Source organism: Azorhizobium sp. AG788 (assembly GCF_004364705.1).
GTDB lineage: Bacteria > Pseudomonadota > Alphaproteobacteria > Rhizobiales > Xanthobacteraceae > Azorhizobium > Azorhizobium caulinodans.
The window spans coordinates 450,593-507,909 of record NZ_SOBM01000006.1; the positions used below are offsets into that span (position 1 = coordinate 450,593).

The 57,317-nt window shown below is 67.6% G+C and carries 48 protein-coding genes and 3 tRNA genes (1 of these 51 cut by a window edge); 21 read left to right on the top strand and 30 right to left on the bottom strand.

The features are described 5' to 3' along the window. Positions 1 to 113: the final stretch of a sulfate ABC transporter permease subunit CysW gene (gene cysW / locus DFO45_RS18110; protein WP_133865964.1), read on the top strand. 769 nt of this gene lie to the left of the window's left edge; 113 of the gene's 882 nt are visible here — the last part of the coding sequence; the start codon falls outside the window, past its left edge; its stop codon occupies positions 111 to 113. Position 114: 1 nt separating this feature from the next. Further along, positions 115 to 1,164, top strand: coding sequence for a sulfate ABC transporter ATP-binding protein (locus DFO45_RS18115; protein WP_133865965.1), 1,050 nt, complete (start codon positions 115 to 117; stop codon positions 1,162 to 1,164). 48 nt (positions 1,165 to 1,212) lie between these two features. Here DFO45_RS18115 and DFO45_RS18120 read toward each other — a convergent pair whose 3' ends face one another. Further along, on the bottom strand, positions 1,213 to 1,950 hold the full coding sequence (locus DFO45_RS18120) for a carbonic anhydrase (protein ID WP_133865966.1): 738 nt from the start codon (positions 1,948 to 1,950) through the stop codon (positions 1,213 to 1,215). Between the two features lie 217 nt (positions 1,951 to 2,167). On the opposite strand from DFO45_RS18120, the gene DFO45_RS18125 reads away from it, so the two are divergent. Continuing rightward, positions 2,168 to 3,004, top strand: coding sequence for a hypothetical protein (locus DFO45_RS18125; protein ID WP_133865967.1), 837 nt, complete (start codon positions 2,168 to 2,170; stop codon positions 3,002 to 3,004). A gap of 62 nt (positions 3,005 to 3,066) precedes the next feature. Here DFO45_RS18125 and DFO45_RS18130 read toward each other — a convergent pair whose 3' ends face one another. The 3 genes from DFO45_RS18130 to DFO45_RS18140 all read right to left on the bottom strand — a co-directional run bounded on the left by DFO45_RS18130 (position 3,067) and on the right by DFO45_RS18140 (position 8,399). Then, the gene (locus DFO45_RS18130; RefSeq protein WP_166657172.1) at positions 3,067 to 3,963 is read right to left on the bottom strand and encodes a dienelactone hydrolase family protein; all 897 of its coding nucleotides are present in this window, start codon (positions 3,961 to 3,963) and stop codon (positions 3,067 to 3,069) included. A 223-nt stretch (positions 3,964 to 4,186) separates the two neighbouring features. Next, entirely contained in the window at positions 4,187 to 6,739 is a 2,553-nt protein-coding gene (locus DFO45_RS18135) for an HWE histidine kinase domain-containing protein (protein WP_133865968.1), read from the bottom strand. 265 nt (positions 6,740 to 7,004) lie between these two features. Further along, positions 7,005 to 8,399 (bottom strand): HD domain-containing protein, encoded by a 1,395-nt coding sequence (locus DFO45_RS18140; protein ID WP_133865969.1) that lies wholly within the window; start codon positions 8,397 to 8,399, stop codon positions 7,005 to 7,007. A gap of 240 nt (positions 8,400 to 8,639) precedes the next feature. Here DFO45_RS18140 and DFO45_RS18145 point away from each other — a divergent pair, with 240 nt between their 5' ends. Next, positions 8,640 to 10,340, top strand: a complete 1,701-nt coding sequence (locus tag DFO45_RS18145) for an NAD+ synthase (RefSeq protein WP_133866018.1) — start codon at positions 8,640 to 8,642, stop codon at positions 10,338 to 10,340. Positions 10,341 to 10,352: 12 nt separating this feature from the next. Here the strand turns inward: DFO45_RS18145 and DFO45_RS18150 are convergent, their stop codons facing one another. Together DFO45_RS18150 and DFO45_RS18155 are read right to left on the bottom strand one after the other, a co-directional pair. Next, positions 10,353 to 11,291 carry a LysR family transcriptional regulator gene (locus DFO45_RS18150; protein WP_012169443.1) on the bottom strand — a complete coding sequence of 313 codons (939 nt, stop codon included), beginning with the start codon at positions 11,289 to 11,291 and terminating at the stop codon, positions 10,353 to 10,355. A 116-nt stretch (positions 11,292 to 11,407) separates the two neighbouring features. Then, on the bottom strand, positions 11,408 to 13,138 hold the full coding sequence (locus DFO45_RS18155) for a tetratricopeptide repeat protein (protein WP_244421794.1): 1,731 nt from the start codon (positions 13,136 to 13,138) through the stop codon (positions 11,408 to 11,410). Between the two features lie 155 nt (positions 13,139 to 13,293). Between DFO45_RS18155 and DFO45_RS18160 the strand changes: the two genes are divergently transcribed. Both DFO45_RS18160 and DFO45_RS18165 read left to right on the top strand, forming a co-directional pair. After that, a complete protein-coding gene (locus tag DFO45_RS18160) occupies positions 13,294 to 14,163 on the top strand; it encodes a 4-(cytidine 5'-diphospho)-2-C-methyl-D-erythritol kinase (protein ID WP_133865970.1) in 870 nt (289 codons plus the stop codon). A gap of 8 nt (positions 14,164 to 14,171) precedes the next feature. Beyond that, positions 14,172 to 14,492: a YnfA family protein gene (locus DFO45_RS18165; protein ID WP_133865971.1), complete on the top strand. Its 321-nt coding sequence runs from the start codon at positions 14,172 to 14,174 to the stop codon at positions 14,490 to 14,492. A 45-nt stretch (positions 14,493 to 14,537) separates the two neighbouring features. Here the strand turns inward: DFO45_RS18165 and DFO45_RS18170 are convergent, their stop codons facing one another. Together DFO45_RS18170 and DFO45_RS18175 are read right to left on the bottom strand one after the other, a co-directional pair. Next, a complete protein-coding gene (locus tag DFO45_RS18170) occupies positions 14,538 to 16,136 on the bottom strand; it encodes a HAMP domain-containing methyl-accepting chemotaxis protein (protein ID WP_166657173.1) in 1,599 nt (532 codons plus the stop codon). A 710-nt stretch (positions 16,137 to 16,846) separates the two neighbouring features. Then, a complete protein-coding gene (locus DFO45_RS18175) occupies positions 16,847 to 17,854 on the bottom strand; it encodes a polyprenyl synthetase family protein (RefSeq protein ID WP_133865973.1) in 1,008 nt (335 codons plus the stop codon). Between the two features lie 133 nt (positions 17,855 to 17,987). On the opposite strand from DFO45_RS18175, the gene DFO45_RS18180 reads away from it, so the two are divergent. The 6 genes from DFO45_RS18180 (at position 17,988) to DFO45_RS18205 (ending at position 21,933) form a co-directional block, all read left to right on the top strand. Then, on the top strand, positions 17,988 to 18,215 hold the full coding sequence (locus DFO45_RS18180; RefSeq protein WP_012169437.1) for a DUF2007 domain-containing protein: 228 nt from the start codon (positions 17,988 to 17,990) through the stop codon (positions 18,213 to 18,215). Next, positions 18,208 to 18,975, top strand: coding sequence for a methyltransferase (locus DFO45_RS18185; protein WP_208299825.1), 768 nt, complete (start codon positions 18,208 to 18,210; stop codon positions 18,973 to 18,975). Before DFO45_RS18180 ends, DFO45_RS18185 begins: the two co-directional genes overlap by 8 nt. A 114-nt stretch (positions 18,976 to 19,089) precedes the next feature. Then, positions 19,090 to 19,440, top strand: coding sequence for a hypothetical protein (locus tag DFO45_RS18190; protein WP_012169435.1), 351 nt, complete (start codon positions 19,090 to 19,092; stop codon positions 19,438 to 19,440). Positions 19,441 to 19,462: 22 nt separating this feature from the next. Continuing rightward, positions 19,463 to 20,677 (top strand): serine protease, encoded by a 1,215-nt coding sequence (locus tag DFO45_RS18195; protein ID WP_245518164.1) that lies wholly within the window; start codon positions 19,463 to 19,465, stop codon positions 20,675 to 20,677. 67 nt (positions 20,678 to 20,744) lie between these two features. Continuing rightward, positions 20,745 to 21,635: a S49 family peptidase gene (locus tag DFO45_RS18200; RefSeq protein ID WP_012169433.1), complete on the top strand. Its 891-nt coding sequence runs from the start codon at positions 20,745 to 20,747 to the stop codon at positions 21,633 to 21,635. 88 nt (positions 21,636 to 21,723) lie between these two features. Next, positions 21,724 to 21,933: a hypothetical protein gene (locus DFO45_RS18205; RefSeq protein ID WP_133865976.1), complete on the top strand. Its 210-nt coding sequence runs from the start codon at positions 21,724 to 21,726 to the stop codon at positions 21,931 to 21,933. A 7-nt stretch (positions 21,934 to 21,940) separates the two neighbouring features. Here DFO45_RS18205 and DFO45_RS18210 read toward each other — a convergent pair whose 3' ends face one another. Then, entirely contained in the window at positions 21,941 to 22,903 is a 963-nt protein-coding gene (locus tag DFO45_RS18210) for a DMT family transporter (protein ID WP_081433899.1), read from the bottom strand. 200 nt (positions 22,904 to 23,103) lie between these two features. Next, positions 23,104 to 24,156 (bottom strand): GTP 3',8-cyclase MoaA, encoded by a 1,053-nt coding sequence (gene moaA / locus DFO45_RS18215; protein ID WP_208299826.1) that lies wholly within the window; start codon positions 24,154 to 24,156, stop codon positions 23,104 to 23,106. 149 nt (positions 24,157 to 24,305) lie between these two features. Here moaA and DFO45_RS18220 point away from each other — a divergent pair, with 149 nt between their 5' ends. Continuing rightward, the gene (locus tag DFO45_RS18220; RefSeq protein ID WP_133865977.1) at positions 24,306 to 24,704 is read left to right on the top strand and encodes a DUF971 domain-containing protein; all 399 of its coding nucleotides are present in this window, start codon (positions 24,306 to 24,308) and stop codon (positions 24,702 to 24,704) included. An 88-nt stretch (positions 24,705 to 24,792) separates the two neighbouring features. Here DFO45_RS18220 and DFO45_RS18225 read toward each other — a convergent pair whose 3' ends face one another. The 6 genes from DFO45_RS18225 to DFO45_RS18250 form a co-directional block, all read right to left on the bottom strand. Beyond that, positions 24,793 to 26,487, bottom strand: coding sequence for a formate--tetrahydrofolate ligase (locus tag DFO45_RS18225; RefSeq protein WP_043878896.1), 1,695 nt, complete (start codon positions 26,485 to 26,487; stop codon positions 24,793 to 24,795). 98 nt (positions 26,488 to 26,585) lie between these two features. Further along, positions 26,586 to 28,517, bottom strand: a complete 1,932-nt coding sequence (locus DFO45_RS18230; RefSeq protein WP_133865978.1) for a glycoside hydrolase family 99-like domain-containing protein — start codon at positions 28,515 to 28,517, stop codon at positions 26,586 to 26,588. Between the two features lie 72 nt (positions 28,518 to 28,589). Beyond that, positions 28,590 to 29,057, bottom strand: coding sequence for a hypothetical protein (locus DFO45_RS18235; RefSeq protein WP_012169426.1), 468 nt, complete (start codon positions 29,055 to 29,057; stop codon positions 28,590 to 28,592). A gap of 139 nt (positions 29,058 to 29,196) precedes the next feature. Then, positions 29,197 to 30,438: an MFS transporter gene (locus DFO45_RS18240; protein WP_012169425.1), complete on the bottom strand. Its 1,242-nt coding sequence runs from the start codon at positions 30,436 to 30,438 to the stop codon at positions 29,197 to 29,199. A gap of 189 nt (positions 30,439 to 30,627) precedes the next feature. After that, positions 30,628 to 31,164, bottom strand: coding sequence for a Spy/CpxP family protein refolding chaperone (locus DFO45_RS18245; RefSeq protein WP_133865979.1), 537 nt, complete (start codon positions 31,162 to 31,164; stop codon positions 30,628 to 30,630). Between the two features lie 170 nt (positions 31,165 to 31,334). After that, on the bottom strand, positions 31,335 to 32,240 hold the full coding sequence (locus DFO45_RS18250) for a metallophosphoesterase (RefSeq protein ID WP_133865980.1): 906 nt from the start codon (positions 32,238 to 32,240) through the stop codon (positions 31,335 to 31,337). 201 nt (positions 32,241 to 32,441) lie between these two features. Here DFO45_RS18250 and DFO45_RS18255 point away from each other — a divergent pair, with 201 nt between their 5' ends. Continuing rightward, a complete protein-coding gene (locus tag DFO45_RS18255; protein ID WP_245518165.1) occupies positions 32,442 to 33,839 on the top strand; it encodes a glycoside hydrolase family 2 TIM barrel-domain containing protein in 1,398 nt (465 codons plus the stop codon). Between the two features lie 180 nt (positions 33,840 to 34,019). Next, entirely contained in the window at positions 34,020 to 34,523 is a 504-nt protein-coding gene (fae, locus tag DFO45_RS18260; protein WP_043878893.1) for a formaldehyde-activating enzyme, read from the top strand. A gap of 25 nt (positions 34,524 to 34,548) precedes the next feature. Here the strand turns inward: fae and DFO45_RS18265 are convergent, their stop codons facing one another. The 13 genes from DFO45_RS18265 to DFO45_RS18325 form a co-directional block, all read right to left on the bottom strand. Continuing rightward, positions 34,549 to 35,661, bottom strand: a complete 1,113-nt coding sequence (locus tag DFO45_RS18265; RefSeq protein ID WP_133865982.1) for a helix-turn-helix transcriptional regulator — start codon at positions 35,659 to 35,661, stop codon at positions 34,549 to 34,551. 147 nt (positions 35,662 to 35,808) lie between these two features. Next, positions 35,809 to 39,990 (bottom strand): DNA-directed RNA polymerase subunit beta', encoded by a 4,182-nt coding sequence (rpoC, locus tag DFO45_RS18270; RefSeq protein ID WP_012169419.1) that lies wholly within the window; start codon positions 39,988 to 39,990, stop codon positions 35,809 to 35,811. A gap of 115 nt (positions 39,991 to 40,105) precedes the next feature. After that, entirely contained in the window at positions 40,106 to 44,236 is a 4,131-nt protein-coding gene (gene rpoB / locus DFO45_RS18275) for a DNA-directed RNA polymerase subunit beta (RefSeq protein ID WP_012169418.1), read from the bottom strand. A 240-nt stretch (positions 44,237 to 44,476) separates the two neighbouring features. Beyond that, positions 44,477 to 44,854, bottom strand: a complete 378-nt coding sequence (gene rplL, locus DFO45_RS18280) for a 50S ribosomal protein L7/L12 (protein WP_012169417.1) — start codon at positions 44,852 to 44,854, stop codon at positions 44,477 to 44,479. A 51-nt stretch (positions 44,855 to 44,905) separates the two neighbouring features. Continuing rightward, positions 44,906 to 45,424: a 50S ribosomal protein L10 gene (gene rplJ, locus DFO45_RS18285; RefSeq protein WP_012169416.1), complete on the bottom strand. Its 519-nt coding sequence runs from the start codon at positions 45,422 to 45,424 to the stop codon at positions 44,906 to 44,908. A gap of 586 nt (positions 45,425 to 46,010) precedes the next feature. Then, positions 46,011 to 46,709, bottom strand: coding sequence for a 50S ribosomal protein L1 (gene rplA, locus DFO45_RS18290; RefSeq protein WP_012169415.1), 699 nt, complete (start codon positions 46,707 to 46,709; stop codon positions 46,011 to 46,013). Between the two features lie 5 nt (positions 46,710 to 46,714). Beyond that, complete coding sequence (gene rplK / locus DFO45_RS18295) at positions 46,715 to 47,164, bottom strand: 50S ribosomal protein L11 (protein ID WP_012169414.1); 450 nt, start codon at positions 47,162 to 47,164, stop codon at positions 46,715 to 46,717. 274 nt (positions 47,165 to 47,438) lie between these two features. After that, positions 47,439 to 47,969 carry a transcription termination/antitermination protein NusG gene (nusG, locus tag DFO45_RS18300; protein WP_043878891.1) on the bottom strand — a complete coding sequence of 177 codons (531 nt, stop codon included), beginning with the start codon at positions 47,967 to 47,969 and terminating at the stop codon, positions 47,439 to 47,441. A gap of 8 nt (positions 47,970 to 47,977) precedes the next feature. Further along, positions 47,978 to 48,175, bottom strand: coding sequence for a preprotein translocase subunit SecE (gene secE / locus DFO45_RS18305; RefSeq protein WP_043878890.1), 198 nt, complete (start codon positions 48,173 to 48,175; stop codon positions 47,978 to 47,980). Between the two features lie 334 nt (positions 48,176 to 48,509). Next, a tRNA-Trp gene (locus DFO45_RS18310) sits at positions 48,510 to 48,586 on the bottom strand. Between the two features lie 215 nt (positions 48,587 to 48,801). Next, positions 48,802 to 49,995, bottom strand: a complete 1,194-nt coding sequence (tuf, locus tag DFO45_RS18315) for an elongation factor Tu (protein ID WP_012169411.1) — start codon at positions 49,993 to 49,995, stop codon at positions 48,802 to 48,804. 161 nt (positions 49,996 to 50,156) lie between these two features. Then, positions 50,157 to 50,230 (bottom strand) — tRNA-Gly (locus DFO45_RS18320). 37 nt (positions 50,231 to 50,267) lie between these two features. Beyond that, a tRNA-Tyr gene (locus tag DFO45_RS18325) sits at positions 50,268 to 50,352 on the bottom strand. A gap of 280 nt (positions 50,353 to 50,632) precedes the next feature. On the opposite strand from DFO45_RS18325, the gene DFO45_RS18330 reads away from it, so the two are divergent. From DFO45_RS18330 to DFO45_RS18340, 3 genes are all read left to right on the top strand, one after another. Next, positions 50,633 to 51,433 carry a substrate-binding domain-containing protein gene (locus DFO45_RS18330; protein ID WP_133865983.1) on the top strand — a complete coding sequence of 267 codons (801 nt, stop codon included), beginning with the start codon at positions 50,633 to 50,635 and terminating at the stop codon, positions 51,431 to 51,433. A 63-nt stretch (positions 51,434 to 51,496) separates the two neighbouring features. Continuing rightward, complete coding sequence (locus tag DFO45_RS18335; protein WP_012169409.1) at positions 51,497 to 52,342, top strand: RNA methyltransferase; 846 nt, start codon at positions 51,497 to 51,499, stop codon at positions 52,340 to 52,342. A 392-nt stretch (positions 52,343 to 52,734) separates the two neighbouring features. Beyond that, positions 52,735 to 54,402, top strand: a complete 1,668-nt coding sequence (locus tag DFO45_RS18340; RefSeq protein WP_012169408.1) for an MFS transporter — start codon at positions 52,735 to 52,737, stop codon at positions 54,400 to 54,402. Positions 54,403 to 54,510: 108 nt separating this feature from the next. Here DFO45_RS18340 and DFO45_RS18345 read toward each other — a convergent pair whose 3' ends face one another. Then, positions 54,511 to 54,792 (bottom strand): hypothetical protein, encoded by a 282-nt coding sequence (locus DFO45_RS18345; RefSeq protein WP_133865984.1) that lies wholly within the window; start codon positions 54,790 to 54,792, stop codon positions 54,511 to 54,513. A 176-nt stretch (positions 54,793 to 54,968) separates the two neighbouring features. On the opposite strand from DFO45_RS18345, the gene DFO45_RS18350 reads away from it, so the two are divergent. From DFO45_RS18350 to DFO45_RS18360, 3 genes are all read left to right on the top strand, one after another. Beyond that, positions 54,969 to 55,217, top strand: coding sequence for a hypothetical protein (locus DFO45_RS18350; RefSeq protein WP_012169406.1), 249 nt, complete (start codon positions 54,969 to 54,971; stop codon positions 55,215 to 55,217). 16 nt (positions 55,218 to 55,233) lie between these two features. Further along, positions 55,234 to 56,076: a S1/P1 nuclease gene (locus DFO45_RS18355; protein ID WP_166657174.1), complete on the top strand. Its 843-nt coding sequence runs from the start codon at positions 55,234 to 55,236 to the stop codon at positions 56,074 to 56,076. Positions 56,077 to 56,176: 100 nt separating this feature from the next. Further along, positions 56,177 to 56,416: a CsbD family protein gene (locus tag DFO45_RS18360; protein ID WP_133865986.1), complete on the top strand. Its 240-nt coding sequence runs from the start codon at positions 56,177 to 56,179 to the stop codon at positions 56,414 to 56,416. Positions 56,417 to 57,317: the final 901 nt, after the last annotated feature.

Here is a 57,317-nt window from a genome sequence, read left to right on the forward strand (position 1 = left end):
ACGAGTATCAGTTCGCGGCGTCTTTCGCGGTGGCCTCGCTGCTGGCCCTGCTCGCGCTGGTCACGCTCTGCGCCAAGTCCATTCTCGAACACCGCCTCGCACAGGAGCATTGAGATGACCATCGACGTGATCGGCGTCTCCAAGCGCTTCAAATCCTTCACCGCCCTCGACAATGTCTCGCTGCGTGTGCGCAGCGGCGAGCTCGTCGCCCTGCTCGGCCCCTCCGGCTCGGGAAAGACGACGCTGCTTCGCATCATCGCCGGCCTCGACTGGCCGGATGAGGGAGAGGTGCAGTTCGACGGGGTGAATGCCCTTGATCGCTCGGTGCGGGACCGCAACGTGGGCTTCGTCTTTCAGCACTATGCCCTGTTCCGGCACATGAGCGTGTTCGAGAACGTCGCCTTCGGCCTGCGCGTGCGCAAGGGCGCCGACAAGCTGCCCGAGGCCGCCATCCGCGAGAAGGTCAACGAGCTGCTGCACCTCGTGCAGATCGACTGGCTGGCAGACCGCTATCCCGGCCAGCTCTCCGGCGGCCAGCGCCAGCGCGTGGCGCTCGCCCGCGCGCTGGCCATCTCGCCCCGCGTGCTGCTGCTGGACGAGCCCTTCGGCGCGCTCGACGCCAAGGTGCGCAAGGAATTGCGCCGCTGGCTGCGGCATCTGCACGAGGAACTGCCGGTCACGTCCCTCCTCGTCACCCACGATCAGGAGGAGGCGCTGGAGCTGGCCGACCGGGTGGTGGTGATGGGCCACGGCAAGATCGAGCAGGTGGGCACGCCCAACGAGGTCTATGACCACCCCGCCACCGCCTTCGTGCACGATTTCATCGGCGAGACGCTGGCCTTGCCGGCGCAGGTGCGCGCGGGCCAGCTCTACGTGGGCGAGCGGGCGCTGACACTGGACAGCCAGGGCGCGGCCGATGGGCCGGCCCGCCTCCTCACCCGCCCCCATGATGTGGAATTCGCCGCTCCGGACGAGGCCCCCTTCTCGGGCCGCGTGCTGGCGGTGCGCACCTATGGCCCGCTGCGCCGGGCGGACATCGAGATCGCGGGCGAGAACGGCCCGGTCATCGTGGAAGCCGCCATTCCGCACGATGAGGTGCTGGAGACGGGCGGGCGCGTCGGCCTGCTGCCGCGCCGATACAGGGTGTTCGGCGCTTCGGCCTGAGGATGTCCTGCGCAGGACGGGCGCCGGTGAACCGGCGCCCGAAACGCGTCACGCCTCGATGGCGGTCACCTTGCCGGTGCCGATCTCGTAAACGCCGCCGACCACCTGAAGCTTCTTGTCCGCCACCGCCTTGGAGAGGATGGGCGAGGCATCGCGCAGGCGGCGCACGTTGAAGCGCACGTTCTCCTCGATGGCCGTGGCGAGCAGATCCTTCGGCTGCTTGGCAATGGCCGCCTCGATGCCCGGCTTCAGGGCATTCACGAGACCCGGCAGATGGCCCGGCAAAGTGATGTTGTCCTTCACCACCTTGATGGTGGCATCGATGGCGCCGCAATTGGTATGGCCGAGCACCATGATGAGCGGCAGGCCGAGAACCTGCACGCCATATTCAAGGCTGGCGAGGCCGTCCTCATTCACGAAGTTGCCGGCGACGCGACAGACGAACAATTCGCCCGGCCCCTGATCGAAGGCAAGTTCCGGCGCGACGCGGGAATCCGCGCAGCTCAGGATGGCCGCGAAGGGATACTGGGCCGAGGCGCGGGCGGCGCGGCCCGCGGAGAAATCATGCTGCCGCGGCTTGTTGGCGGCGTAGCGGGCATTGCCGTCCTTGAGGCGCTTCAGGGCCTCGGCGGGCGGGATGTCGTTGGGCCGCGTCGCCTGCGCCAGGGCGGCCGTCGGAGTGGCGAGGCCGCCGAGCAGGCCCGCCGCGGCGAGACCGGCCACCGCCATGCCACCGCCGAGGAGGTGGCGCCGCGACAGGCCATTGGTCGTGCACAGTTCACACATCCGGTGTCTCCCTGATCTTCCTTATGGAGCAGTGCCTTGCCGCGATGGGCGGATTAAGGCCCCCATCGCTTGTATGGAGACCTTCGCGGCTTGAAGAAACCGCTGTTTCGAACTCGACCAAATTTTGTCAAACTCGCGGCACGTGTGTATTGTCGAGACCGCACCGATGACCGTCAATGATACCGCCTTGCGCACCTTTATTCAGCAAGGCGAAAACATGCGAAGCCATGAGGCCTTTGCCGGTGCGCTAAGAAGATATGCCCTTGATCTGGTGCGTTTGTACCGATCATCCCCCATCCTCAACAAGATCGTCAATGAGGAGGGGCGGTTTCTTATTTCAAGTCTCGCGCTTCAGCTTCATTTGCACCGCGATCCGCGCGATCCCGCCGATGGTCTCACCCTCAGCCGCCTGCGCGAGCTGTGCGCCGCTCATGGGGTCGCGAGCCCCGGCCGGGTGACGGCCTTTCTCGGCCTGATGCGGATGGCCGGCTTCGTCGCGCCCAAGCCCACCGAGGACCGCCGCAGCAAGCTGCTCGTGCCCACCGCGCGCCTGTGGGATCACGTGCGCATCTATACGGTGATCCACATGCGCGGCATCGAGGCGCTCTGTCCCGGCACGTCCTATCTCGCCCGGCTGGACCACGACGCGGCATTTCTGGAGAATTTTCATCGCGCGGCGGGCGGCTATTATCTGCGCGGGACGCGCCTGCCCGACGGCTTTCCGGAACTCGCCGTCTTCACCAGCGCCGATGCGGGCTACATGGTGCTGCTCAGCATCTTCCTGCAACTGCCCGTGGAAGGGGGGCGGGCGCGGCCGGGCACCGTTGATCTGCCCCTGACGCCGACCGCCAAGCGCTTCGGCGTCTCCCGCAGCCATCTCGTCAACCTGCTGCGGGCGGCGCAGGCAGCCGGCTTTCTTGAGGTCTCCGGCAGCGGCGGGCGCGGCGTCGATGTCGCCCCTTCGCTCATCAGCCTGCTGGAACGCTGGTTCGGCGCCAACATGGCGCTCATGTCCCAATCGGCATCGGAGGCCGCCTTGCGCGCTGCCGCCTGAGGGCAGCGCAGAGCCGGCGGAAGCACGGGGCCGGCGTTCGACGCCGGCCCCGTGTCCTCGGATCAGACGCCGTACTGCTTGAACCAGGCGAGCATGCGCTTCCAGCCGTCTTCGGCCGCTTCCTTGCGATAGCTCGGCCGGTAGTCGGCATGGAAAGCGTGGGGCGTGTCGGGATAGATGACGATCTCGACCGTCTTGCCCGCCGCCTTGGCGGCGTCGCGCTGCTTCTCCACATCAGCCACCGGAATGCCCGTGTCAGCGCCACCATAGAGGCCGAGCACCGGCGCCTTGAGATCGGCCACCACTTCGGCGGCGGTCTTCGGCTGGATGTCCGTGCGCTGGCCGCCGAGCGGGCCGTACCACGCCACGGCCGCCTTCACCTTGGGGTTATGGGCGGCATAGAGCCAGGTGGCGCGCCCGCCGCGGCAGAAGCCGGTCACGGCGAGGCGGTTGCCGTCCGCTTTGGAATCTTTCACCGCCCAGGCCACCGCCGCATCGAGGTCGGACAGCATCTCGGCATCGGGCTTCTTGGAGATGACCTGACTGACGATCTGCTGCACGTCGGTCATCTTGGTGAGGTCGCCCTGCCGGGCATAGAGCTCGGGCGCCACCGCGCAATAGCCGAGCTTGGCGAGGCGGCGGCAGGTGTCCTTGATGTATTCGTGGACGCCGAAGATCTCCTCGATGACGATCACCAGCGGGAACGGGCCATTGCCTTCCGGCATGGCGCGATAGCCCGGCATGTTGCCGTCGGAGGTGGGGATCTGCACCTCGCCGGCCACGAGGCCGGTGGCGTCCGTGTGGATGGCCTGCGCCAGCACCGTGGTGGTGGCGAGGGTGAAGCCGGTGATCACCGTGGTCATCACGAAGCCGCGGCGGGAGAAGGGCTCGCGTACGAGGCCGTCGAGGCCCTGCAATTCGGGAGCGGGGGCACGTGGCGCGGCAATGGGAGACGTCATGCGAACCTCCAACGGACAGGGCGGAAAAAAGGATTGGCCGACGCCGGACCCAAAGCCTGCGCGAAACGGAAGTTCGGGCGGTTTGACACGTTCGTTACGTTACGTCCGATCGAGGGCGGCGGAGAGTGGCATGCCACCCCGGCAAGGGCGAGGCCTAACCGGCGCGCTGACGCTTACATTCCCGTGAAGAACGCAAAGGCCTGAACGGGCATTCGGACCGCGCCTAAACACCGGCTTCCGCCCGCGCCTGTGTCAGCGCGAAGGCAAGCGCCTTGCCGTCATAGGGCTTGCGGGCCAATGGCACGTCGGCAAGCTCGTCGGGGATGTTGTCGAGATCCGCATAGCCGGAGGCGAACACGAACGGAATCTGCCGCCGACGCAGTTCCTGTGCCACCGGAACGGAGGTCCCGCCGCTGAGGTGAATGTCCAGCACCGCCGCATCGGGACGGAACCGCGCAAGGCGGTTCTCCGCCTCCAGCGCCGAGTTGCAGGTCTCCACCGCTTCCGCGCCGAGCGCCAGCAGCATGGCCTCCGCCTCCATGGCGATCAGCAACTGGTCCTCAACCACCAGCAGACTGAGCCCGCGCAGCGGCAGGTCATCGGGCGGCGGGGCGTCAAAAGCCGAAGCAGGCGCAACTGTCCTCGGATCGCTGCCCTGCCAGGTGATGTGGCGGCCGGGAATGCTGAAGCGCGCCTTCACGCCGCTCACCAGATATTCGATGGCGCTGAAGCCGCCGAGGTCATAGGGCACGCTGCGGTCCACGAGCACGGAGCCGAACCCGCGTCGCCCTGCGGCCTGGACCGGCGGCCCGCCGCTTTCCTCCCAGGTGATGTCACAGCCGCCCGCCGGAGCCGGCACCCAGCGCACCATGAGCCGACCGCCGGGCGTGGAGAGGCTGCCGTATTTGGCGGCATTGGTCGCCATCTCATGAAACACCAGCGCCATCACCGAGAAGGCCTGCGCGTCCAGCATCAGCGGCCGCCCGTCCAGCGTCACCGCCGTGGCGTCGCGATAGGGCGACAGCTCGGCGGTGAGAAGGTCCGACAGCAGCCCGCCGCCATCGCCCCGCACCACCTGATCGTGCGCATAGGCCAGGGCCTCGATGCGTCCCTTGAGGCTGCGGGAGTAGCTCGCGACATCGGTCGCCTCGGTCACTGGATGGGACACCAGCGACTTGATGAGGGCGAGGATGTTCTTGACCCGGTGGTTGAGCTCCTCATTCAGCAGGCGCTGGCGCACGTCCGCCTTGCCGCGCTCGTCGGCCAGCAGCTCATTGTGCCGCAGCACGATCTCCACCAGGGCATTGCGAGCGGCTTCGGCGATGTCGCGGTCGGCCTGCGTCCAGGGCCAGGACTGGTGCTCCACCGTTTCCTTCCAGATGGCGAAGCTCTTGCGCGGGGTGAGCCGGTCACCGTGGAGGCCAGTGGCGTAATGCTTGTGCGGGTTGCCCGCCCATTCCACCGTCTGCACCGCCTCCTTGCGGAAGAAGAACAGATAGTCGCGCGGGCGGTGCGAGAGGGAAATGGCGAGAGCGCCGGCCACGGGGACGCCATAAGCGGACGCCTCCGGCAGGATGTGGGAGAGGGTATGGCTCGCCCACACCGGCCCCTCGCCATGGGTGGCCACCGCGCGGGCGAGCGCGGGTGCCGCCGGGGCCGGCAGGGCCACGCCGTGGCTCGTCCATTCGCCTTCGATCCAGAGGCCCACACCGTCGCAGGGCATCAGGCCCATGAAGTCCGCCAGCGAGCCACGCAGAAGCTCGGGGAGCCCCGCATAGCGGGCGGCATGCCCGAGGATGCGGTCGAGCGTCCGGCGGGCACGGGTGGCCACTTCCAGCTTCTCGCGGTGGTTCACCGCTTCCAGGTGCAGCGAGAAGAATTCGGCGAACATCTCGGCGCCGATGCGCTCGGCCATGGAGAGGACGCGTGGGCTGTAATGATGGCAGGCGATCAGGCCCCAGAGCTGGCCGCCGATGACGATGGAGAGCGACATGGAGGCGCTGACGCCCATGTTGCGCAGATATTCGCAATGGATGGGCGAGACGCTGCGCAGATGGGCGAAGGACAGATCCAGCGGCTCGCCCGACGCATTGAACTCGGGTTCCAGGGGGATGCGGGCGCCGGAAGAATCCGAGACGATGCGGATGATGTTCTTCAGATAGAGTTCGCGCGCCTGGCGGGGAATGTCGCCGGCGGGAAAGTGCTGGCCGAGGAAGCTCTCGAGGCTTGGCATCCGGGCCTCGCTCACCACCTTGCCCGAACCGTCGGCATCGAACCGGTAGATCATCACCCGGTCATAACCCAGCAGCGTGCGCACCAGATGGCTGGCCCGGCGCAGCAGCACGTCCGGTTCGCCCAGCCGGCTCACCTGCGAGATGAGCGCCCGGACGAATTCCACAGGGGTACCCCAGCGCCCTTTCGGCGCCGCCTCACATTCGATGATGACGACGCCCTTGTAGATATGGACCGCCACGTCGAAGGCGCACTCGCCGATATTGAGGCCCAGCAGCAGGCCCGGCCGCGAGGGATCGGTGGCCGTCGTCAGCGCATTGCGGATGTCGTGGGCGGCCTTGCCACCAAGCACCGCCTCAAGCCGCAGGCCGTTGATGCCGGCGGAGGGCAGATGAAGCACATCGGCCGCGTTGGCGGAGTGACAGAGGATATGGCCCGCATCCGGCGTACAGACGATCAGGCACCCGTGGGGCTGGATAGAGCCGGGGATATGGATGGGCTCGCGATCGCAATTGGTCAGGTCGACGGCTTCGGCATTCGGCATTCATCAGGTCCCGCGACGGCCCTCCGACGCCTTTGTCGAACGGGCCAAGCCCCCATCCCCGGGATCTCAAGCGGCACCCCGAATACAGCGGATGGACGACAACATCGCTTGCCGTCGATTGTTCCGGAGTACCGTGGAAATTCTCTGGGCAGATGTCGTTGACCCGAGCAAGGTGAGTGGCACGGGCCGGCCGGCGTGCGAGGGGCGGGAGCACACCTCAAACGCCCTCCAGGAAGCGCTTATCTCACCGGCGTCGGGGGCGCGATCATCCGGCACCGGGGGGCCGATCCAGCGTCCGGCGCAGCGCCGCCAGGCAGGCGGGGTCCAGAGCGGTGCCACTCATCTCTTCCATGATCTCCAGCGCCCGCGCAACGGACATGGCCGCGCGATAGGGCCGATCGGCGGTGAGGGCATCGAAGATGTCGGCGGTGGTAATGATCCGGGTGTCGAGATCGATGGCCGCCCCCGAAAGGCCGCGCGGATAGCCCTTTCCGTCCAGCCGCTCGTGATGGGCACCGGCGACGGCGGCCAGATGGCGGAAGGGGCGGATGCGCGCGAGGATGGTTTCCGACAGCTCCGCATGGCGCTGCATGGCCGCCCGCTCCTCCGGCTCCAGGGGACCGGGCTTGTCGAGAATGGTGTTGCTGACGCCGAGCTTGCCGATGTCGTGCAGCAGCGCCGCCCGCCGCAACCAGCGCCGGCGCAGGTCCGGCAGGCCCATCTCGGCGGCAATGGTGTCCGCCACATCGGTCACGCGGGCGCTGTGGCCGGCGGTGAAGGGGCTCTTGGCGTCGATCACCTGCGCGAAGGCGGCGGCGATGTCGTCGAGATAGTCGTCATCCACCGTGGCCCGCACATGCAGCGGCACCTGGCCCGCGATGGCATCCTGAAGCTCCGCCGAGGCCAGGGTCTCCCAGAAGCCCGGCTGCGCCGCCACCCGGCGGAAAGCCTCGACGAGACGGGGCTCGAACCAGCCGTCCGCGCGGCTGGTGACTTCCGCCACCGCCGCCTCGGATCCGCCGGCGGTGAAGAACACGTCCGCCACCTGCGCCAGCAGCGCGATGCGGGAGAACAGCGGGATGGCGGTGCCCTTCAGGCCGCCCGGTTTGCCGGAGCCGTCCCAATGTTCATCCAGACCGCGAATGCCCCGTGCCACCGCGTCGGAAAAACGCATGAGGCGGGCGATCTCCGCGCCGCGCACGCAGCGGGTCTCGATCAGCTCGCGCGTCAGTCTGCCACCGTTGCGGACGATGCGGACGATGGCGCGCAGGCGCTCCGCCGGCCCGGCCTGCAGCCCGGTATGCGCGAGCACGAAGCGCAGCGCCTGCTTGAGGCTGCCATCCAGATGCTTCGAACCGGATTTGATGGTGCGATCGTCGGCCAGATAGAGTTCGCAGATCCGCGCCGCATTGGAGCTGCAACCGAGATCCTTGAGGATCAGCGTATAGGACAGGTCCGCCAGTTGTGCCTCGGGCAGGCCCAGCTCCTGGCCGATCCGCACCCCGATCCAGCAGCAGCGCAGGCAATGGCCTTCCGCCTGGCCCTCGGTGAGGTCGAGCGCATGGCTGAGCGCGGCCAGCAGATCAGCCAGCAGGACATGATCGGCCGCCGTCGCCGCAGCGCCGGGTGCGGACGTCCCGTCCTCAGACGCCCCCGTCATGTCCGCGTCCCGCGTCACACAGCCTCCTCATCCGCCTTCTGCCTTAGCAGCGCGTGCTCGCCCGGGGCTGGTGCCCCCGCGCCGGCGAGTAGACCTGCCCTTGCCGCCCGCCCGCAAGTGGAAGGCGTGAGGGGCGGACAAGACACCCGCCGAACCGGCGGAGCGCCCATGCGGCCCACGTGCATTGCCGCATGGGCGCGGCGCGGCTACATCTGGGGCGCCATTTTCTGCCGGGGCGCCATGACCGCTTCTCTCTCCGCATCCGAAACCGCCGCCACCGTCCCCGCCGAAACGCTGCGCATCGCGGTGGCGCAGTTGAACCCGGTGGTGGGCGATGTCGCCGGCAATGCGGAGAAGGTCCGCATGGCGCGGGACGAGGCGGCGCTTCAGGGCGCGGACCTCGTGGTGTTCTCCGAACTGTTCCTCGCCGGCTATCCGCCGGAGGATCTGGTGCTGAAGCCCGCCTTCCAGCAAGCCTGCCGCGCGGCGCTGGACGAACTCGCGGCGGAGACCGTCGGCGGCCCGGCGCTGCTGGTCGGCGCACCCTGGGTGGAGGATGGGCACCTGCACAATGGCGTCTTCCTGCTGGAAGGCGGACGCATCGCGGCCAAGCGCTTCAAGGTGGACCTGCCGAATTATGGCGTCTTTGACGAGAAGCGCGTGTTCGTGCCCGGCCCCCTGCCCGGCCCGATCCCCTTCAAGGGCGTTCGCCTTGGCGTGCCGGTGTGCGAGGACATCTGGGGGCCGGACGTGGTGGAGTGCCTGTCCGAGACGGGCGCCGAAATCCTCATCGTGCCCAACGGCTCGCCCTATCGCCGCTCGGTCTATGACGAGCGGGCCAACATCGCGGTGGCCCGCGTGGTGGAGAGCGGCCTGCCGCTGCTCTATGTCAATCAGGTGGGCGGGCAGGACGAACTGGTGTTCGACGGCGCCTCCTTCGCGCTCAATGCCGACCGCACGCAGGTGATGCAGTTCCCCGGCTTTGCGGAGCGGGTGCGCACCACGCAGTGGCGGCGCTATGAGAACGGCTGGAAGTGCGAGGAAGCCCCCTTCGCCGACCGCCTCGAAGGCGACAAGGCGGACTATGCGGCCTGCGTCCTCGGCCTCAAGGACTATGTGAACAAGAACCGCTTCCCCGGCGTGGTGCTCGGCCTCTCCGGCGGCATCGACAGCGCCATCTGCGCCGCCATGGCGGTGGATGCGCTGGGACCGGAGCGGGTCCACTGCATCATGCTGCCCTATCGCTTCACATCGCAGGACAGCCTCTCGGATGCCGCCGACGTCGCCCGACGGCTCGGGGTGCGCTACGACACGCTGCCGATCGCCCCCGCCGTGGAGGCGCTGGAGGGCTTGCTCGCCCCCCTCTTCGCCGGCCGGGAGCGGGACGTGACGGAGGAGAACCTCCAGTCCCGCGTGCGCGGCACGCTCCTCATGTCGGTCTCAAACAAGTTCGGGGCCATGGTGGTGACCACCGGCAACAAGTCGGAGATGTCCACCGGCTATGCCACGCTCTATGGCGACATGAACGGCGGCTACAATCCCATCAAGGATCTCTACAAGACCGAGGTCTTCCGCCTCTCCCGCCTGCGCAACACCTGGAAGCCCACGGGCGCGCTGGGGCCGGACGGCATCGTCATTCCCGACGCCCTCATCGACAAGCCGCCGACGGCGGAACTGCGCGAGAACCAGAAGGATCAGGATTCGCTGCCGCCCTATGAGGTGCTGGACGCCATCCTCGCCCGCCTCGTGGAAGCGGAGACCCCTGTGGCGCAGCTCATCGCGGACGGCTTCGACCCGGCGGTGGTGAAGCGCGTGGAGCGGATGCTGAACATCGCCGAATACAAGCGCCGGCAGGCGGCGCCGGGCGTGAAGGTGACGACCCGCAATTTCGGCCGCGACCGGCGCTATCCGATCACCAACGGTTTCCGCGATCTCGGCTGACGCCGGCGCGCTTCACGCCACGGAAACGACGTCGTCACTGCCAAGCGGCTCGGCGGCGTCACCGTCGCGCCCCTCCAATATGGCGCGGCGCTTGCCGAGTTCACGCCCCACATAATCCATGAAGGCCCGCACGCGGGCGGTCTGCTTGATGTCGGGATGGGTGAGCAGCCAGAGGCTGCCGTCGATCTCCGCATCGAGCGCCTGCAACCGCGTGAGGCCGGGCGTCGCCGCGCCGATGAAGCAGGGCAGCACGGCCAGCCCCATGCCGGCCGCCGCCGCCTGGGCAAGACCGAGCAGCGTATTCACGCGATAGACGATGCGGTCCTCGCCAGCCCGCTCCTTCAGCCATTTGGCGGCCTTGATGGCGCCGATGGGTTCGGCGAAGCCCACCCAATTGTGCTGGCGCATGTGGGCGAGTTCGAAGGCCCGCGTGTCGGGACCGCCCGCCGCCCCATAGACGCCCCAGGCGATGGAGGCCACGCGCCGCCCGACCAGCGCATCGCCCGGGCGGTCGCTCGCCCGCACCGCCACGTCCGCATCGCGCTTGGTGAGGTTGAGGGTCTGGTTGGAGACGATGATCTCCAGCCGGATTTCGGGATAGGCCGCGCGGAAGGAGGCGAAGACCGGCGTCAGGAGATGCACCAGCAGCGTGTCGTTGGTGGTGACGCGCAGTTCGCCGGAGGGGCGCAGGTCGCGTCCCGTGATGCGGCGCTCGATGGAGGTGATTTCCTCGCCCATGCGCTCGGCAAGGCGGACCAGTTCTTCCCCGGTCACGGTCGGAGCATAGCCGGTGCGGGCGCGCTCGAACAGGCGCGCTCCGAGCAGGGCCTCCAGCGCGCCGAGGCGCCGGAAGACCGTGGAATGGTTGACCCCCAGCACCTCCGCGGCACCGGCGAGGGATCGTGTCTCCGCTATGGCTTTGACCAGCCGGAAGTCGTCCCAGGCAATCATGTCATAGGGCCGCCTTACAACCGAGGGTCGCCACCATCGATGGTATCGCGCTCTACGCAGAAAACCAGCCCCCCGCATCCAGAACAACGCGGGAGGCGGCCCGACCTCGCGGCGGGTCAGCCGCCCTTCTGCTGCTCTTCGGCCTTCTTGACCGGCGGCTCTTCTTCCAGCCCGCTCTGCAGCTTCTTCTCGATCTTCGTCAGGTCTTCCGGCTCGGGCTTGGAATCGCGCGCATGCGCCCACTGGAAGGTCGCTTCCAGCTTCCGGCCCACCTTCCAGTAGGCATCGCCCAGATGGTCATTGATGACGGGATCCTGCGGCTTCAGCTCCACCGCCCGCTCCAGCTCGGTGACCGCATCGTCATAGCGGCCGAGGCGGTAATAGGCCCAGCCGAGGCTGTCGACGATGTAGCCGTCGTCCGGACGCAGCGACACGGCCTTGCGGATCATGTCCAGCGCCTGATCGAGGTTGAGGCCCTGGTCCACCCACGAATAGCCGAGATAGTTCAGCACGTGCGGCTGATCGGGATAGAGCTTGAGCGCCATCTTGAGGTCCGCCTCGGCGGCGGGCCAGTTCTTGTTGCGCTCGTTGCAGATGCCCCGGAAGTAGAACAGCGTCCAGTTGTTGCGGGTCGGCTCCTTCAGCTGGTCGATGACCTTGCCATAGGTGTCGGCGCATTCCGCATACATCTTGTGGCCGCGATAGAGGCCGCCGAGCGCCACCAGCGCGTCGGTGTCCTTGGGATCGCTCTCCACCAGCGCGACCAGATGCTTGCGCGCCTCGTCGAACTTGCCGGCGATGTCCAGATTGATGGACATCTGCACTTCCGCATTGCGCTTCAGCGGCGAATTGGCGGGAATCTTCTCATAGACGCTGATGGCCTTCAGCGGCTGCTTGAGCTGCTCATAGAGGTCGGCCAGCGTCAGGCCGGCGAGCGGATGATCGGGCGCCAGCCACAAGGAGAGCTGGAGATAGACCATGGCGAGGTCTTCGCCGCCCTGGCGGCCGAGGGCGGCGCCGAGGCTGTAGAGCACTTCGGCCGCGCCTTCCTGTGGGGTGCGGATCAGCGGGCCGAGCGTCTTGCCGGCCTGCAGTTCCGCCTCCGCCGACATCACCAGCGGATGGCGGGGCAGCAGCTTCTCGAACGCCTGATAGGTGGCGAGCGCCGTTTCCTTGTCGACGTTGCGCGACTGCCAGCGGGCATAGGCATCCACCGCGCGCAGCGTCGCCGGATCGGTCTGCGCCGCCTTCTCCAGCCGCTTGCCCGCTTCCTTCTTGAGGCCGGCGGCATCGAGGATGAGACCGGCGTTGATGTCCTTGAAGGCGGCGTACCAGTCCGGCCCCTGCAGGCGGTCGATCAGTTCGACGCCGGACTTGGCGTTGCCGGAGCCGACCATGGTCCAGGCGGCAAGCAGGGTGGCGGTGAGGTCGCCGATCGGGCCGCGGACGGACAGGGAGAGATTGGTGCGGGCGGTCTGATACTGGCCGCGCTTGATGGCCCGCGCCGCGAGGGCGAGGCGCGCGATGCGGTGCGAGCGGTCCACCTTCACGAGGCGCTCGGCCAGCGGCATCGCCTCTTCCACCTCGCCGGCCACCAGCATGGCGAAGAAGGCGCGCTCCACCAGTTCGTCATTGCGCGGGTCGGCCTTCATCAGTGCCCGCAGATAGGTCACGGCGGCATCGGAATCGCGCTCGGCACCCGCCAGACGGGCGGAGAGGAAGCTACCGGCGACGGAGGTCTCGGGCGCGCTCAGGTCCTCTTTCGCGAAAGCGGGGGCGGTGGTGGCCAGCGCCGTGCACAGAGAAAGGGCGAGGGCCAGAGGCGATGAAAGGGAGAGAATCTTCACCGTGAGGGAATCCCAAGAAGGAGCGCACCAGACAGCCAAACCGCGCGCGATGGCGGGAGGATGGCCGCTTTCCTGACGCCTCGCAAGCAAGGCCACGCCAAGGGACGGGGACGGCGTGCTTGCCGCATGCCGCGGACCGGGCCATAAGCGAACCCATGCAAAGGCTTGTGGCGCGCGCGCCGGCAAAGGTCAATCTGACATTGCGCATCCTCCGGCGCCGTCCGGATGGGTTTCACGATCTCGCGAGTATCGTTGCATTTGCGGGCGCTTGCGATGTGGTGACGCTGGAGCCGGACGCCCCCCTCGGCCTTGCCGTTGCGGGACCGTCCGCCGCTGCCGCAGGGCCGGATGCGGACAATCTCATCCTGCGCGCCGCCGATGCTTTCGCCCGCCATGTGCCCGGTGCCCGCCTCGGCCGTTTCACGCTCACCAAGCGCCTGCCGGTGGCAGCGGGAATCGGGGGTGGCTCCTCCGACGCGGCCGCCGCCTTGCGCCTGCTGGCGCAGATCAACGACATCGCGCTCGATGATCCGCGCCTCCACGCCGCAGCCAGGGAGGTGGGCGCCGACGTGCCCGTCTGCCTCGATCCGCAGGCCCGGATCATGGAAGGCATCGGCGAGCGGCTGTCCGAGCCGCTGGGTCTCGCACCGCTGTTCGCCGTGCTGGTGAACTGCCGCGTGCCGGTGCCAACGGCCGATGTCTTCCGCACGCTGGGCCTCCGGGCCGGCGAGGATCTGGCGGGTCTGCCGCACGAGGCGCCCATGAGCACCGGCCGCGCGGCTGTGATGCGGCACCTCGCCCTGCACGGCAACGATCTGGAACCGCCCGCCGAGACGGTGGCTCCCGAGATCACCCGCGTGAAGGCGATGCTGGCCCAAGAACCGGAGGTCCGGCTGGTGCGAATGTCCGGCTCCGGCGCGACGGTTTTTGCGCTGACCGACGACTGCCGGGCCGCCGCGCAGGTGGCACGGCGGGTCGCTGCCGCGGAACCCGGCTGGTGGGTCCGCCCCACCGTGCTGCGCTAGGGGTGCCCATGAGCCTGCCCCTCTTTGCGCTGGCCGCGCTCGCCGAGATCGCCGGCTGCTTTGCCTTCTGGCATGTGGTGCGCGCGGGCGGCAACCCGCTTTGGCTCGCGCCCGGCATCCTCAGCCTCGTCGCCTTCGCCGCCCTTCTGACGCAGGTGGAAGCGGATGCCGCCGGTCGCGCCTTCGCCGCCTATGGCGGCATCTATATCCTCGCCTCACTCGGCTGGATGTGGGCGGCGGAAGGCGTGCGGCCCGATCGGTTCGATGCGCTGGGTGCCGCCATCTGCCTTGGCGGCGCCTGCGTCATCCTGTTCGCCCCGCGCGGCTGAGCCGGGGCGGAAGACCGGGAGCGCGGAACGCCCCCGGTCCGGTCCTTACGCCGCCGACAGATCGTTCACGAAGGTCTGCACCGTCCGGTGGAGGTCGTCGATCTGGGTGGAGAGGTCGGACGAGAGCGAGAGCAGGGTCTTGGAGACCGTCTCCGTCACTTCCGCCGTCTGGCGTACGCCCGCCACACTCTCGGTGACGAGGGTCGTGCCCTTCGCCGCCTGCTGGCAGTTGCTCGCAATCTCGCCGGTCGCCGCGCTCTGCTGCTCGACCGCCCCGGCGATGGCGGTGGAGATGGACTTCACCGAGCTGATCGTCTCGGTGATCTGGGCCATGGAGCGCACCGTCAGGCCCGTCGCCTCCTGGATCTCGGCGATACGCGTGCCGATCTCGCCGGTGGCGCGGGAGGTCTGCTCCGCAAGCTGCTTCACCTCGGAGGCGACCACCGCGAAGCCCTTGCCGGCATCGCCCGCACGCGCCGCCTCGATGGTGGCGTTGAGGGCAAGCAGGTTGGTCTGGGCGGCGATGCCGTTGATGAGTTCCACCACGTTGCCGATGGAGTTGGCGGCGTCGGAGAGGCCGAGAATGCGCTGGTTCGCGCCCTCCACCTCGGTGAAGGCCGCACCCGCGACATCTGCCGAATGGTCCACCTGGCCGGCGATCTCCCGCACGGTCGCCGCCATCTCCTCGGCGGAGGCGGCGACGGTCTGCACGTTCGCGGAGGCCTGGCCGGCTGCGCTCGCCACCTGATGCACCTGCTGGAAGGTGGCATTGGAGCTTTCGGCGAGGCGCCGGGACGCGCTGGACAGGGCGCCGGACGACTGGCCGAAGCTCTCGGCCAGCCCCCGCATGGCCTGCACGAAGCGTTCGGAGAGCTGGGCCCGCGCGTCGAGCCGGCGGCGCTCCTCGGCGTCACGCACCGCAAGGTCGGCGCGGGCCGCCCTCGCCGCGCTGAGTTGCTGGCGCATGACCTCCAGCGCCTTGGAGACGGCGCCGATTTCGTCCCGCCGCTCGCGATCCGGAACCACTTCATCCAGTTCGTCCCGGCCAAGCCGCTCCGTCACGGCGACCAGCGTGCGCATGGGCTGGACGATCCCCTTCAGGGTCAGCACGACGGCGATCGCGACCACGACCACGAAGGCAATCAGCACCACCGCGAGGCTGAGGCGGATCAGGTCGGTGGTGGCCACCGACAGTTCCTGGCTGCGCTGGTCAGCGCTCGCCTTGGCCTCATCGGCCAGCTTCACGAGGTCACCCGCGGCGTTGCGCAGCATCACGTGGCAGTCGCCCGCAATCTGCTGCACGGCCCGGCCGATGTCCGCCTGGCCCCGCTGGCCGGAGCCGAACTCAAGCGCCGGTGCGCAAGTGCGCGTATAGATGTCGCGGATGGCGCGGGAGGCCGCGTCGATGCGGGATGTGAACGCGGGAGCCTGCCGCTTGGCATCCTCCAGCGCCTTGTCGAGGCCGGCCAGGGCGTCTTCGCGCAAGGCCTTCATCTGCCGCGTCTCCTCGGGCGTGGAGACCGGCGTGCTCTGGTAGAGCCGGGTCAGGAACGACGCCAGCCAGCGGTTGGCGGTGGCCAGCGAGAAGGCTGCCGCGTCCTGGGACTTGATGAGGTCTGAATAGGAACCGCTGATGCGGTCCATATTGCCTGTCGCGTAGATCAACCCCCCGAGGTTCGCGACACCCATGAGAAACAGAAGGCCGGCGACCTTCCAAATAAGGGATGCATTCTTCAAAGACACTGGAGGCTCCGCGGTGAAAAGATCGACCGACGCAGCCCGGATCTGGAACCGGATGAAATATTATTTGATTTAATCGCCATCGCGTCCAGGATCTGGACCACATCAAGACCACACGCCCCTTCCCCCCAGAGAGGCGTGATACGAAATTCAACCCGCTCGTCGGCCTCTCAAACGGCACCGGGCCCGAGGAGCCCGGCTGGCGACCGCCGCCTGAGTGCTGGGATCAGCCGCAAGACAGACCGGGGCTTTGCAGGCAAACGGGATGGCCGGATGAATGCCCGGAGGCATTTCCGCAATCCACCGCCTGTCCTGTTCCTGACCCCGTCCCGTCGCCGCCGAACATGAGGTCGGCGGCCGGCCATCACCCGGATTGAACGCAGGTCACTGCCCCTGGGCACCTGAGGTACCCAAGTCACTTATATATATGTTTGGGGCAAGCTTGCGCGGGGCCTGCAAACGGACACCCTCTGACAACCCGCACCCGAGCCGAGCATGCAGGGCTGATCCGTCGCTCAGGTTGTTCTCGCCGGCAAAAAGAAGGGCCGGCCGGAATGCGGCCGGCGCGGCCCATCATTCGATTTACGCCCGGTCGATGCCGGACGCGGGCGACCTCAGTGGGCGCGGGAGATGCAGAAGTCCACCGCCTCGGCCAGCGCGTCCTTGGCGTGGCTCGCGGGGAACAGGGCGAGGGCATCCTTGGCCATGGCGCCATAATGCCGCGCCCGCTCGATGGTGTCGGCCAGCGCGCGATGCTTGGTCAGCAGGCCGACCGCATGCGCGAGATTCTCGTCCGTGGTCTCACCCGTTTCAAGGCAGCGCTTCCAGAAGGCGCGCTCCTCCGCATCGCCGCGCCGGAAGGCCAGCAGCACGGGCAGCGTGATCTTGCCCTCGCGGAAATCATCGCCGACATTCTTGCCGAGCTTGGCCTGGCTGCCGCCATAGTCGAGCGCATCGTCCACCAGCTGGAAGGCGATGCCGAGATTCATGCCGAAGGAGCGGCAGGCCGCCTGCTCCGCCTTGGGCCGGCCATTCAGCACCGCACCCACCTCGCAGGCGGCGGCGAAGAGTTCGGCCGTCTTGCCGCGGATCACGGCGAGATAATCGTCTTCCGAGGTCTCGGTATTCTTGGCGGCGGCAAGCTGCATCACCTCGCCCTCGGCGATGGTGCAGGCGGCGGTGGAGAGGATGTCAAGGCATTCGAGAATGCCCACTTCCACCATCATCTTGAAGGCCTGGCCGAGCAGGAAGTCGCCCACCAGCACGCTCGCCTCATTGCCCCACAGCTTGCGGGCGGCGAGCTTGCCCCGGCGCATGTCGCTCTCGTCCACCACGTCGTCGTGGAGGAGGGTCGCCGTGTGCATGAACTCCACCGAGGCGGCGAGCTTGATATGGCCGTCGCCCTCATAGCTCGACAGCGCCGCGCAGGCGATGGTCAGCATGGGGCGCAGGCGCTTGCCACCCGAGGAGATCAGGTGGTTCGCAACCTCGGGAATCATCGCCACGTCGGAGCCGGTGCGCGACAGGATCAGCGCATTCACGCGCTCCATGTCGCCCTTCACCAGCCGCACCAGCGTCTCGATGGAGGGCTCCTTGGGCTCAAACGGAAGAACGACGGCCAATGATTGCTCCCGCTTGTCATTCAGCGGGGCGCACCATAGGGATGCTCCTAGGGTCCGTGCAAGCGCCCACGTGCCGCTGGGGCCGTGAAAGCACGATAAAACCCCGAAAGTGATGCGAGGAGCGGCGGGCGGCATGCGCGAGGTGGTACGCACCAACGACATCGTGCTGATTTCCGCCATCGCCGCGCTGCTGGAAGCCGCCGATATCGGCCACATGGTCGCCGACAGCCACATCAGCGCGCTGGAAGGCTCCATCGGCGTGCTGCCGCGCCGCATCCTGGTTCTGGAGGAGGACGAGATCCGCACGCGCCGCCTGCTCACGGAGGCGGGCTTTGCGGATGTCCTGCGCCGGGATGATTGAAGGCCCCCTGCCCTTCGAGACGACGCGGGATGCCCTGCTGGGGGGCCGGCTGATGCTGACCCAGCCGAGGACCGGCCACCGCGCCGGGCATGATGCGCTGCTGCTCGCGGCCCTCGCCCCCGCGCAGGCCCGCCGCATCGTCGATCTCGGCGCGGGGGTCGGCACGGCGGGCCTTGCGGTGCTTGCCCGCCTTCCCGAGGCGAGCGCGCATCTCGTGGAACTCGATCCCGCGACGGCGGCCCTCGCCCGGCAGAATGCGGCTGGCAACGGCATGTCGGACCGCTGCGCGATCGTGGAGGCCGATGTGCGGACGCTGGGCAAGCCGGCGGGGCCGGCCGAGCCCGCCGCGCAGGCCGCCGATCTCGTGATCGCCAACCCGCCGTTCAATGCGCGGGCCGCCCACCAGACCTCTCCCCACGCCCGCCGCGCCACCGCCCATATGGCGGATGGCGACACCCTGATGGACTGGGTGCTCGCCGCCTATCGCTGCCTGAAGCCGGGCGGGCAGGTCGGCCTCATCCTGCGACCGGCCGATCTTGCCACGCTGCTCGACGCCCTCGCCGGGCGCTTCGGCGCGGCGGAGCTGCTGCCCGTCCATGCCCGCGCCGACGCACCGGCGGTGCGGCTGCTCGTGCGGGCCGTGAAAGGCCGCCGCACGCCCCCCGCCATCCGCCCCGGCCTCATCCTCGCCGAGGCCGACGGGCGCACGACCGTCACCGCCGATGCGGTGCTGCGGGGAGAGGCCGGCCTTATCCCCTGAGCAGGTGCGCATCCCGGTCGCATGGTTAACAAACGCCCTTACGTCAGGCGGCGATGCCTTTTATGATCCGCAGCATTCGTCTTCGTCTGCGCCGGGTTTTGGGAGGCGTGCATCATGTTCAGGGCTGGCGTTTTCAAATGGGTGGCCGTCTGCGGTCTCGGGGTCGCGCTCGGCGTTTCGCCTCTCGCACACAGGACAGCCCATGCCGGCTCCGGCCGCACGGTGCTCGGAATCGCCGCCGGCGCGCTGGTGGGTGCGGCCGTGCTCGGCGCCATGAGCCAGGCCCAGGCGGCCCGGCCGCCCGCCGCGCCCCCGAAGAAGCCCAAGACCGCCGCGTCCAAGAGCACCTCCTCGAAGACCGCGAGCCAGCAGGGCCCGGTAACCAACGTGGCGAACACGAACCAGGACCCGTTCGCGGGCGGCCCGGCCGCCGCCGGATCGGTGCCCGTCGCCGATAAGCCTTGACCGCATGCTGCCGGGGGCCGTCGTGAAAGTGCTGAGCCGCGTCGCCGGAGCCCTTGCGCTCGTGTCCCTGCTCGCGGGTCTGCCGAAGGCCGCGCGCGCGGAACCCGCCCTCTCCATGGACGAGGTGATCGGCAGGACGCGCGGCTGGACCATCGGCCTCAGCACCGGCATGGGGGGCTGCATGGCCACCGCCACCTACGAGGACCGCACCACGGTCTGGATGGGATTCGGCGGCGGCAGCAACAAGGCCTTCTTCGCCCTCTCGAACCCGAAGTGGCGCTCGCTCACCGCCGGCAATCGCTACGAACTGCAACTGCTGGCCCGCGGCGAGGGCCGCTGGCGGGGCCGCTTCACCGGCGTGGAACTGGACAAGGAGATGGGCCTGCTGGCGCAGGATCTCGTCACCGGCTTCGTCATCGACATCGCGCGGGCCGGCGCGCTCGATGTGGTCTATGACCGCAAGATCATCGCCCAGCTCTCCCTTTCCGGCTCCATGGCAGCCATCGATGCGCTGGTGGACTGCCAGAAGAGCGTCATCGCGAGCCTGCGCACCGAGCCGAAGGCTGGTGACGGCGCCCGCACCAAGGCGCGGGGCGAGGGGCCGCAATCGGAAGGCGGCAAGAGTTCCGGCACCGGCTTCTTCGTCTCGGAACGCGGCCATCTGCTCACCAACAATCATGTGGTGAACGGCTGCAAGAAGGTGACCGTGACGCCGGTGGGCGAGGTGGCCGTGCCCGCACAGGTGGTGGCCCGCGATCCCAACAATGATCTCGCTCTGCTCAAGGCCGATCTCACGCCGAAGGATGTGCCGGCCCTCAACACCCGCGTGCGGGTGGGAGACGGCGTGTCCGTCTATGGCTTTCCGCTCTCCGGCCTTCTCGCCAGCAACGGCAATTTCACCATCGGGAATGTGACGGCCACGGCCGGCCTCGCCGACGACACCCGCATGGTCCAGATTTCCGCGCCGGTGCAGCCCGGCAATAGCGGCGGGCCGGTGATCGACCAGAAGGGCAATATCGTCGGCGTCGTCGTCTCCAAGCTCGATGCCCTGGGGGTCGCCTCGGCCATCAAGGATGTGCCGCAGAACGTCAATTTCGCCATCAAGAGCTCCATCGCCCAGAACTTCCTCGACACCAATGGCATCGAGAGCAAGGCGAAGCTGAAGGACGCGACGCTGGAACCGGCGGCCGTCGCCGACGTGGCCAAGGGCTTCACGGTCCGCATCGAGTGCGAATAGGGCCGGTCCGCTGCTTCCCCGCCCCGCCCGTCTTCCCTCGGCGGGGGGCAGTCACTACCTTCCCTTTATGTCGGATGATCTGATCGCAGCCGCAAAGCGGCGTTTCACGGACCTCCTGCCGCAGAGCTGGCGGCGGGATCTCACCCTGGTGCCGGTGGTGCGCCTCTCAGGCGCCATCGGCATGAACTCGCCCTTCCGCCAGAGCCTCACGCTCGCCGCCACAGCGCGCCTGCTGGACCGGGCCTTCGCGGTGAAGCGGGCACCGGCGGTGGCCCTCGTCATCAATTCGCCGGGCGGTTCGCCCGTGCAGTCGAACCTCATCTTCAAGCGCATCCGGGCGCTGGCCGAGGAGAAGAACAAGCGCGTCTTCGCCTTCGTGGAGGATGTGGCGGCCTCCGGCGGCTACATGCTCGCCTGCGCGGCGGACGAGATCTATGCCGATCCCTCTTCCATCGTCGGTTCCATCGGCGTCGTCTCGGCGGGCTTCGGCTTCAACGACATGCTTTCGCGCATCGGCGTGGAGCGGCGCGTCCACACCGCCGGGACCCGCAAGGTGATGCTCGACCCCTTCCAGCCCGAGCGGGCAGAGGATGTGGACCGCCTGCTCGCCATCCAGCGGGAGGTCCATGCCTCCTTCCGCGATCTCGTGCGCAGCCGGCGCGGGGCGCTGCTGAAAGGCGAGGAGGACGATCTCTTCTCCGGCGAGTTCTGGGTGGGCGCACAGGCGCTCCCCATGGGCCTTATCGACGGACTGGGAGATCTGCGCAGCGTGCTGCGGGAGCGTTTCGGCACCGATGTGCGCACGCCGCTCATCGCCCCGTCCGGCAACTGGTTCACCCGCCGGGCCAACGGCATCGGCGCGCAGATCGGTCTCGACGGCGGGATCGGTGCCGGCTTCGCGCAGGGCCTTGCGGATGTGGCCGAAGAGCGGGCGCTCTGGGCGCGCTACGGACTTTGAGCCGCAGGGGCCAGCAACGGACGCGGACCGGCGGAATGCGTTAGGATGAGGCGTCCCCGTTGCGGGGACATCGCGAGGGAGACGGAACGTGCCGCCATTTCTTCTGGCCGCGCTCGGCGCCATCGGAGCGGCCGCGCTGACCAAGTTCATCGCCACCGAAAACCGGCGGGTGAACGACATCCTAGAGAAACAGAAGGAGGCCGGTGCGGCCGAGCCCGAGCCGACGCCGCTGGAGCGCGATCCGGCGACCGGAACCTACCGCCCCCGGAGCACGTCCGAAGGTCAGAAGGCGTCCTGAGCCGCGCTCAGTCGTTGGCGGGCGCGCGGGCGACCGCACCCGCGAGGGGCGCGCCGCCCGACATGGGGGCCACCGCCGCCTGCGCCGCCGCCACCCGGCGCTCGGCCTTGTTGCGGCGAGCTTCGCTCTGGATGGAATAGAGACCGGCCGCGACCACCAGAATGGCGCCGACACTGGCCCAGATGTCCGGATAATTGCCGAACACGACAATGCCGACCGCAAGGGCGGCGGGCACCAGCACGTAGCGCAGCGGCGAGATGACCACCACCGGCGCATTGCGGAAGGCATAGATCAGCAGCAGGTTGCCGACGGCGAAGGCCGTTCCGGCCCCACACACCAGCGCCAGCATCTTCACCGTGGGGGCCGACCAGACTTCCCAGCCGGAGAAGGACAGGCCGACGAAGCCCAGCATGACCGCGCTCGCCAGGGCGATCACCGCACCGGGCACCACCGCGTTGATGTTGCGGGTGAGGATGTCGCGCAGCGAGCCGCACAGCGCGGCGATCAGCGGCAGGATGGCCATGGCATCGAAAGCGGACGGCTCCGGTCGCGTCACGATGACGGCGCCGCTGAAGCCCACGATAATGGCGCACCAGCGCTTCAGCCCCACCTTCTCGCCCAGCAGCGGCACGCAGAGCGCCGTCGTGATGAGCGGGGCGGCCATGTAGATGGTGGTGGCGGAGGCGAGCGGGAGAACCGTGAGGCCGATCACATAAGAGAAGGTCGTCACCGCGTCGAGGCCGGAGCGCACGAAGATGCGGCGGTCCGCCAGATGGCGGGCGAAACGCAGTTCGCCCTTCCAGGCGATGAGCGCCGTCAGGAGCGCCGCTGCGAAGATCGAGCGGATGGCAATGACTTCACCGACCGGGAAGTCCACCACCGCGATCTTGAGCAGGGTGTCGTTGGTGATGAAGCAGCCCATCGCGGCGATCATCGCCACGATCCCGCGCATGGCAGACGCGGGGTTCATGGGGCACACCCGAAACAGGGCTCATCCGCAAGCCGATACGCCGACGCACTCACGACACCCTCGTTCCGGGGCAATTTCCTCTACGAAACGATTAGCTTATTTGACGTGAGGTCGCCGTTGCGCATTTCACCGGGCTCGGAGGCAAGCCCGGCGCCCGCCGCATGGCGCCGCCTCCCCTTCGCCCCAATCCAGAACGGTTCCTAACCGCCGGTGGTACTCATGTGGCGGGAGACCGCCGGCTGGCGGGTCTGGCGGTCAATGACGAAGTCATGGCCCTTGGGCTTGCGGAAGATGGCCGCATCGATCGCCGCCTGGAGCACGCCGTCATCGGCGCTCGCCCGGAGCGGAGCGCGCAGGTCGGCCGCATCGTCTTGGCCGAGGCACATATAGAGCGTGCCCGTGCAGGTGACGCGCACGCGGTTGCAGCCCTCGCAGAAATTGTGGGTCATCGGCGTGATGAAGCCGAGCCGGCCGCCGGTCTCCTTCACCGAGACATAGCGGGCGGGGCCGCCGGTGCGGTAGTCGATGTCGGTGAGGGTGTAGCGGGCCGCGAGATCCTCGCGCACCTTGGAGAGCGGTAGATATTGGTCCACCCGCTCCGCGCCCACCTCGCCGAGCGGCATCACCTCGATGAGCGACAGATCGTGCCCCTCCCCGTGCGCCCATTCCATGAGGCTCGGGATTTCATGCTCGTTGACGTCCTTCAGCGCCACCGCATTGAGCTTCACATGGATGCCCGCGCGCTGGGCCGCCTTCACGCCCTCCAGCACCTTGGCGAGATCACCCCAGCGGGTGATGGCGCGGAACTTGTCCGGGTCCAGCGTATCGATGGAGACGTTGATGCGCTTCACGCCGCAGGCGGCGAGATCACCGGCGAAGCGGGCGAGCTGCGAGCCGTTGGTGGTGAGGGTGAGTTCTTCGAGCCGCCCGGTCTCGAGATGGCGGGAGAGCGAGCGGAACAGGGTCATCACGTCGCGCCGCACCAGGGGCTCGCCGCCGGTGAGGCGCAGCTTGCGCACGCCACGGACGACAAATGCGGAGCACAGGCGATCGAGTTCCTCCAGCGTCAGCAGGTCGGGCTTCGGCAGGAAGGTCATGTGCTCGGACATGCAATAGACACAGCGGAAATCGCACCGGTCCGTCACCGAGACACGCAGATAGCTCACGGCACGGCCGAAGGTGTCCACCAGCGGACCAAGGGCCGTTGCGGAACCGCCGCTGCGATCGCCAAGATCGCGGGTCACAAACGCCACGCCTGCCTCCTCACACCCTGACAGCTCCCTGCCGGCCGGTCTGGCGCCGGCTCGGGCATCTCCCTTATATCGTATGCAAGGTGCCGTTTGGTAGGCCGGCGGTTGCAATGACCCGGCGAACGGGCAACCTGCCGGCACGGAGTTCATGCATGACCGATACGCCTTCGCCCGAAACCGCTGGAACCGCCGCAGAAGCCTCGACCTGGCCCAGCGAAATCCGGCTTTCGCCCGACAAGAGCGCCCTCACCGTGACCTTCGAGGACGGCGCCCGCTTCACGCTGGCGGCCGAATATCTGCGGGTGGAGAGCCCCTCCGCCGAGGTCCAGGGCCACGCGCCACACCAGAAAGTGACCGTGCCGGGCAAGCGGGGCGTGAAGATCAAGGAGCTTCACCCGGTAGGCACCTACGCCATCCGGCCGGTGTTCGACGACGGCCACTCCACCGGCATCTATGCCTGGCCGGTCCTGCGCACCATGGGTGAAGAGCAGGAAGAACGCTTCGGCGCCTATCTGAAGGCGCTGGAAGAACAGGGCCTCTCCCGGGACTGAGGGGCGGCAAAGCCCTCCCCCCTAAGCGGGAGGGTTTCCCGTTGAGGCTCGCGGGCGAGATCGGGAGCAACGACTGAGGGCAAGCCCCTCAGGAGAGGCCGCCGATCACCCCGTCCGCGTCCACGAAGATGTGCTCGGCCGCGGGAACAGACGGCAGGCCCGGCATGGTCATGACATCGCCGGTGAGCGCCACCACGAAGCCAGCTCCGGCCGACAGGCGCACCTCGCGGACCGGGATCGTGTGACCGGTCGGCGCGTTGCGCAGCTTGGGATCGGCGGAGAAGCTGTATTGGGTCTTGGCCATGCACACTGGCAGATCGCCGAAGCCGGCGGCCTCCAGTTCCGTGAGGCGGCGGGCGGCGTCCGGGCTCAGGGCCACGTCGCCGGCACGGTAAATCTCGCGGGCGATGGTCTCGATCTTTCCGGCCAGCGGCATCGCATCGGGATAGAGGGTGCGGAACTGGCTCGGCCGCGCCGCCAGCATCTTCACCTCTTCGGCCAGCGCCTCGGCGCCCGCGCCGCCCTCGGCCCAGTGGCTGCACACATGCACGTTCACGCCGAGGTCCGCGAGCACGCCGCGTACGGCATCCACTTCGGCCGGCGTGTCGGAGAGGAAGCGGTTCAGCGCCACCACGACGGGGATGCCGAACTTCTGCATGTTCTCCACGTGCCGGCGCAGGTTCGCAGCACCGAGGACCACCGCACCGGCATCCTCCTTCACCAGATCCTTGAGGCCGACGCCGCCGTGCATCTTCAGTGCCCGGACGGTCGCGACCACCACGGACGCCGCCGGGGCAAGACCGGCCTGCCGGCACTTGATGTCGAGGAACTTCTCGGCGCCCAGATCGGCACCGAAGCCGGCTTCCGTCACCACATAGTCCGCCAGGCGCAGGGCGCTGCGGGTGGCGATCACCGAATTGCAGCCGTGGGCGATGTTGGCGAAGGGGCCACCGTGCACGAAGGCCGGCGTGTGCTCCATGGTCTGCACGAGGTTCGGCTGGAAGGCATCGCGCAGCAGCGCCACCATGGAGCCGATGCCCTTCAGCGCCTCGGCCCGGACAATGCCCTTGGCGCGGGTCTGCGCCACCACCATCTGCGAGAGCCGGTCCTCCAGCTCCTCCAGCGACTTGGCGAGGCAGAAGATGGCCATCACCTCGCTCGCCACCGTGATGTCGAACCCGTCCTCGCGCGGGAAGCCGTTCGCGGGGCCGCCAAGGCCCACCACGATGGAGCGGAGCGCACGGTCGTTGAGGTCCACCACCCGCTTCCAGGCGATGCGGCGGGTGTCGATGTCGAGGGCGTTGCCCCAGTAGATGTGGTTGTCGATGAGCGCGGAGAGCAGGTTGTGCGCCGCGCCGATGGCGTGCAGGTCGCCGGTGAAGTGCAGGTTGATGTCCTGCATGGGCACGATCTGCGCCCGTCCGCCGCCGGTGGCACCGCCCTTGGCACCGAAGCAGGGGCCGAGCGAGGGCTCGCGCAGGCACACGGCGGTCTTGGCGCCGATGCGGTTGAGCGCGTCACCGAGGCCGATGGTGGTGGTGGTCTTGCCCTCGCCCGCCGGCGTGGGGCTGATGGCCGTGACGAGGATGAGCTTGCCCGTGGGGCGGTCCTCGATCTCGCGGATGAAATCGAGCGACAGCTTCGCCTTGTGCGGCCCGTAGCGATAGAGCGCGTCCGCCGGGATGCCGAGCCGCGCGCCCACCGCCTCGATGGGCTCGGGCGTCACGGTCGCTGCGATGGCGGCATCGCTCATGGGATCGATATGGCGGGCCGTCGTGTGCATGCGGGGTCCTCGATGGCGGAAACGGACAGAGGGCTCGGTCATGGGCGCGCGCCGCCCGGAGGCGGGACACTGGACCGGTTGAAGTGCGCCTTCAGCCTCTAGCGCGCCGCGCCTAGACGCCGCAAGCGGTCAAGCTCCTCTTCGGTGGTTGAGCGGGCGAAGGCATAGCTGCCATTCACCACCTCGGCCACGGGCTCGACGTGCCCGTCCGCCGCCACCTCGCCCACGCTCAGGCCGGCCTCCGCAGCCAGCACACCGAAGAAGCGTTCGAAGGCATGGGCCAGCGTGCCATCCTTGAGGCCCATGTCCGTATCGAAGAGGTCCAGCAGTTCCGACGCCCCCCGAAGCGGGGCGAAGATCCCCAGCCGGGCGACGAACATGGTGCCGGCCACATAAGGCGAGGTGAGCGGCGCTCCGGTGCCCAGCTCTGCCGCAAGGCGCCGCATCCAGGCCGCATTCCCTGCGCTGCCCGCATAAAGCGCGCCGTCCAGCACATGGCCCGCCGCACCCAGCAGGCCCATCTGCGGATGGGCCTCGAACACCGGCGCCAGCCGCTCGGAGCGTGCGAGGTTCAGCAGCGGCCCGGAAAGGCGCTCCAACCAGTCGCTGCCCTCCTTGCCCTGATGCGGGCTGCGCTTGGTGTGAACCTTCAACACGAGATCGTAGCCCTCGGCCTCCAGTTCCGGCAGCAGGCTGAGGAAGGGGCGCACGTCCCGCCCCCGGTTTTCCACCACCCGCAGCCGGGCAGTGGGGGCCACGCGGGCCAGCACCGCACGCACCGCCTCGGCCTTCTCGGGCGGCGTGGTGACGAAGAGATGGGCGGGATCGAGCCCGGCAATCAGGCCCGGCAGCAGATCCTCGTAATAGCCATGGACCACGCTCGCCAGTGAGCCGGTCCGCACGGGGCGCGGCGTGACGGGGGCCGCCGCCGGACGGCGCGCGCCGATAGCGCCGGCATAGGGCGCGCACGTGCTCGCGGTGGCGCGCAGCAGCGCATGGCCATAGCGCGCATCTGGCAGGAGATGCGATCCATTCAGCCAGTCGTTCCAGGCATTGATGAACACCAGGCTGGCGCCGGCCACCGGCCGGGCCCGGGCGATGGCGAGCACCTCGGTCAGCCACCGGGCATAATCGTCACCAAGGTCGGGCGAGACCATGATGCGGGCCTTAGCGCCTTGCCCGGGCGTGCTGTCATGCCCAGCGCAGATGCCGGGAAAGAGCGGCACCGTCGCCTGCCGCGCCCGATGCTGGGCGAGGTCCGCGACGAACATGAATTCGTCCACCGGGCCGGCGAAGGCCCGCGATACGCTCTCGATGCGGCGGGGCGTCGGAAGCGGGGCCAGATCGCGCGGCGGGATTTGCACGGCAGCGGAGAAGCCGGCGCTGAGATCCGCGTTCGTGGCAAAGGGCTCCACCAGAAACAGCGGTCCACCGAGCCGCGCGGCAGCCGCCGCCTGCCACTGGTCGACACCCCCGCCGGAAGCGCCCAGCATCGGGCGGCCGTCAATCCGGAGCGCGCGCGGGTCGGCGAGGGCATCGAGCACATCGGCCCGCACGGCCGGCAGCGGCCCCTCGAAGAAGATCGCGATGCCGATGGCCAGGTCCGGTGTGGCAAGGATCGCCCGGAGCGCCGCGGGGAGTTCCCCGTCGGGACGCAGCCAGAAGCAGAAGGTATCGATGCCATGGGCCGTGGCGAGCGCCACCTCCTCCTCGACCGAGGCCGACAGGGGAAGAAGCGGCAGAACCGGCTGGACATGGCGGACGAACTGCGGACGCGCCGCTTCGATGCGGGCGGCGGTGTCGGGCGGCAGGTCGCGGTAGAAAGCGACGATCCTCAGGCCATCGGCCTTGGGCGGAACGACCGGGGGGGCCGGCGGGCGCCAGGCGGGATCGCGCTTGCCCGCGGCGCGGCGGCGCATCTCCTTGGCGGCAGCGGCTTCGCGCTTGTGCTCGACGACAAAGGGAAAGAGCGCGAAACAGGCATCGCTGGCGCCGTATCGCAGGCGCCGGATGAAATCTCGTAAGGCCATGGCACCCGTCGGACTGTCCAGCCCGTCCTTGCCGGATCGGCGGCGGGATGACAAGCCCGCTGCGGTGCGAGGTTACTCCGCGGAGCTTTCCAGCGTCACGGCGCTGGAGGTGTCCGGCTTGGGCTTGCGGCGGGAGGCGACGCGCGGCCGCTCGGCGCCTTCGCGCACGAACTCGCACCACATGGTATCGACGCCGGCGAGCGTCCCCCGGAAGGTGGTCTCGCTGGTCTTCACGACGGTGAAGCACGGCTCGAAGGTCATGCCTTCGACGAAGCCGCAGACATTCTCGCCGCGCACGCGCAGCGTGTTGGGCGGCAGGCGCACATAGCGCGCGATGCCCTGCGAGCGGAGGGTGAGCGTGCCGGCCACCGACCCATCGGGAAACACCCGGCCAGCCCCGGTCGTGCCCTCGAAGCAGGTGAATGCGAAGCTGCGGCCGACCACGAAGGCCTTGGCCTGCTCCGGAGAAAGGCTCTGTGCCGATGCCGTACCCGCACCTGCGAAGACGAATGCGGCGGCGGCGAGAAGGATGCTGCGCATGGCCCTGTTTTAAATCGCCGATGGTTAACAGAACGATGCACCGCACACGGGGGAAGCTGTCAAGCGGCCGTTCCCCCGCACCGTACCCTGGCCCGGCGCAGAGCGGCGTTTCCCGCCGCCCTGTGCCCCGAACGCAACCTCAGGCCGCGCGAATCAGCGAGCGGTTCACCGGCCGCTCCTTGATGGGCAGGTTGATGACGGCGGAAGCGAAGGACAGGGCCACCGAGAGCCACCAGACGATGGAATAAGAGCCCGTCGCCTCATAGATGGCGCCGCCCAGCCACACGCCGAGGAAGCCGCCCACCTGGTGGGAGAAGAAGGCGAAGCCGTAGAGCATCGCCATGTAACGCGTGCCGAACATCAGCATCACGAGCCCGGACGTCGGCGGCACGGTGGAGAGCCAGAGCACGCCGATGGCGGCGCCGAACAGCATGCAGGAGAGTGGGGTGATCGGCAGCAGCACGAAGACGGCGATGGCGACGCCGCGGGCGAAGTAGATCCAGGCCAGCAGCCACTTGCGGGAGAAGCGCGTGGAGAGGGCGCCGGCCGCCAGCGAGCCCATCATGTTGAACAGGCCGATCAGCGCCAGCGTGGTCGCGCCCACCGCCGGGCTGATGCCCTTGTCCACGAGGAAGGCCGGCATGTGCACGGTGACGAACGCGAGCTGGAACCCGCAGGTGAAGAAACCAAGCACCAGCATGATATAGCTGGGATGGCGGAAAGCCTCGCCGAGTGCCCCGGCGATGGTCTGCCCCGGCAGGTCTGTGGCACGCGGGGCCGAGGCGGCGTTGCCGCGGGTGGCCAGCGCCAGCGAGAGCGGCATCACCAGCAGCATGACCCCGCCGAAGACGATGAGCGTCTCCTGCCAGCCCACGGAGGAGATGAGGCCGGCGGCGAGCGGGGGGAACAGGAACTGGCCGAAGGAGCCGGCGGCGGTGCCCGCGCCGAAGCCCATGGAGCGCCAGCGCTCGGGCAACAGCTTGCCGAAGGCCGCAAGCACCAGATTGAAGGAACAGGCGGACAGGCCGAAGCCAACGAGCACGCCGGCGCTCAGATGCAGCAGGGCGGGCGTGCTCGCATAGGCCATGAGCACGAGGCCCGCCGCATAGAGCACGGCACCGCCGCACAGCACGCGGACCGTGCCGAAGCGGTCGGCAATCGCCCCGGCGAAGGGCGAGCCCACACCCCAGAGAAGGTTCTGGATGGCGATGGCGAGGCCGAACACGTCGCGGCCCCAGCCATAGTCCTTGGACATGGGCAGGAGGAAGAAGCCGGCGGCGGAGCGCGGCCCGAAGGTCAGCATGGCGATGAGACAGCCGGCCGCGACCACAAGGCCCGCAGGAACCAGAGTGCGGACGGGTTGGGGGGCTGTCTCAGGCATCGCAATGTCCGGCTGGGGCCGCGAAGGGCGGCGGATCGCCCCTTATACCCCAGCGGCAGGCCGTGAATAATCAATAATAATCAAGCCGGACATGACGGGCGCTCATGAACGCAATCGCGCCCCGTCCGTAGACGGGGCGCGACCGGATGCGTCGGAGAGGACGTGGGCGGCGCCTGCGGCGCCTTGGCATCAGCCGCGCTGCGGGCCCCGCTCCGGACCGCGATGCTCGCCCTTCGGACCGTGCGGCATGTCCTGCCGGAGCAGGATCTGCAGACGGTGCTTCTGGCCCTCGTCCAGCGTCTTGTAGAGCGGGTCGGCGGCGTCGGCGATCTTCTGCAGATCGGCGGCGCGGGCGCTCATGGCGGAGGCGGCGAAGCGCAGGCGGGCGATCTCGTCGGGCTTCTGGCCGCTTTCGCGCTGCTTGCGCCACTCGGCCATGCGGGCCTGACGGTCCTTCGCCACGTCGCGAAGCGTCGTCTCAAGGGTCGGCCAGAGCTTCTCCTGATCCGGCGTGAGCTTCAGCCCTGCCTTCAGCGCCGCGATCCGCGCATCGGTCAGCGCCGCCTGATCGGCCGGGGTCGGGTGCCAGCGCTCGGCCTTCTCGGCCGGCTGCGCCGCAGTGGCGGGCGCCGGGGCCGGAGACTGGGCGGTGGAGCTGGCGGCGAAGCTCGCGGCCGTGCCGGCAATGAGAGCGGCGGCGGTGGCAGCGATAATCGTCTTCTTCATGGAACGTCCTCCTTCAAGGATGTTCCAACGATGCCCGAGACCTTTGCGGGCCTCAACTTAAACTTCCGTAATGTTCAGTATAACCCAGACGAGGCGATTAATACATATTCAGGAACATTAAATTTAGGAAATATTGGTAGGGTTTGCGCGGTTTCTGAAACACGATCATTTCAGCCGATCAGGCGGCGCTGATCCCGGAGGGCAACATCTGTTTCGCCCTTCGCATAGCCCCTGCTTTCCATGTCGCAGACCCAGGCGCCGGGGCCGCCGGAGATGCGATACAGGTTGTAGCGTCCCGCACCCCGTCCATCCTCCGGACCCGCCGAGGCGGAGGGAACGCCCACCACCGGGATCGGCGGGGCGACACCCTCGATATGGCCGAGCGAGGCCCGGTGATCGTGCCCGTGCAAGACCAGCTCCGCGCCCGCCTCGGTGAGGGCAGCGCGCACCGCCGGCGCATCGCGCAGGTCACGATGGGAGTGGCGCTCGCCCACCGGCGGGTGATGAATGAGAACGACGCGAAACAGCCCCTCCGCCTTCAACTGGCGCAGAAGGGCACGCAGCCGTTCCAGTTGCGCCTTGCCGGCCTTGCCGCTGGCGAGGAAAACGGCGGTGGGAATGGCGGTCGAGACGCCGACGATGGCGATGGGGCCGCGCCGCCGCACATAGGGGAAGGCCTCGGTGTCGACAGGCGTGCCGGGATGGGTTTCGTCGCCGGCAAGAAACGGCGCCCAGCGCTCCAGATGATAGGTCATGGCGGAGCGGACATAGGCATCGTGATTGCCCGGGATCACGCTCACCTTGTCCGGGGTGCCAAGCGAGGCGAGGAAGGTGGCGCCGGTGTCGAATTCCGCCGGCAGGCTCACGTTCACCAGATCGCCCGTGACGGCGATATGGTCGGGCGCCTGCGCGGCCAGATCCGCCATCAGCGGCGCCAGCGTGGACGCCCCGAAATTGCGCCGCCGCGCGCCGATCCAGTTCATCATGCCGAAGAAGCGCTTGCCGAGCAGTTCCGAGAGCCGCGCCTCCGGAATGGGGCCGAGGTGCGGATCGGACAGATGGGCAAGAACGAACATGCGGCGGGATCCTTCTGACGGCGCAGCCTCTTTAGAGCACGGACCGGACAGATTGAAACGCAATCTGCCGGGGCGGTCCGTCCGGGCTCATGGCCTGCAACGCCGCAGGTCGCGATCCGGACCCATTGCAGCCCCGATTGGCGGAGACACTCCGCCGCAGCCGGCCATCTGCCCCTACGTCACATGGGATGGAATGACCGCTTGACCCCACACGGCGGCCTGCCCCATCCATGGAGCACCGCCGCCGCCCAGAGCCTGCCCGGCCTCGGTCCTCAGGAGCCCGACGCATTGTCTTCGTTCGCCCTCGCCCCTCGTGCGTGTTCCGCCTCCGGCCCCGCTCTGTCCCGTCGCATCGCCCGTCTGGCAGGGATCGCCGTTCTGGCCGCCCTGCCGCTGCTCGGCGCCGTGACGGACGCGGGCGCCACCGGCGTCAGCGTGCGCGGCACTGACATTCTCCTGGACGGCAAGCCCTTCGTGCCGAACGGCTCCTCGGGCCAGAGCCGGCTCGGCCTGCTCAAGGGCACGGGCGCGAACGTGATCCGCACTTATGGCGAGGAGCCGGGCGAGATTCTCGACGCCGCCCAGCGGGCCGGCCTCAAGGTCATCGTCGGCTTCTGGATGGAGCATCCGCGCCGGGGCTTCGATTACGCCAATCGCACCGCCGTGGAGGCGCAGCTCGCCAACCTCCAGAAGATGGTGGAGCGCTATCGCACCCATCCGGCCCTGCTCATGTGGGGCATCGGCAATGAGGTGGAGACCGAGCTCTCGCCGGCACAGGCGGAGGCCGTCTGGCCCGCCATCGAGCAGGCGGCCAAGCTCGTGAAGGTGCTGGACCCGGACCATCCGGTGATGTCCGTGGTGGCCGATACCGGCGGCGAGAAGGTCGCGGCGCTGAAGCGCGCGGCTCCCTCCGTGGACGTGCTCGGCATCAATGCCTATGGCGACAGCCTCCTGACCATCATTCCCCGCGCCCGCGCACAAGGCTGGACCGGCCCCATCGTGGTGACGGAGATGGGCGCCCTCGGCCAGTGGGAGGCGCCCAAGACACCGTGGGGGGCGCCCATCGAGCCCACCAGCACCGAGAAGGCCGACCGGATGCAGCGCTATCTGACGGCGCTGAAGGCCCAGAAGGTGGGCGCCCTGCCCTTCTACTGGGGCCAGAAGCAGGAAGTGACCCCCACCTGGCACAGCCTCTTCCTGCCCACCGGCGAATATACCGAGACCGTGCAGGTGATGGCGCAGGACTTCGGCGGCGCCATGCCCGATGCCGCCAACCGGGCCCCCCGCATCTTCTCGCTGAAGCTTCAGGGGCCGGCGAGCGCGGAGGCGCGCACCGGCATCAGCGCCACCCTCGCGGCAACCGATCCCGACGGCGATCCGCTGAAGGTGGAATGGCAGGTGATGGGAGAGACGCCGGTGCGGGGAGTCGGCGGCGATGCGGAGCCGGTGCCGGCGACCTTCAAGGAAGCGATCCACGACGCCTCGCCGACGGGAGTGAAGGTCTATGGGCTCGAGCCCGGCCGCTACCGCCTCTTCGTCACCGTGCGCGACGGACGCGGTGCCGCCGCCACCGGAAACCTCCCCTTCGAGATCCGCTGAGAGCAAGGCCTTTGCCGAAGCTGTTCGGACCAGAGCGTCATCCCGCGAACGGCTCTTAATCTGCGGCGGGAATCCCGCTACAGCCTGAGTGATGAACAGGTCCCTCGGGACTGGGGTGGCCCCGATGCCGCGCGCTTGCGCGCGACCGGTTGGGTGCATGCGTGGCGGAGTGCCGGCGGAATGCCGAAGATCCATAAGATGATGGCCGGCGAAGCCATGGTGGGCGACGGCAATGAGGTCGCCCATATCGACCTCGTGATCGGCCCGCGCGGCTCGTCGGCGGAGACCGCCTTCGTAACGGCGCTTACCAACAACAAGGATGGCTTCACCACCCTGCTCGCGGTGCTGGAGCCGAACGTGCTGGCCAAGCCCAACACCGTCCTGTTCAACAAGGTGGTGCTGAAGGGCGCCCGTCAGGCCGCCCAGATGTTCGGCCCCGCCCAGTATGCGGTGGCGCGGGCTGTGGTGGATTCGGTGGCCGAAGGCATCATCCCGCAGGAGGAGGCGGACGACCTCTTCATCGCCGTCGGCGTCTTCATCCATTGGCAGGCGCAGGACGACGCGCGCATCCAGGCCTTCAACTATGCCGCCACCAAGCTGGCGCTGGCCCGCGCGGTCGCCGGCCAGCCCACCGTCGCCGAGGTGCTGGAAAAGGCGAAGAGCCTGCCGCCCTTCGAACTCTGAAACGGGGTCGGCTGCGGGCCGCGCCCTACTGCGTATCCCCCATGCGGGGATGGCCGGCGGGGATGGAGGCGAGCAGCCCCACCAGTTCCGCCTGCCGGGTGAGGCCCACCTTCGCCAGCGCCGCCTTCAGTTGCGAGCGCACCGTCTCGCGTGACACGCCCAGCGTCTCCGCGATGGTTTCCACGGTCGCGCCGGCGGCGATCTTGTGCGCGACGCGCGCCTCGGCGGGCGTGAGATCGAAGAGCGAAACGAGCAGGTCCGCGGGCAGCACCGGCCGCGCCACCACGGGCGTGGCCAGAACCATGGCCGTGCAGGCGGAGAACACATCCCGCGCGGCGCCCCTTACCGGCATGACGTGCAGCACATAAGCCCCGCGCTCGCCCTGCGCGGGCAAGGCGATGGCGCGGCCGAGCCCATGGCCGCCCTCGATCTCAGCCAGCGTCAGCGCCAGCTCCGCCTGCGCCCGCGCGTTGGCAAGCACCAGCTCGGCGCTGCACTCCCGCACCGGCTGAGGCTGGAGCTGGAGGAAGAGGCCATTGGCATGCTCCACCCGTCCGCCCGGCCGCAGCAGCGCCGCGGGCACCCCGACCATCTGCAAGGCACTGGAGGCCGCCTGCGTGCGCTCCAGCGCAAGGTGCGAGGAAATCATCGCCGCCCGCGCAATGTGCGGGTGAAGCTGGTTGAGGTGCCGGACGAAGGGCGTCTCCACCGGCCCCCGGCCCCGGCGGCGCTCCACATTGATGAAGACGGTGCGCTCGTGCGGCAGTCGCATCAGCGAGGACGCGCCCCAGCCGAGGCCACGCGGGTGGAGCCAGTCCGCATAGACCGGCTCGCGGTCGATCTCCTCGCGGCGAAACAGGTCGAGGTCGCAGACGAAGCCGCCGCGCCCGCTCGCTTCCAGCCGTGCGTTGAAAGTGTCGCGCTCCAGCCAGCCCCGCGAAATGAAGAGGTCCACCTCCTCCGCGAAGGCCTCGGAGGCAATCCAGCGGCCGTCGGGCGTGAACAGGCACGCGCCGACCCCGTCGATGCTGCGGGAAATCGACCCGAGCACCCCCGGCCAGAATTCGGGAATTGCCGCCGCCTCGTAGATCCGCCCTACAAGCGCGACAGCTTCCTCGCGCAGCATCACCACCGGCATTGCCCCCAGTGCGGCGGGCCGCCCAGCGAGCCCGCACGTCACTATGGAAGCACGCGCGGAAAATCCCAAGCGGCGGCGGAAACCCGGCCTAAAAAAAACAGGCCGCCCTGGGGGGCGGCCTGTCGTTTCAGAGGTCTTGCGACGGGATCACTCGGCGGCGTCGGCCGAGCCTTCCACCATCGAGGGCTCCTCGCTCTCGCCACGGGTGGCGAGAATGAGGTCGTCGCGGGAGTTGGCGGTGACACGCAGCTTGTTCATCTGCGCGCCGGTGCCGGCCGGGATCAGGCGGCCCACGATGACGTTCTCCTTGAGACCGTCGAGCGGATCGACCTTGCCGTTGACCGCCGCCTCGGTGAGGACGCGGGTGGTCTCCTGGAACGAGGCCGCCGAGAAGAACGACCGCGTCTGAAGGCTCGCCTTGGTGATGCCGAGCAGAACGGGATGACCGGTCGCGGGCTTGAGACCCTGCTCCTTCATCCGCTCGTTGGCTTCCGCCAGCTCGATGCGGTCCACCTGCTCGCCGTCGAGGAACTCGGTGTCCCCGGCGTCGTCCAGTTCCACCTTCTGGAGCATGTTCCGGACAATCACTTCGATGTGCTTGTCGTTGATGTTCACGCCCTGAAGCCGGTAGACCTCCTGGATTTCGTTCACGAGGAAGGCCGCGAGCTCTTCCACGCCCTTGATCGCCAGGATGTCGTGCGGGGCCGGGTTGCCGTCCACCAGGAAGTCGCCCTTCTCCACGACGTCGCCGTCCTGCAGATGGATGTGCTTGCCCTTGGGGATCAGGTACTCGACCGCATCACCACCTTCCGTCGGCTCGATGGTGAGCCGGCGCTTGTTCTTGTAGTCGCGGCCGAAGCGCACCGTGCCGGAGATTTCCGCGATGATCGCGGCATCCTTCGGACGGCGGGCCTCGAACAGCTCCGCCACGCGCGGCAGACCGCCCGTGATGTCGCGGGTCTTGGCGCTCTCCATCGGCACGCGGGCGACGACGTCACCCGCCTTGATGGTCTGGCCGGGATCCACCGAGATGATGGCCTCCACGGGCAGCGTGTAGCGGGCATCGCCGCCACGCGGGAGCTTCGAGACCTTGCCGTCCTTGCCCTTCAGCACGATGGCCGGACGCAGGTCGGCGCCGCGGACGCTGCGGCTGTCGGTGACGACGCGCTTGGCGATGCCGGTCGCCTCGTCGACCGCCTCGCTCATGGACTGGCCTTCCACCAGGTCCTCGAAGCCGACGGTGCCGTCCACTTCGGTGAGGATCGGGCGGGTGTAGGGGTCCCACTCCGCGATGCGCTGGCCGCGCTTGACCGTATCGCCCTCGTCCACCTTCAGACGCGAGCCATACTGGATGCGGTGCACCGCACGCTCGGTGCCGTCATGGTCCACGACCACGATGGCGAGGTTGCGCGCCATGACCACGAGGTCGCCTTCCGAGTTCCGCGCCACGTTGCGGTTGCGGACGCGGACGGTGCCCTCGAAGTTGGTCTCCACGAAGGAGCTATCCGCGAGCTGCGCGGCGCCGCCGATGTGGAAGGTACGCATGGTGAGCTGGGTGCCCGGCTCGCCAATGGACTGCGCCGCGATGACGCCGACCGCTTCGCCCATGTTGACGGGCGTGCCACGGGCGAGGTCGCGCCCGTAGCAGGTGCCGCACACGCCGTTGCGGGTCTCGCAGGTCAGCACCGACCGGATCTTGATCTCCTGGATGCCGGACTTGTTGATCCGCTCGATGTGGTGCTCCTCGATCATCGTCCCCTTCGGCACGATGATGTCGCCGGTCGCCGGCTCGACCACGTCTTCCACGGCCGTGCGGCCGAGAACACGCGAGGCGAGCGAAGCCACCACCTGCCCCGAGTCGATGATGGCGCGCATGTGGATGCCATTATTCGAGCCGCAGTCGCGCTCGTTGATAATGGAGTCCTGCGCCACGTCGACGAGACGACGGGTGAGGTAACCGGAGTTCGCCGTCTTCAGCGCGGTGTCGGCGAGACCCTTACGGGCACCGTGGGTGGAGTTGAAGTACTCCATCACGGTCAGGCCTTCCTTGAAGTTCGAGATGATCGGGCTCTCGATGATCTCGCCGGAGGGCTTCGCCATGAGGCCGCGCATGCCGGCCAGCTGCTTCATCTGGGCCGGCGAACCACGCGCCCCCGAGTGGGACATCATGTAGATCGAGTTAATCTGCTTCTCGCGGCCGGTCTCGGGATCCTTCTTGACCGCCGAGATCTCCTTCATCATCTCGTCGGCGATGCGATCGGTGCACTTGCCCCACGCATCGACGACCTTGTTGTACTTCTCGCCCTGGGTGATCAGGCCGTCGTTGTACTGCTGCTCGTATTCCTTCGTGAGGGTGCGGGTCTCCTCGACGAGCTGCCACTTCTTCGCCGGGACGACCATGTCGTCCTTGCCGAAGGAAATGCCGGCGCGGAACGCATTGTAGAAGCCGAGCGACATCAGACGGTCGCAGAAGATCACGCTCTCCTTCTGCCCGCAGTGGCGGTAGACCGTATCGATCATGTTGGAGATTTCCTTCTTCGTCATCAGCTTGTTGACGACGTCGAAGGGAACCTTGTGGTGCTTGGGCAGCAGCTCGCCGATCTTCATGCGACCGGGAGTGGTCTCATAGATCTTCGAGTAGCGCTTGCCGTCCGCATCCACGCCGATGTAGCGCCCGCGGATCTTGGTGTGGAGCGTAATGGCCTTCGCCGCGATGGCGTGGTCGATCTCGCCCATGTCGGCGAACATCATGCCCTCGCCGGGCTCCTTCTCACGCATGAGCGAGAGATAGTAGAGGCCCAGCACGATATCCTGCGACGGCACGATGATCGGCGCGCCGTTCGCGGGGTGCAGGATGTTGTTCGTGGACATCATGAGCACGCGCGCTTCCAGCTGGGCTTCCAGCGAGAGCGGAACGTGCACGGCCATCTGGTCGCCGTCGAAGTCCGCGTTGAAGGCGGAGCAGACGAGCGGGTGCAGCTGGATGGCCTTGCCCTCGATAAGGACCGGCTCGAACGCCTGGATGCCGAGGCGGTGCAGCGTCGGGGCGCGGTTCAGCATCACCGGATGTTCGCGGATCACCTCGTCGAGGATATCCCAAACCTCCGGACGCTCCTTCTCCACCAGCTTCTTCGCCTGCTTCACGGTCGCGGAGTGACCCTTGGCGTCGAGGCGGGCGTAGATGAAGGGCTTGAACAGCTCCAGCGCCATCTTCTTCGGCAGGCCGCACTGGTGGAGCTTCAGCTCCGGACCCACCACGATGACCGAGCGGCCGGAATAGTCCACGCGCTTGCCGAGCAGGTTCTGGCGGAACCGGCCCTGCTTGCCCTTCAGCATGTCGGCGAGCGACTTCAGCGGGCGCTTGTTGGCGCCCGTGATGACGCGGCCGCGGCGGCCGTTGTCGAACAGCGCATCCACCGCCTCCTGAAGCATGCGCTTCTCGTTGCGGATGATGATGTCCGGCGCCCGCAGCTCGATGAGGCGCTTCAGGCGGTTATTACGGTTGATGACGCGGCGGTACAGGTCGTTCAGGTCGGACGTCGCGAACCGGCCGCCGTCCAGCGGGACGAGCGGGCGCAGGTCCGGCGGGATGACCGGAACGTGGGTGAGGATCATCCACTCCGGCTTGTTGCCGGAGGCCTGGAACGCCTCGACGATCTTGAGACGCTTGGCGAGCTTCTTGGGCTTCAGCTCGGTGGTCGAGTTGGCGATCTCGACGCGGATGTCCGCGGCGAGCTTCTCGAGGTCCATGGAGCGCAGCAGCTCGCGGATGGCCTCGGCGCCGATCATCGCCGTGAAGCTGTCCTCGCCATACTCGTCCTGGGCGCGCAGATAGTCGTCCTCGGAGAGCAGCTGGCGGTACTTCAGCGGGGTGAGGCCCGGCTCCGTGACCACGAAATACTCGAAGTACAGGATACGCTCGAGGTCCTTGAGCGTCATGTCGAGCAGCAGGCCGATGCGGCTCGGCAGGGACTTCAGGAACCAGATGTGCGCGACGGGGGCCGCGAGCTCGATGTGGCCCATGCGCTCGCGGCGCACGCGCGACAGCGTGACTTCGACGCCGCACTTCTCGCAGATGATGCCCTTGTACTTCATGCGCTTGTACTTGCCGCACAAGCACTCGTAGTCCTTGATGGGGCCGAAGATACGCGCACAGAAGAGACCGTCACGCTCGGGCTTGAACGTGCGGTAGTTGATGGTCTCCGGCTTCTTGATCTCGCCGTATGACCACGACGAAATCTTCTCCGGGCTCGCGATCGAGATCTTGATCTGATCGAACGTGGGCGCCGGAGTGGTCGGATTGAAGAGATTCATCACCTCTTGATTCATCGCCGTCTCCTTCGGCTCGGCCGGTCAGCCCCCTGCCGCCTGGGGGCCTCGGCCGAAAAGTCCAATGTTCACCGGCAAAGGCGCGGGATCACCCCGCGCCTCGCAATTCCGCAGCTCACTCGGCCGCGGGCAGATTCTCACGCGTGCCAGGATTGGTCTGGCGCCCGGTCTTGGAGTTCAGCAGCTCCACATTGAGACCCAGCGAACGCATTTCCTTCACGAGCACGTTGAAGCTCTCCGGAATGCCGCTCTCGAAGGTGTCCTCGCCGCGGACGATGGCCTCGTACACCTTGGTACGGCCGGCCACGTCGTCCGACTTGACGGTGAGCATCTCCTGGAGCGTGTACGCCGCGCCGTAAGCCTCGAGCGCCCACACCTCCATTTCGCCGAAGCGCTGGCCGCCGAACTGCGCCTTCCCGCCCAGCGGCTGCTGGGTGACGAGCGAGTAGGGACCGATGGACCGCGCGTGGATCTTGTCGTCCACGAGATGGTGCAGCTTCAGCATGTAGATGTAGCCGACGGTGACCTTACGGTCGAAGGGCTCGCCGGTGCGGCCGTCGAAGAGCGTCGACTGGCCGGAGGGGTTGAGCCCCGCCTTCTCCAGATGCTCCTCGATGTCCGCTTCGTGGGCGCCGTCGAAGACCGGGGTGGCCATGGGCACACCCTTGCGCAGGTTTTCGCCGAGCTCGGTGATCTGCTTCTCGTCCAAGACTTCGATGTCGTCCGGACCGTAGACCTTCACGAGCGCGTTGCGCAGGACCTGCTGGTCCTTGGAGCCATAATAGGCGTCCACCGCAGCCGCCACCTGGCGGCCGAGGCCCGCGCAGGCCCAACCCAGATGCGTCTCGAGGATCTGGCCGACGTTCATGCGGCTCGGCACGCCGAGCGGGTTCAGCACGATGTCGACATTGGTGCCGTCCTCAAGGAACGGCATGTCCTCGACCGGCACGATGCGCGACACGACACCCTTGTTGCCGTGACGGCCGGCCATCTTGTCGCCCGGCTGGATCTTGCGCTTCACCGCGACGAAGACCTTGACCATCTTCATCACGCCGGGGGGCAGCTCGTCGCCGCGCTGCAGCTTCTCGACCTTGTCCAGGAAGCGCTGTTCAAGGCGCTTCTTGGACTCGTCATACTGGGCGCGGATCGCCTCAAGCTCGCTCATCAGGGCGTCGTCGGCCACCGCGAACAGCCACCACTGCGAGCGGGGATACTCACCCAGCGCGTCCTTGGTGATCTCGGTGTCCTTCTTGAAAGCCTTCGGGCCGGCGATGGCCACCTTGCCCACGAGCATCTCGGAGAGACGGCCGTAGACGTTGCGGTCGAGGATCGCCTGCTCGTCGTCGCGGTCCTTGGCGAGACGCTCGATCTCCTCGCGCTCGATGGCCAGCGCACGCTCGTCCTTGTCGACGCCGTGGCGGTTGAACACGCGCACTTCCACGATCGTGCCCGTCGTGCCCGGGGGCAGGCGGAGCGAGGTGTCGCGGACGTCGGCGGCCTTCTCACCGAAGATGGCGCGCAGAAGCTTCTCTTCCGGCGTCATCGGGCTTTCGCCCTTGGGGGTGATCTTGCCCACCAGGATATCGCCGGCGCGGACTTCCGCGCCGATGTACACGATGCCGGCTTCGTCGAGGTTCTTCAGCGCTTCTTCCGAGACGTTCGGAATGTCGCGGGTGATTTCCTCCGGGCCCAGCTTCGTGTCGCGGGCCATGGCCTCGAACTCCTCGATATGGATCGAGGTGAAGACGTCCTCCTTCACGATGTTCTCGGAGAGGAGAATGGAGTCTTCGTAGTTGTAGCCGTTCCACGGCATGAACGCGACGAGCACGTTCCGGCCGAGCGCCAGCTCGCCGAGCTCGGTCGAGGGACCGTCAGCGATGATGTCGCCCTTCTTCACCACGTCGCCCACGCGCACCAGCGGACGCTGGTTGATGCAGGTGGACTGGTTGGAGCGCTGGAACTTCATCAGGCGGTAGATGTCGACGCCCGACTTCGACGGGTCGGTCTCGCCCGTCGCGCGGATCACGATACGGGTCGCGTCCACCTGGTCGATGACGCCGGCGCGGCGGGCGGCGATGGCGGCGCCCGAGTCGCGGGCGACCACCGCTTCCATGCCCGTCCCGACCAGCGGCGCCTGCGAGCGCACCAGCGGCACGGCCTGACGCTGCATGTTCGAGCCCATGAGCGCGCGGTTCGCGTCGTCGTTCTCAAGGAACGGGATGAGCGCCGCGGCCACCGACACGAGCTGCTTCGGCGACACGTCCATGAAGTCCACGCGGTCCGGGGAGACCACGAGCACGTCGCCGGCGTGGCGGCAGATCACGAGGTCTTCCTGGAAGCGGCCGTCCGTATCGAGCGGCACGTTGGCCTGCGCGACGTAATACTTCCCCTCCTCCATGGCGGAGAGATAGACCACCTCGTCGGTGACCCGGCCGTCCACGACGCGGCGGTAGGGTGCCTCGATGAAGCCGTACTTGTTCACGCGGGCGAAGGTCGCCAGCGAGTTGATGAGGCCGATGTTCGGGCCTTCCGGCGTCTCGATCGGGCAGATGCGGCCGTAATGCGTCGGGTGCACGTCGCGCACCTCGAAGCCGGCGCGCTCGCGGGTCAGACCGCCCGGGCCGAGGGCCGAGAGACGACGCTTGTGCGTGATCTCGGACAGCGGGTTGGTCTGGTCCATGAACTGCGAGAGCTGGGACGAGCCGAAGAACTCGCGCACCGCAGCCGCCACGGGCTTCGCATTGATGAGGTCCTGCGGCATCACGGTGTCGATGTCGACGGACGACATGCGCTCCTTGATGGCGCGCTCCATGCGCAGCAGGCCGACGCGGTACTGGTTCTCCATGAGCTCGCCGACCGAGCGCACGCGGCGGTTGCCGAGGTGGTCGATATCGTCGATCTCGCCCTTGCCGTCGCGCAGCTCCACGAGCGTCTTGATGACGGCGAGGATGTCCTCGCGGCGCAGGATGCGCACGGTGTCCTCGGCGTCGAGGTCGAGGCGCATGTTCATCTTCACGCGGCCGACCGCGGAGAGGTCATAGCGCTCGGCGTCGAAGAACAGCGAGTGGAACATCGCCTGGGCGCTGTCGAGCGTCGGGGGCTCGCCGGGGCGCATCACGCGGTAAATGTCGAACAGGGCTTCCTCGCGGGAGGAATTCTTGTCCGCCGACAGCGTGTTGCGGATGTAGGCGCCGGTGTTGATATGGTCGATGTCGAGGACCGGAATCTCATCGAAGCCGGCGTCGCCGAGGGTCTTCAGGACCTTCTCGGTGATCTCCTCGCCCGCCTCGGCATAGATCTCGCCGGTGTGGACGTTGACGATGTCCTCGCCGATGTACTGGCCGACCATCTCGTCGTCGGAGATCTTGAGGGCCTTGAGGCCCTTCTCCACGAGCTGGCGGGCGGCGCGCACGGTCAGCTTCTTGCCGGCCTCGACCACCACTTCTCCGGTGTCGGCGTCGATAAGGTCGGCGACCGCCTTGTAGCCCTTCATCCGCTTGGGATCGAACGGCATGCGCCAGCCGTCCTTCGCGCGGGTGTAGAGGATCTTCTCGTAGAAGGTGTTCAGGATCTCCTCGGAATCGAGGCCGAGGGCGAACAGCAGGCTCGTCACCGGGATCTTGCGGCGACGGTCGATGCGCGCATACACGATGTCCTTGGCGTCGAACTCGATGTCGAGCCAGGAACCGCGATAGGGAATGATGCGGGCGGCGAACAGGAGCTTGCCCGACGAGTGGGTCTTGCCCTTGTCGTGGTCGAAGAACACGCCCGGCGAGCGGTGCATCTGCGAGACGATGACGCGCTCCGTGCCGTTGACGATGAACGTGCCGTTCATGGTCATCAGCGGAATGTCGCCGGTGTAGACGTCCTGCTCCTTGATGTCCTTCACCGACTTGGCGCCGGTATCGGGATCCACATCGAACACGATGAGGCGCAGCGTCACCTTCAGTGGCGCGGCAAACGTCATGCCGCGCTGGCGGCACTCGTCCACGTCATACTTCGGGGGCTCGAACTCGTAGCGCACGAACTCCAGCATCGCAGCGCCCGAGAAGTCGGAAATCGGGAACACCGACTTGAACACTGCCTGGAGACCGTCGTCCGCGCGACCGCCCTTCGGCTCTTCGATCTGCAGGAACTGGTCATAGGACGCCTTCTGAACCTCGATGAGGTTCGGCATCTCTGCGACTTCCTTGATCTTGCCGAAGAATTTGCGGATCCGCTTGCGACCGGTGAACGTTTGCGCCATCTCGATCCTCGTCCGTCCTGGTCCTGTGCCTCGCCGGCCGCCATGGCGCAGAGCCATGTGCCGGGAAGGACCGCCGTCACCATCACGCGGGAGGCAGCCCGGCCCTCAGGCCCGCCGCTCCTCGTCGCCACGGCTCGCCGGGTCGTCGCCACAACGGCGACCGGGGGAACCGTCCTCACGCCCCACCGGGACGCGTAAGGCGGCCCCGGCAGAGCCGGGACCGCCCAAAGCTTCAAAAGCTCACTTGAGCTCGACCTTGGCGCCAGCCTTCTCGAGCTGGGCCTTGAGCTTCTCGGCCTCGTCCTTGGCCACGCCTTCCTTGACGGGCTTCGGAGCGCCTTCCACCAGGTCCTTGGCTTCCTTGAGGCCGAGGCCGGTGATGGCGCGGACTTCCTTGATGACCTCGATCTTCTTGTCGCCGGCGTTGGCCAGGACAACAGTGAACTCGGTCTGCTCTTCGACAGCCGCGGCAGCGCCGCCGGCGGCCGGAGCGGCCGCAACCGCAACAGCGGCAGCGGCGGAGACGCCCCACTTCTCTTCGAGGAGCTTCGCGAGCTCGGCGGCCTCGAGGACGGTCAGGGAGGACAGCTCGTCGACGAGCTTGGTCAGGTCAGCCATTGTAGTTTCCTAAGATAGGTTCGAATTTCAGGTTTGCGAGATCCAACCGCCTCACGCGGCTTCGTTCTGCTTGGCATAGGCCCCGAACACGCGGGCGAGCTTCGCCGCCGGCGCGGTGGACAGCTGCGCAATCTTGGTCGCCGGGGCCTGGATAAGGCCGACGAGCTTGGCACGCAGTTCGTCCAGGGACGGCATGGTGGCCAGAGCCTTCACACCGTCTGCATTCAGGGCCGTCTTGCCCATCGCGCCGCCAAGGATGACGAACTTGTCGTTCGCCTTGGCAAACTCGACGGCAACCTTCGGCGCCGCTACCGGATCGCTCGAATAAGCGATGATCGTGGGACCCTTGAGGAGGGTCGCCACGTGAGCGACGTCGGAGCCTTCCAGAGCGATCTTGGCGAGGCGGTTCTTCGCCACCTTCACGGTCGCACCTTCAGCCTTCATCTGCCGACGGAGTTTCGACATCTGGGCCACGGTGAGGCCGGAATAGTGGGCCACCACGACAACCGAAGTGCTCTTGAACACTTCGGACAGTGTCGTGACGAGCTCTTGTTTTTCCGCTCGATCCACTGCTGGCTCTCTTTAAGCCTGTGGCGAAACCAGAAACCTGGCTCCGCCGGTTGCGCCTTGCCGCTTGCCCGCGCACCGGAAGCTCCGGCGCGCCACAAGCGACGCTCACATGCCCTGTCCCCTCGGATCCGGGTCACCGGCCACAAGGCGCTGGTTCGAACCGATCTTGTCGGGCCCGCTTGCGCAGGCCGCTCGAATTCCGGTCTTCCCCGTCTATGCTGGCCCTCCAGAGGCCGCTCCCGAATGGAGCGGCTGGCGAGGATTAAGTCGCACACAAGGTGCGGCGCCGGCAGTCTCGGACAGGACTCTCCGCCTGACCCTCCCCGAAGGAACTTCGAGTCCGGACAGACGTTAAGGCCGGGCGGGCGAACCCTCCCAGCCCCTCTGCCCGTTTCCAGGCAGAAGCTCTCAAAACACTAAACCCGCGCCATGTCGCCATAGCTCGGGGAACGCCTCTTCTAGGCGCAAAATTTGCAAGAGTCACGCGCTTTTTTAAGGAAGCCGCAACGCCTGTCTCACCCGACCGCGGCCGGGAAAGCGAAGGGCCGGGCTCAACGCCCGGCCCCGCCTTACCTTTTCAGACCAATCAGGCCGTGACGACCGAGGCGGTGTCCACCTTGATGCCCGGGCCCATGGTCGAGGACACGGCGACGCGCTGCACGTAGGTGCCCTTCGCGCCGGTCGGCTTGGCCTTCACCACCGCATCCACGAACGCGCGGATGTTCTCGGCCAGCTTGTCGGCCGGGAACGACGCCTTGCCGATGCCGCCGTGGATGATGCCGGCCTTCTCGACGCGGAACTCTACCGCGCCGCCCTTGGCAGCGGCGACAGCGCCCTTCACGTCCATGGTCACGGTGCCGACCTTCGGGTTCGGCATCAGGCCGCGCGGGCCGAGCACCTTGCCGAGACGACCGACCAGCGGCATCAGGTCCGGGGTCGCGATGCAGCGATCGAACTCGATGGTGCCGCCCTGGATGGTCTCCAGCAGGTCTTCGGCGCCCACGATGTCGGCGCCGGCGGCCTTGGCTTCGTCAGCCTTGGCGCCGCGAGCGAACACCGCAACGCGCACGGTACGGCCGGAGCCGTTCGGCAGGTTGCAGACGCCACGGACCATCTGGTCGGCGTGACGGGGATCGACGCCGAGGTTGATGGCAACCTCGATGGTCTCGTCGAACTTGGCGGTGGTGCGGGCCTTGAGCAGCGCCAGCGCCTCGTCGAGCGGATAGAGCTTCAGGCGGTCAATGCCTTCATTCGCGGCGCGAACGCGCTTTCCCTGATGAGCCATCGCCGTCAACCCTCAACCTGCAGGCCCATGGAACGGGCAGAACCTTCGAGCATCTGGACCGCGGACGCGACGTTGTCGCAGTTCAGATCCTTCATCTTCTTCTCGGCGATCTCCGCGAGCTGGGCGCGCGTGACCTTGCCGACGGTGGCACCCTTGCCCGGGGTCTTGGAGCCGGAGCCGGGCTTCTTCTTCGTGTCGAGGCCGGCGGCCTTCTTCAGGAAGTAGGAGACCGGAGGGGTCTTCAGTTCGAAGGTGAAGGAGCGATCCTGATAGGCCGTGATCACCACGGGAATCGGCATGCCCTTCTCGAGCTGCGCGGTCTGCGCATTGAAGGCCTTGCAGAATTCCATGATGTTCAGGCCGCGCTGACCGAGCGCGGGACCAATCGGCGGGGCCGGATTGGCGCTGCCGGCGGGCACCTGCAGCTTGACGTAGCCGGTGATTTTCTTCGCCATTTCAATACTCCATCATGGGTTCGCCCTGCCCGGAGGCCGGTCGCGAACCGGGATTTCGTGGTGCGGATCGCTGGAGCGCTTGGCGAGACGCTCCGTCACCTCCCACGCTGGCCAGCCACCTTGCGGGGGTCCGGCCGAAGCGACAACCGAAGGCCGCAGCCGGCCGGTCGTCATCTCCGCAAGTCGGCACCGCCGACCCGCGAAGGGCGCACCGCATACAGCATCGCGCCGCACGGGACAAGCCCGGCGGCGCGCGCCATGCGAAAACTGAAGATCAGACCTTCTCGACCTGCCCGAACTCGAGCTCGACCGGGGTCGCGCGGCCGAAGATGGACACCGCCACCTTGAGGCGCGAACGGGACTCGTCCACTTCCTCGACGATGCCGTTGAAGGTGGCGAAGGGACCGTCGGACACCTTCACCGTCTCGCCCACCTCGTAGCTGATGGAGGGCTTCGGCCGCTCGATGCCTTCCTGCACCTGCTGCAGGATGCGCATGGCCTCATTCTCGGAAATCGGCATGGGCTTGTTGTCGGCGCCCAGGAAGCCGGTGACCTTCGGCGTGTTCTTGATGAGATGGAAGGCCTCGTCGGTGAGGTCCATCTTCACCAGCACGTAGCCGGGGAAGAACTTGCGCTCGGTATCGACCTTCCGGCCGCGGCGCACCTCGACCACCTTCTCGGTGGGCACGAGGATCTGCTCGAACAGGTCGGTGAGGTTGCGCTGCTCCGCCTGCTCGCGAATTGAGTCCGCCACCTTCTTCTCGAAGTTGGAATAGGCGTGGACGATGTACCAACGCTTAGCCATGGCGCCTCTCAATGGCCGATGCTGAGGATCTGGCTGACGCCGAATCGCAGGATCTGGTCCACGACCAGGAAGAAGATGGACGCCAGCAGCACCATGACGAAGACCATGGCGGTGGTGATCAGCGTCTCGCGCCGGGACGGCCAGGTCACCTTCGCCGTCTCGGTGCGGACCTGCTGGAAGAACTCCACGGGACTGTTCTTTGCCATGTCGCTCCGACCGCCCGCCAGGCAATGACGCCCGCGCTGCAGCCACCTTTCTGATCTTGCGGCCGCGCGGCAGGACATTCACCCCGCCAGACCGCCGCTGAACCTCGCCATCCGCCCGGCGCCTTCCGGCGGCCGCTTGGAACTTGAGCCGGCGAACGCCGGCCACGTCAAACCCTTCCCTGACACATCAGGGACGCCACGCCAATGCCTGAGATGCCACAAAGGCCGATCCGCGTCGGCGGCGGGCCTGTTCCGGCCGCTCGCCCTGCTGCCGCAGGCGGGTCCGGTGGGCGCTCAGCCATCCTGTCGCGCGTATCGCCAAAAGTCCTGCGCATGGCAGGAGTGGAGGGACTCGAACCCCCAACCCCCGGTTTTGGAGACCGGTGCTCTAACCAGTTGAGCTACACTCCTAAAGGCCGCGCTTGAGATAAGCGACCCCGCGCCGGGAACCAATCCAGCGCGACAGGCCTGTGTGTCTATTCAGCCCGGACGCGTCTGTAAAGGGGGAGGCGCACCGCTGCGGGTTATCCCCAGCCCTCCTCCCCAGGAGCGTTTGCGCCGCCCCAAAAGCAAACGGGCCGGCGCAAGGCCGGCCCGTCCGATCTCACCCTGAGGCGAGGATCACATCACTCGATGATGGAGGCGACGACGCCGGCGCCGACGGTGCGGCCGCCCTCACGGATGGCGAAGCGGAGCTTCTCTTCCATCGCGATCGGGACGATCAGCTGCACGTCCACCGAGATGTTGTCGCCCGGCATCACCATCTCGGTGCCTTCGGGCAGCGTCACCACGCCGGTCACGTCCGTCGTGCGGAAGTAGAACTGCGGGCGGTAGTTGGTGAAGAACGGCGTATGACGGCCGCCCTCTTCCTTCGTCAGGATGTAGGCTTCGGCCTTGAACTTGGTGTGCGGCTTCACCGAACCCGGCTTGCACACCACCTGGCCACGCTCCACGTCCTCGCGCTTCGTGCCGCGCAGCAGCACGCCGACGTTGTCGCCGGCCTGGCCCTGGTCGAGCAGCTTGCGGAACATCTCGATGCCGGTGACGGTGGTCTTCACCGTCGGGCGGATGCCGACGATCTCGACTTCGTCGCCCACCTTCACGATGCCGCGCTCGACACGGCCGGTCACCACGGTGCCGCGGCCGGAGATCGAGAACACGTCTTCGATCGGCATCAGGAAGGGCTGGTCAACCGGACGCTCCGGCTGCGGGATGTACTTGTCCACCTCGGCCATCAGCTTCAGGATGGCTTCGGCGCCAAGCTCGGGAGACTTGTTCTCGAGCGCGCACAGGGCAGAGCCGCGCACGATCGGGATGTCGTCGCCGGGGAAGTCGTACTTGGACAGAAGCTCGCGGACCTCGAGCTCGACCAGCTCAAGAAGCTCCGGATCGTCGACCATGTCGCACTTGTTGAGGAACACCACCAGCGCCGGCACGCCGACCTGACGGGCGAGCAGGATGTGCTCGCGGGTCTGCGGCATCGGGCCGTCGGCGGCGGACACCACCAGGATCGCGCCGTCCATCTGCGCCGCGCCGGTGATCATGTTCTTCACATAGTCGGCGTGGCCGGGGCAGTCCACGTGCGCATAGTGGCGGTTCTGCGTCTCGTACTCGACGTGCGCCGTCGAGATCGTGATGCCGCGCGCCTTCTCTTCCGGCGCCTTGTCGATCTGGTCGTAGGCGGTGAAGGTCGCGCCACCCGACGTCTCGGCGAGCACCTTCGTGATCGCGGCCGTCAGAGAGGTCTTGCCGTGGTCAACGTGGCCGATGGTGCCAATGTTGCAGTGCGGCTTGTTACGTTCAAACTTAGCTTTGGCCATCGTTCTCTCTCAGTCCTTCGGGCGACCGGCGGGCCGCGAAAAGAGCCGCCGTGGGATAGGGGGTTTGGCAGAATTCCGCAAGTGCCCGCACGGTGCGTCGCGACGCGCCTGCGTATGGGGCACCCCGACCAGTCTCAGTGTCCGGAGGACCGCGGAAGAACTGGAGCGGGTGAAGGGAATCGAACCCTCGTCATCAGCTTGGAAGGCTGTTGCTCTACCATTGAGCTACACCCGCGCAACGCACGATCTTGCGCTTTCAGTTCAACGACGGGTGGTGGAGGGGGTTGGATTCGAACCAACGTAGGCAGAGCCAACGGATTTACAGTCCGTCCCCTTTAACCACTCGGGCACCCCTCCACATCCGGGCCCGTCGTCTGACCCCGATCCGAAAAAGAGACCGGGTTACAAGCTATTGCCATGCGCCAGCCAAGCCGGCCGAGGGGGCGAGGCGTGCTCACGTCCCTCAAGGCCCGGCTTTATGTGAGGGGGGCTCCCACAAGTCAACCGTGAAATGTCACACGCCCTTCAAGCCTGTGAATAGTCGGCGTGGAAACCCTTGCGAACACGCGGCCGTGAAAGGATTTGACGCGGCGAGCCGCTATCCTCCCGCCATCCTCGAACCCCAACAGGCCTGCCCATGCCCGCGACCCCGCCCCTCCGGACATTCGCCCGCCGCGCGTCCGCGCTTTGCCTGCCCGCGCTCGCGCTCGGCCTCGCCCTGCTGTCCGGCCACCCGGCCGCGGCCGCCGAGCTGAAGGTGCTCACCACGGGCGCCTTCAAGCCGGTGGTCGCCGACACCGCCAAACGATTCTCGCAGAGCACCGGCACGCAGGTGACTGTGGATAACGACACCGCCGGCGCCCTGGTGAAGCGCGTGGAAGGCGGCGAGAGTTTCGACGTGCTCATCCTCACGCCCGCCGCGCTCGCCGCCTTGCAGAAGTCAGAGCGCGTGGGGCTGGGCACGGTGGTGCCGCTCGCCAAGGTCGGCATCGGCGTCGCGGTGAAGGCCGGCGCGCCGAAGCCCGACGTCTCGACCCCCGACGCCTTCAAGGCCGCCCTGCTGGCCGCCCGCAAGGTGGCGATGATCGATCCTGCCTCCGGCGGATCGAGCGGCATCTATCTGACCGGGCTGTTCGAGAAGATGGGCATTGCGGACGAGGTGAAGGCCAAGGCCGTTCTCGTGCCGGGCGGCCTCGTCGCCACCCGCGTCGTGTCCGGCGAGGCGGACCTTGCCATCCACCAAGTGAGCGAGATTCTCGCCGTGCCTGGCGCCGAACTGGTGGCCCCCCTGCCGGCCGCCATCCAGAACTATACGGTTTATGCGGGCGCGCTCGCCCCCAATCCTTCCAATGCCGACACCGCCGCCTCCTTCCTCGCGCTGCTGGCCGCCCCCGACATGGCACCGACGCTCGCCGCCAAGGGGATGGAGAAGCCGTAAGCGAAAGCGGCCGGGCGCGGACGGCCCCTTGCGCCGCCGCGCCGGCTCTGACAAAGCCTTGCCATGTCCGATCGTCCCGAACGCCCGCCCTTCCGCTCCGCCGGCCGCCCCTTCGCGGCCAAAGGCGGCGCCCGTCCCTTTCCGCCCAAGCGCAAGGGCGGCCCCGGCCGCCCGCCGGCCTGGGAGGGCGAGAATGACGTGGCGCTGCTCTATGGCTGGCATACGGTTAGCGAGGCGCTGGCCAATCCGGCGCGGCGCTTCCGCAAGATTCTCGCCACGGAGAACGCCGCCAACCGCCTGCAGGAGGAGGGCTTCCCCCTCCCCGTCGCGCCGGAGATCGTGCGCCCCTCCGAGATCGACAAGCTGCTCGGTTCGGACGCGGTGCATCAGGGCCTGCTGGCGGAGGCCGAACACCTGCCCTCCCCGCCCCTCAAGAAGGTGGCGAAGTCGGACCTCGTTCTGGTGCTCGACCAGATCACCGATCCGCACAATGTGGGCGCCATTGTGCGCTCCGCCGCCGCCTTTGCGGTGGGCGCCATCGTCACCACGGCCCGCCACAGCCCCGTCGCCACCGGCGTGCTGGCGAAAAGCGCCTCCGGCGGGCTGGAACACGTGCCCTTCTGCCTCGTGACCAACCTCGCCCGGGCGCTCGAGGAACTGAAGGCCTCCGGCATGCTCGTGGTGGGCCTCGACAGCGAAGGCCCGGCCGATCTTGAGGATACGGCCATGCGCCCGCCGATGGCACTGGTGCTGGGCGCGGAAGGCAAGGGCCTGCGGCAGCTGACGCGGGAGACCTGCGACGTGCTCGCCCGCATCGACCTGCCCGGCGCCATCAAGAGCCTCAACGTCTCCAATGCCGCCGCCCTTTCGCTCGGCATCGCCCGCCGCGCCCTGAAGCGCGCCGGCTGAGCACGGCGCCAACAACGGCTGGCGCCGGTCGCGCCGGCCGGTTCGTTTGCAAGCTAATAATCTCAAATAATGCGCGTGCCCTTTGGGCGGCTAAACACGCAAGCCGCCGGCGCGTGCAGTGCATCACGTGTATTTCGCGATTGCACCTAAGACCATTGACCAATCGAAAGCTGCGCCGACCTCGTTCATCCTGAACACATGGCGCCCTGCGCGCCCGGTCACGGCTCATCCGCACGCAGATGCGGACAGATGACACCATCGGAGGAACCGCCAGACCTCGCCCGCACGGGCGGCGGACGGTTGCTCGCAGGTGCCTCAGCTCCCGGGCGCGCCCGCCTCCGCCTTCCGGCCCCATTGGGCCGCCGAGGCACCCGCAACTGGGAGGAGGAACAATGTCTGTCACGACTGCTGGCCCGGCCACGGCCCATGCACCGATGACGCGGGAGGAGAAGAAGGTCATCTTCGCCTCGTCCCTCGGCACGGTGTTCGAGTGGTACGATTTCTATCTCTACGGATCGCTTGCCGCGATCATCGGCGCGCAATTCTTCAGCGCCTATCCGCCGGCGACCCGCGATATCTTCGCGCTGCTGGCCTTCGCCGCCGGCTTCCTCGTGCGTCCCTTCGGCGCCATCGTGTTCGGGCGCATCGGCGATCTCGTCGGCCGCAAGTACACCTTCCTCGTCACCATCCTCATCATGGGCCTGTCGACCTTCATCGTCGGCATCCTGCCCAATGCGGCCACCATCGGCATCGCGGCTCCGATCATCCTGATCGTCCTGCGCCTGCTGCAGGGCCTCGCGCTCGGCGGCGAGTATGGCGGCGCGGCCACCTACGTGGCGGAGCATGCGCCGCACGGCCGCCGCGGCTTCTACACCTCCTGGATCCAGACCACCGCGACCCTGGGCCTGTTCCTGTCGCTGCTGGTGATCCTGTTCACCCGCTCCATCGTGGGCGAGCAGAACTTCGCCGCCTGGGGCTGGCGCATTCCCTTCCTGGTGTCCATCGCACTGCTCGGCATCTCGGTGTGGATCCGCTTCCAGCTCAATGAATCCCCGGCCTTCAAGAAGATGAAGGAAGAAGGCACCACCTCGAAGGCCCCGCTCTCGGAAGCTTTCGGCCAGTGGAAGAACCTGAAGTTCGTGCTGCTCGCCCTCTTCGGCCTCGTCGCCGGCCAGGGTGTGGTCTGGTACACGGGCCAGTTCTATGCCCTGTTCTTCCTGCAATCGATCCTGAAGGTGGACGGCTACACCTCCAACCTGCTGATCGCGTGGTCGCTGCTGCTGGGCACGGGCTTCTTCGTGTTCTTCGGCTGGCTGTCGGACAAGATCGGCCGCAAGCCCATCATCCTTGCCGGCTGCCTCATCGCCGCCGCCAGCTACTTCCCGCTCTTCAACGCCATCACCTCCTACGCCAACCCGGCGCTGGAGAATGCGATCCAGAACGTGAAGGTCACCGTCGTCGCCTCGCCCGGCGAATGCGGCAGCCTCTTCAACCCGGTCGGCACCCGCGTCTACTCGGCGCCGTGCGACGTGGCCCGCGACTTCCTCGCCAAGTCCTCGGTGAAGTATTCCACCGAGACCGGCGCGGCGGGCTCCGGCACCGTGCTGAAGGTCAACGACACCGTGGTGCCCTTCGGCCCCGACTTCGCCAAGACCGCCACGGCGGCGCTCCAGGCGGCGGGCTACCCGAGCGCGGCGACCAACAAGGACGTGATCAAGATGTCGCATCCGTTCGACATCTTCCAGCCGCGGGTCGCGGCGGTCATCGGCCTGCTGTTCGTCCTCGTGCTCTTCGTGACCATGGTGTACGGCCCCATCGCCGCCGCGCTGGTGGAACTCTTCCCCACCCGCGTCCGCTACACCTCCATGTCGCTGCCCTACCATATCGGCAACGGCTGGTTCGGCGGCCTGCTGCCGGCCACCGCCTTCGCCATGGTGGCTGCCACCGGCGACATCTACTACGGCCTCTGGTACCCGATCGTCATCGCGCTCGGCACCTTCGTCATCGGCCTGCTGTTCGTGCCGGAGACCAAGGACCGGGACATCGACGACTGGCACTGAGCGGGTTTGCCCCGGCCGCGCGCCGGCCGGGGCTTCCATCCTTCAAAAAGCAACGGCCTCGCGTCACCGCGAGGCCGTTCGCTTTTCAGCCTTCCTCTTCGAAGCGGTCTAGTCCGGACCGGCGACGGCCCGGACATCCTCCAGCAGCCGCTGCACCTCCTGCTGGACCCGCGCTTCGAAGGCGACGGCCGCATCCGGCTCCACGCCGGGATCCTCATGGCCGTCGCGAAAGGCCATGCGCTGTTCCATCGCCTCCATGAGGCGCCGGCGCGCCGCCGCATCCCGCGCCACCACGGTGAACAGCAGAAGCAGCATCTGCCGATGGGCGGCGACCGCCGCGTCGAGTTCGATCGGCACACGCCCTGCCGTCGTTGCGCCTGTCTCCTGCATGGGCACCTCCTGTCTGGCTGCCCGGTCAACGGCGCGCGGCAGGGCCTGTTCCGCCGGAAGGTGGGCTTGCGGACACACAGCCGGATGGATTGCCTGCGGTTGGTTAGCAGGCCATTCATCGCATGCTATCGTCACCCGGTGCCGGCACATGACCGGCCGTTCCGGGGAGACGACACATGAAGGCCCTTCTGACCGCCGCTCTGCTGCTCGCCGTCACTGGTCCCGCCCTTGCCGACAGCTGCGCGGCGACCGCCGACACCAAGAAGCTGGCGGGCGCCGCACGCACCAGCTTCCTCACGAAGTGCCAGAAGGACGCTCAGGCCGCCTGCGATACACAGGCCAGCGACAAGAAGCTCGCCGGCGCTGCCAAGACCAGCTTCACCAAGAAATGCGTGAATGATGCGGTGGGCACCACGGCCCAGTGACCGGCGCGCGATGAGCATGGCGCGTCTCGTCCGGGCCTTCACGCTGGCGCTTAGTTTTCTCGCCGCGCCCTCCACGGTCTGGGCCTGGGGCGAGGACGGGCATGCCATCGTTGCGGAGATCGCCCAGCGCCGCCTGACACCGACCGGCGCCGCCCTCGTCGCCAGCCTGCTGCCCAAGGGTGCCTCGCTCGCATCCGTGGCGAGCTGGGCCGACGACGTGCGCCCGGACCATCCGGAGACCCGGCGCTGGCATTATGTCGGCATTCCCATGGGCGCCGCCACCTACGACCCGCTGCGGGATTGCCCGTCCCGCCCGGAGGGGGATTGCATCGTCGCCGCGATCGAACGCGCCCGCCTCGACATGCACTGCGCGCCCGAGCCGGCGGCGCGGACGGACGCGCTGAAGCTGCTCGTCCACCTCATGGGCGATCTCCACCAGCCCATGCACGCCATCGCCGCCGACCATCTGGGCACCCGCCGAAAAGTCGTGCTCAACTGGTCCGGACAGGCCTGCACGCACGATTGCGAGGCCCCGCCTCCCACCACCAACATGCACGTGCTCTGGGACACCACGCTGGTGCGCAAGGCATCCCTGAGCTGGGGCGGCTATGTGGACCGGTTGGAGGCCGGCTGGCTCAAGGAGGCGGACGCCGCCGCGGTGGCCGCCGGCACTCCGGCCGACTGGGCGAGCGAGACCCATGGGGTCGGCCTCGCCATGTACGCGCTCGTCCCGCCGGACAATGTCATCGACACCACCTATTACCGTGCCGCCCTGCCCGTCCTCGATCAGCAGCTCGGCAAGGCCGGCCTGCGGCTGGCGCACGAGATCAATGCCGCCGTCACCTGCCCGAAGCCGTAAGCGGCGCGCTCCCGGCCGCTTTGTCGCTCGCAAGAGGCCTCGACGGGGGAACAGCCTCCACCGCCACAACGTTCACGCTCCGAACCAGGGAGTATGAGCCATGAACACGAACGGAATCACCGGCGCCGTCACCGAGGCCGGCGGGCGCATCAAGGAAGCGGCAGGGGCCGTCGGAAACGACACCGGTCTGCGCGCCGAAGGCCTCTACGACCAGGCCGCCGGTCGGGCCGAACAGGCGGTCGGCCGCGCCAAGGACACCGTCAGCCACAACCCCATGTCCTCCATTCTGACCGCCGGTCTCGTCGGCCTCGCCATCGGCTTCATCCTCGGCCGCTCCTGAGCGGCGACCTCGCGGGACGGAGGCGTTGCCGCAACCGCTCGTAAGATGGGTGGACGGAACAGCGCCCTAGCGCGACCTCACGGCGCCCGGACACCCTCCGGGCGCCGTTTACGTTATGGGAGGGTCGGTCGGCCGCTGAAACGCATGCGCAAGCGATTTGGGACGCCGAGACATTGCGTTCGCATTCCCTACGTGTTGCCTTCGTGCGGCGGCGCCGATCTACGGCTCGCGGGAAGGATAGGAAGGCGCAACGTGTCGATACAGGAGTTGGCAGAGCATCTCGATGGCGAAAGCGGCCGCCCTGCGGCTCAGCCAGCGATCGCTGCAGCATTCAGCAATCCCGCGGAGCTCTGCGCTTATGCGATCCGTCATGGAATTGCGCTGTCAACGACGGAGGCGGAGGAGATGCTTCGCGTGTTGTCGGCGGTCCGGACACATGGTCCTGTCGCCCTCTCGGACAGCGAACTGGACGGGGTGGATGGGGCCGGCGCCTTTGCAAATTGGCTCCGAGACCGCCTGAAGCCGAACCCCGGTGCTTCGCTTCCCAGCTACTGGATCACTTTCGGCACATATTAGGCCTGTCGCCTCTGGAACGCACGCGCTGCTACTCAGAAAACCGTCGAATGATGGCAACCGGGTGAGCAGCGGCTGGCCACACCCGTACAGAACCGGACGGAGAGGCCGCAGCTGGGCATCGGACCGAAACAATAAGCTACCTTTGAGCAGCACACGGTCGTTCAGGTCACCAGAAATCGGATTCGCGGCGAGGATCTGATCCGCGTCACGCAAGGGGTCTCATCCCGAGACTTCGCACCGCACAGCCTGCGGGGTGCGACCGAAGGGCCGGCCTTGACGGAAAGGCGCGCTTGATGGAAGAAGACGCCAAGCCTCGAAACCTGTT

Coding starts and splice junctions, on each gene's coding strand:
- DFO45_RS18165 (WP_133865971.1), top strand. CDS start 14,172: ATGAGCCTGCCCCTCTTTGCGCTGGCCGCGCTCGCCGAGATCGCCGGC.
- DFO45_RS18145 (WP_133866018.1), top strand. CDS start 8,640: ATGACCGCTTCTCTCTCCGCATCCGAAACCGCCGCCACCGTCCCCGCC.
- DFO45_RS18185 (WP_208299825.1), top strand. CDS start 18,208: ATGATTGAAGGCCCCCTGCCCTTCGAGACGACGCGGGATGCCCTGCTG.
- DFO45_RS18240 (WP_012169425.1), bottom strand. CDS start 30,438: ATGCCTGAGACAGCCCCCCAACCCGTCCGCACTCTGGTTCCTGCGGGC.
- DFO45_RS18245 (WP_133865979.1), bottom strand. CDS start 31,164: ATGAAGAAGACGATTATCGCTGCCACCGCCGCCGCTCTCATTGCCGGC.
- DFO45_RS18210 (WP_081433899.1), bottom strand. CDS start 22,903: ATGAACCCCGCGTCTGCCATGCGCGGGATCGTGGCGATGATCGCCGCG.
- DFO45_RS18330 (WP_133865983.1), top strand. CDS start 50,633: ATGCCCGCGACCCCGCCCCTCCGGACATTCGCCCGCCGCGCGTCCGCG.
- DFO45_RS18250 (WP_133865980.1), bottom strand. CDS start 32,240: ATGTTCGTTCTTGCCCATCTGTCCGATCCGCACCTCGGCCCCATTCCG.
- DFO45_RS18265 (WP_133865982.1), bottom strand. CDS start 35,661: ATGCCGGTGGTGATGCTGCGCGAGGAAGCTGTCGCGCTTGTAGGGCGG.
- DFO45_RS18140 (WP_133865969.1), bottom strand. CDS start 8,399: ATGACGGGGGCGTCTGAGGACGGGACGTCCGCACCCGGCGCTGCGGCG.
- DFO45_RS18350 (WP_012169406.1), top strand. CDS start 54,969: ATGAAGGCCCTTCTGACCGCCGCTCTGCTGCTCGCCGTCACTGGTCCC.
- rpoB (WP_012169418.1), bottom strand. CDS start 44,236: ATGGCGCAAACGTTCACCGGTCGCAAGCGGATCCGCAAATTCTTCGGC.
- rplA (WP_012169415.1), bottom strand. CDS start 46,709: ATGGCTCATCAGGGAAAGCGCGTTCGCGCCGCGAATGAAGGCATTGAC.
- DFO45_RS18115 (WP_133865965.1), top strand. CDS start 115: ATGACCATCGACGTGATCGGCGTCTCCAAGCGCTTCAAATCCTTCACC.
- DFO45_RS18200 (WP_012169433.1), top strand. CDS start 20,745: ATGTCGGATGATCTGATCGCAGCCGCAAAGCGGCGTTTCACGGACCTC.
- DFO45_RS18230 (WP_133865978.1), bottom strand. CDS start 28,517: ATGGCCTTACGAGATTTCATCCGGCGCCTGCGATACGGCGCCAGCGAT.
- DFO45_RS18345 (WP_133865984.1), bottom strand. CDS start 54,792: ATGCAGGAGACAGGCGCAACGACGGCAGGGCGTGTGCCGATCGAACTC.
- DFO45_RS18235 (WP_012169426.1), bottom strand. CDS start 29,057: ATGCGCAGCATCCTTCTCGCCGCCGCCGCATTCGTCTTCGCAGGTGCG.
- DFO45_RS18170 (WP_166657173.1), bottom strand. CDS start 16,136: ATGGACCGCATCAGCGGTTCCTATTCAGACCTCATCAAGTCCCAGGAC.
- DFO45_RS18135 (WP_133865968.1), bottom strand. CDS start 6,739: ATGCCGAATGCCGAAGCCGTCGACCTGACCAATTGCGATCGCGAGCCC.
- DFO45_RS18355 (WP_166657174.1), top strand. CDS start 55,234: ATGGCGCGTCTCGTCCGGGCCTTCACGCTGGCGCTTAGTTTTCTCGCC.
- tuf (WP_012169411.1), bottom strand. CDS start 49,995: ATGGCCAAAGCTAAGTTTGAACGTAACAAGCCGCACTGCAACATTGGC.
- DFO45_RS18180 (WP_012169437.1), top strand. CDS start 17,988: ATGCGCGAGGTGGTACGCACCAACGACATCGTGCTGATTTCCGCCATC.
- DFO45_RS18360 (WP_133865986.1), top strand. CDS start 56,177: ATGAACACGAACGGAATCACCGGCGCCGTCACCGAGGCCGGCGGGCGC.
- DFO45_RS18225 (WP_043878896.1), bottom strand. CDS start 26,487: ATGCACACGACGGCCCGCCATATCGATCCCATGAGCGATGCCGCCATC.
- fae (WP_043878893.1), top strand. CDS start 34,020: ATGCCGAAGATCCATAAGATGATGGCCGGCGAAGCCATGGTGGGCGAC.
- rplL (WP_012169417.1), bottom strand. CDS start 44,854: ATGGCTGACCTGACCAAGCTCGTCGACGAGCTGTCCTCCCTGACCGTC.
- secE (WP_043878890.1), bottom strand. CDS start 48,175: ATGGCAAAGAACAGTCCCGTGGAGTTCTTCCAGCAGGTCCGCACCGAG.
- rplK (WP_012169414.1), bottom strand. CDS start 47,164: ATGGCGAAGAAAATCACCGGCTACGTCAAGCTGCAGGTGCCCGCCGGC.
- DFO45_RS18190 (WP_012169435.1), top strand. CDS start 19,090: ATGTTCAGGGCTGGCGTTTTCAAATGGGTGGCCGTCTGCGGTCTCGGG.
- DFO45_RS18335 (WP_012169409.1), top strand. CDS start 51,497: ATGTCCGATCGTCCCGAACGCCCGCCCTTCCGCTCCGCCGGCCGCCCC.
- DFO45_RS18125 (WP_133865967.1), top strand. CDS start 2,168: ATGCGAAGCCATGAGGCCTTTGCCGGTGCGCTAAGAAGATATGCCCTT.
- DFO45_RS18220 (WP_133865977.1), top strand. CDS start 24,306: ATGACCGATACGCCTTCGCCCGAAACCGCTGGAACCGCCGCAGAAGCC.
- DFO45_RS18340 (WP_012169408.1), top strand. CDS start 52,735: ATGTCTGTCACGACTGCTGGCCCGGCCACGGCCCATGCACCGATGACG.
- DFO45_RS18130 (WP_166657172.1), bottom strand. CDS start 3,963: ATGACGTCTCCCATTGCCGCGCCACGTGCCCCCGCTCCCGAATTGCAG.
- rpoC (WP_012169419.1), bottom strand. CDS start 39,990: ATGAATCAAGAGGTGATGAATCTCTTCAATCCGACCACTCCGGCGCCC.
- nusG (WP_043878891.1), bottom strand. CDS start 47,969: ATGGCTAAGCGTTGGTACATCGTCCACGCCTATTCCAACTTCGAGAAG.
- DFO45_RS18160 (WP_133865970.1), top strand. CDS start 13,294: ATGCAAAGGCTTGTGGCGCGCGCGCCGGCAAAGGTCAATCTGACATTG.
- DFO45_RS18120 (WP_133865966.1), bottom strand. CDS start 1,950: ATGTGTGAACTGTGCACGACCAATGGCCTGTCGCGGCGCCACCTCCTC.
- DFO45_RS18150 (WP_012169443.1), bottom strand. CDS start 11,291: ATGATTGCCTGGGACGACTTCCGGCTGGTCAAAGCCATAGCGGAGACA.